This window comes from Streptomyces sp. NBC_00028 (genome assembly GCF_045041065.1).
Taxonomy (GTDB): domain Bacteria; phylum Actinomycetota; class Actinomycetes; order Streptomycetales; family Streptomycetaceae; genus Streptomyces.
On sequence record NZ_CP108293.1, the window covers coordinates 7949735 to 8007405 of the forward strand.

General features: G+C 69.6%; 49 protein-coding genes (2 of these 49 running past the window's edge). 34 read left to right on the forward strand and 15 right to left on the reverse strand.

Features of this window, described 5'->3' with window-relative positions; translation table 11 throughout:
• A protein-coding gene (gene mtnK, locus OG885_RS35850; RefSeq protein ID WP_405738815.1) for an S-methyl-5-thioribose kinase crosses the window boundary here: on the forward strand, positions 1–332 show its 3' end. 841 nt of this gene lie to the left of the window's left edge; the window shows 332 of its 1173 coding nt (coding positions 842–1173); the start codon falls outside the window, past its left edge; its stop codon occupies positions 330–332.
• Here the strand turns inward: mtnK and OG885_RS35855 are convergent.
• The 5 genes from OG885_RS35855 to OG885_RS35875 form a co-directional block, all read right to left on the reverse strand.
• Positions 321–869 carry an SMI1/KNR4 family protein gene (locus tag OG885_RS35855; protein WP_405738818.1) on the reverse strand — a complete coding sequence of 183 codons (549 nt, stop codon included), beginning with the start codon at positions 867–869 and terminating at the stop codon, positions 321–323. The two genes, mtnK and OG885_RS35855, sit on opposite strands and share 12 nt — an antisense overlap.
• A gap of 164 nt (positions 870–1033) precedes the next feature.
• A complete protein-coding gene (locus OG885_RS35860; protein WP_405738821.1) occupies positions 1034–2650 on the reverse strand; it encodes an FAD-dependent oxidoreductase in 1617 nt (538 codons plus the stop codon).
• Between the two features lie 51 nt (positions 2651–2701).
• Positions 2702–4243, reverse strand: a complete 1542-nt coding sequence (glpK, locus tag OG885_RS35865) for a glycerol kinase GlpK (protein WP_405738824.1) — start codon at positions 4241–4243, stop codon at positions 2702–2704.
• 123 nt (positions 4244–4366) lie between these two features.
• Positions 4367–5167 carry an MIP/aquaporin family protein gene (locus tag OG885_RS35870; protein WP_405738827.1) on the reverse strand — a complete coding sequence of 267 codons (801 nt, stop codon included), beginning with the start codon at positions 5165–5167 and terminating at the stop codon, positions 4367–4369.
• A 438-nt stretch (positions 5168–5605) separates the two neighbouring features.
• Positions 5606–6370, reverse strand: coding sequence for an IclR family transcriptional regulator (locus OG885_RS35875; protein ID WP_399957844.1), 765 nt, complete (start codon positions 6368–6370; stop codon positions 5606–5608).
• 306 nt (positions 6371–6676) lie between these two features.
• Here OG885_RS35875 and metH point away from each other — a divergent pair, with 306 nt between their 5' ends.
• The 4 genes from metH to OG885_RS35895 all read left to right on the forward strand — a co-directional run bounded on the left by metH (position 6677) and on the right by OG885_RS35895 (position 14765).
• Entirely contained in the window at positions 6677–10192 is a 3516-nt protein-coding gene (gene metH / locus OG885_RS35880) for a methionine synthase (RefSeq protein WP_405738830.1), read from the forward strand.
• A 184-nt stretch (positions 10193–10376) separates the two neighbouring features.
• Entirely contained in the window at positions 10377–11078 is a 702-nt protein-coding gene (locus OG885_RS35885) for an HAD family hydrolase (RefSeq protein ID WP_405738833.1), read from the forward strand.
• A gap of 434 nt (positions 11079–11512) precedes the next feature.
• On the forward strand, positions 11513–13117 hold the full coding sequence (locus tag OG885_RS35890; protein WP_405738836.1) for an ABC transporter substrate-binding protein: 1605 nt from the start codon (positions 11513–11515) through the stop codon (positions 13115–13117).
• Between the two features lie 67 nt (positions 13118–13184).
• On the forward strand, positions 13185–14765 hold the full coding sequence (locus OG885_RS35895; RefSeq protein ID WP_405738839.1) for an ABC transporter substrate-binding protein: 1581 nt from the start codon (positions 13185–13187) through the stop codon (positions 14763–14765).
• Positions 14766–14840: 75 nt separating this feature from the next.
• Here the strand turns inward: OG885_RS35895 and OG885_RS35900 are convergent, their stop codons facing one another.
• Both OG885_RS35900 and OG885_RS35905 read right to left on the reverse strand, forming a co-directional pair.
• Entirely contained in the window at positions 14841–15512 is a 672-nt protein-coding gene (locus OG885_RS35900) for a response regulator transcription factor (protein WP_020141342.1), read from the reverse strand.
• A gap of 14 nt (positions 15513–15526) precedes the next feature.
• Positions 15527–16504 carry a RecB family exonuclease gene (locus OG885_RS35905; RefSeq protein ID WP_405738842.1) on the reverse strand — a complete coding sequence of 326 codons (978 nt, stop codon included), beginning with the start codon at positions 16502–16504 and terminating at the stop codon, positions 15527–15529.
• 176 nt (positions 16505–16680) lie between these two features.
• Here OG885_RS35905 and OG885_RS35910 point away from each other — a divergent pair, with 176 nt between their 5' ends.
• The 3 genes from OG885_RS35910 (at position 16681) to OG885_RS35920 (ending at position 20404) form a co-directional block, all read left to right on the forward strand.
• Positions 16681–18486 carry a site-2 protease family protein gene (locus tag OG885_RS35910; RefSeq protein ID WP_405738845.1) on the forward strand — a complete coding sequence of 602 codons (1806 nt, stop codon included), beginning with the start codon at positions 16681–16683 and terminating at the stop codon, positions 18484–18486.
• Positions 18487–18712: 226 nt separating this feature from the next.
• Positions 18713–19615 carry a tRNA (adenine-N1)-methyltransferase gene (locus OG885_RS35915; RefSeq protein WP_399957865.1) on the forward strand — a complete coding sequence of 301 codons (903 nt, stop codon included), beginning with the start codon at positions 18713–18715 and terminating at the stop codon, positions 19613–19615.
• Between the two features lie 210 nt (positions 19616–19825).
• Entirely contained in the window at positions 19826–20404 is a 579-nt protein-coding gene (locus OG885_RS35920; protein WP_405738848.1) for a hypothetical protein, read from the forward strand.
• A 22-nt stretch (positions 20405–20426) separates the two neighbouring features.
• Here the strand turns inward: OG885_RS35920 and OG885_RS35925 are convergent, their stop codons facing one another.
• Positions 20427–20732, reverse strand: coding sequence for a ferredoxin (locus tag OG885_RS35925; RefSeq protein ID WP_405738851.1), 306 nt, complete (start codon positions 20730–20732; stop codon positions 20427–20429).
• A 581-nt stretch (positions 20733–21313) separates the two neighbouring features.
• On the opposite strand from OG885_RS35925, the gene arc reads away from it, so the two are divergent.
• The 6 genes from arc to prcA all read left to right on the forward strand — a co-directional run bounded on the left by arc (position 21314) and on the right by prcA (position 27498).
• A complete protein-coding gene (arc, locus tag OG885_RS35930; RefSeq protein ID WP_399957874.1) occupies positions 21314–23080 on the forward strand; it encodes a proteasome ATPase in 1767 nt (588 codons plus the stop codon).
• Positions 23081–23324: 244 nt separating this feature from the next.
• Positions 23325–24836 (forward strand): depupylase/deamidase Dop, encoded by a 1512-nt coding sequence (gene dop / locus OG885_RS35935; protein ID WP_399957877.1) that lies wholly within the window; start codon positions 23325–23327, stop codon positions 24834–24836.
• Between the two features lie 188 nt (positions 24837–25024).
• Positions 25025–25243, forward strand: coding sequence for a ubiquitin-like protein Pup (locus OG885_RS35940; RefSeq protein ID WP_329341088.1), 219 nt, complete (start codon positions 25025–25027; stop codon positions 25241–25243).
• Positions 25244–25292: 49 nt separating this feature from the next.
• Entirely contained in the window at positions 25293–25898 is a 606-nt protein-coding gene (locus OG885_RS35945) for an endonuclease VII domain-containing protein (RefSeq protein ID WP_405738856.1), read from the forward strand.
• Positions 25850–26695 (forward strand): proteasome subunit beta, encoded by an 846-nt coding sequence (prcB, locus tag OG885_RS35950; RefSeq protein WP_405738859.1) that lies wholly within the window; start codon positions 25850–25852, stop codon positions 26693–26695. The genes OG885_RS35945 and prcB overlap by 49 nt, the downstream gene beginning before the upstream one ends.
• Before the next feature lie 65 nt (positions 26696–26760).
• The gene (prcA, locus tag OG885_RS35955; protein ID WP_329341091.1) at positions 26761–27498 is read left to right on the forward strand and encodes a proteasome subunit alpha; all 738 of its coding nucleotides are present in this window, start codon (positions 26761–26763) and stop codon (positions 27496–27498) included.
• 106 nt (positions 27499–27604) lie between these two features.
• Here the strand turns inward: prcA and OG885_RS35960 are convergent, their stop codons facing one another.
• Complete coding sequence (locus tag OG885_RS35960) at positions 27605–28666, reverse strand: LacI family DNA-binding transcriptional regulator (protein WP_405738862.1); 1062 nt, start codon at positions 28664–28666, stop codon at positions 27605–27607.
• 65 nt (positions 28667–28731) lie between these two features.
• On the opposite strand from OG885_RS35960, the gene OG885_RS35965 reads away from it, so the two are divergent.
• From OG885_RS35965 to OG885_RS36020, 12 genes are all read left to right on the forward strand, one after another.
• Positions 28732–29991, forward strand: coding sequence for an MFS transporter (locus tag OG885_RS35965; RefSeq protein ID WP_405738865.1), 1260 nt, complete (start codon positions 28732–28734; stop codon positions 29989–29991).
• Between the two features lie 9 nt (positions 29992–30000).
• Positions 30001–31362, forward strand: coding sequence for a Pup--protein ligase (pafA, locus tag OG885_RS35970; protein ID WP_059196529.1), 1362 nt, complete (start codon positions 30001–30003; stop codon positions 31360–31362).
• 128 nt (positions 31363–31490) lie between these two features.
• Positions 31491–32492 (forward strand): FKBP-type peptidyl-prolyl cis-trans isomerase, encoded by a 1002-nt coding sequence (locus tag OG885_RS35975; protein WP_405738867.1) that lies wholly within the window; start codon positions 31491–31493, stop codon positions 32490–32492.
• Positions 32493–32553: 61 nt separating this feature from the next.
• A complete protein-coding gene (locus OG885_RS35980; protein ID WP_079311559.1) occupies positions 32554–32925 on the forward strand; it encodes an FKBP-type peptidyl-prolyl cis-trans isomerase in 372 nt (123 codons plus the stop codon).
• A 148-nt stretch (positions 32926–33073) separates the two neighbouring features.
• Complete coding sequence (locus tag OG885_RS35985) at positions 33074–34027, forward strand: helix-turn-helix transcriptional regulator (RefSeq protein WP_405738870.1); 954 nt, start codon at positions 33074–33076, stop codon at positions 34025–34027.
• A gap of 19 nt (positions 34028–34046) precedes the next feature.
• Complete coding sequence (locus tag OG885_RS35990) at positions 34047–35087, forward strand: helix-turn-helix transcriptional regulator (protein WP_399957898.1); 1041 nt, start codon at positions 34047–34049, stop codon at positions 35085–35087.
• Between the two features lie 74 nt (positions 35088–35161).
• Positions 35162–35422: a hypothetical protein gene (locus OG885_RS35995; protein ID WP_399958567.1), complete on the forward strand. Its 261-nt coding sequence runs from the start codon at positions 35162–35164 to the stop codon at positions 35420–35422.
• A 10-nt stretch (positions 35423–35432) separates the two neighbouring features.
• On the forward strand, positions 35433–35627 hold the full coding sequence (locus OG885_RS36000; protein WP_399957901.1) for a hypothetical protein: 195 nt from the start codon (positions 35433–35435) through the stop codon (positions 35625–35627).
• Positions 35628–35888: 261 nt separating this feature from the next.
• On the forward strand, positions 35889–36179 hold the full coding sequence (gene tatA / locus OG885_RS36005; RefSeq protein WP_329341106.1) for a Sec-independent protein translocase subunit TatA: 291 nt from the start codon (positions 35889–35891) through the stop codon (positions 36177–36179).
• Positions 36180–36226: 47 nt separating this feature from the next.
• Positions 36227–37192, forward strand: a complete 966-nt coding sequence (gene tatC / locus OG885_RS36010; RefSeq protein WP_405738875.1) for a twin-arginine translocase subunit TatC — start codon at positions 36227–36229, stop codon at positions 37190–37192.
• Between the two features lie 31 nt (positions 37193–37223).
• On the forward strand, positions 37224–38114 hold the full coding sequence (locus tag OG885_RS36015) for a diacylglycerol kinase (protein ID WP_405738878.1): 891 nt from the start codon (positions 37224–37226) through the stop codon (positions 38112–38114).
• Between the two features lie 40 nt (positions 38115–38154).
• The gene (locus tag OG885_RS36020) at positions 38155–41010 is read left to right on the forward strand and encodes a DEAD/DEAH box helicase (RefSeq protein WP_405738881.1); all 2856 of its coding nucleotides are present in this window, start codon (positions 38155–38157) and stop codon (positions 41008–41010) included.
• A gap of 66 nt (positions 41011–41076) precedes the next feature.
• On the opposite strand, the gene atzF is transcribed toward OG885_RS36020, so the two are convergent.
• The 4 genes from atzF to OG885_RS36040 all read right to left on the reverse strand — a co-directional run bounded on the left by atzF (position 41077) and on the right by OG885_RS36040 (position 47750).
• A complete protein-coding gene (gene atzF / locus OG885_RS36025; RefSeq protein WP_405738884.1) occupies positions 41077–42717 on the reverse strand; it encodes an allophanate hydrolase in 1641 nt (546 codons plus the stop codon).
• Positions 42718–42727: 10 nt separating this feature from the next.
• Positions 42728–46228 (reverse strand): 5-oxoprolinase/urea amidolyase family protein, encoded by a 3501-nt coding sequence (locus OG885_RS36030; protein ID WP_405738887.1) that lies wholly within the window; start codon positions 46226–46228, stop codon positions 42728–42730.
• Positions 46225–46821 carry an urea amidolyase associated protein UAAP2 gene (locus tag OG885_RS36035; RefSeq protein ID WP_405743022.1) on the reverse strand — a complete coding sequence of 199 codons (597 nt, stop codon included), beginning with the start codon at positions 46819–46821 and terminating at the stop codon, positions 46225–46227. The genes OG885_RS36030 and OG885_RS36035 overlap by 4 nt, the downstream gene beginning before the upstream one ends.
• Positions 46822–46925: 104 nt before the next feature.
• Positions 46926–47750: an urea amidolyase associated protein UAAP1 gene (locus tag OG885_RS36040; RefSeq protein WP_405738890.1), complete on the reverse strand. Its 825-nt coding sequence runs from the start codon at positions 47748–47750 to the stop codon at positions 46926–46928.
• A gap of 158 nt (positions 47751–47908) precedes the next feature.
• On the opposite strand from OG885_RS36040, the gene OG885_RS36045 reads away from it, so the two are divergent.
• The 6 genes from OG885_RS36045 to OG885_RS36070 all read left to right on the forward strand — a co-directional run bounded on the left by OG885_RS36045 (position 47909) and on the right by OG885_RS36070 (position 53358).
• A complete protein-coding gene (locus OG885_RS36045; protein WP_405738893.1) occupies positions 47909–48535 on the forward strand; it encodes a TetR/AcrR family transcriptional regulator in 627 nt (208 codons plus the stop codon).
• Positions 48536–48806: 271 nt separating this feature from the next.
• The gene (locus OG885_RS36050) at positions 48807–50390 is read left to right on the forward strand and encodes a sensor histidine kinase (protein ID WP_405738896.1); all 1584 of its coding nucleotides are present in this window, start codon (positions 48807–48809) and stop codon (positions 50388–50390) included.
• Positions 50387–50794 (forward strand): roadblock/LC7 domain-containing protein, encoded by a 408-nt coding sequence (locus OG885_RS36055; protein WP_059196512.1) that lies wholly within the window; start codon positions 50387–50389, stop codon positions 50792–50794. Before OG885_RS36050 ends, OG885_RS36055 begins: the two co-directional genes overlap by 4 nt.
• Positions 50791–51198, forward strand: coding sequence for a DUF742 domain-containing protein (locus OG885_RS36060; protein WP_405738900.1), 408 nt, complete (start codon positions 50791–50793; stop codon positions 51196–51198). The genes OG885_RS36055 and OG885_RS36060 overlap by 4 nt, the downstream gene beginning before the upstream one ends.
• Positions 51179–51799 carry a GTP-binding protein gene (locus OG885_RS36065; RefSeq protein ID WP_405738903.1) on the forward strand — a complete coding sequence of 207 codons (621 nt, stop codon included), beginning with the start codon at positions 51179–51181 and terminating at the stop codon, positions 51797–51799. Before OG885_RS36060 ends, OG885_RS36065 begins: the two co-directional genes overlap by 20 nt.
• 74 nt (positions 51800–51873) lie before the next feature.
• Positions 51874–53358 carry a cytochrome P450 gene (locus OG885_RS36070; RefSeq protein WP_405738906.1) on the forward strand — a complete coding sequence of 495 codons (1485 nt, stop codon included), beginning with the start codon at positions 51874–51876 and terminating at the stop codon, positions 53356–53358.
• On the opposite strand, the gene OG885_RS36075 is transcribed toward OG885_RS36070, so the two are convergent.
• Together OG885_RS36075 and OG885_RS36080 are read right to left on the reverse strand one after the other, a co-directional pair.
• Entirely contained in the window at positions 53352–54299 is a 948-nt protein-coding gene (locus OG885_RS36075) for a pseudouridine synthase (RefSeq protein ID WP_405738909.1), read from the reverse strand. The two genes, OG885_RS36070 and OG885_RS36075, sit on opposite strands and share 7 nt — an antisense overlap.
• 41 nt (positions 54300–54340) lie before the next feature.
• Positions 54341–55888, reverse strand: coding sequence for an amino acid permease (locus OG885_RS36080; protein WP_405743024.1), 1548 nt, complete (start codon positions 55886–55888; stop codon positions 54341–54343).
• Positions 55889–56069: 181 nt separating this feature from the next.
• On the opposite strand from OG885_RS36080, the gene OG885_RS36085 reads away from it, so the two are divergent.
• Together OG885_RS36085 and OG885_RS36090 are read left to right on the forward strand one after the other, a co-directional pair.
• The gene (locus tag OG885_RS36085; RefSeq protein ID WP_405738912.1) at positions 56070–56663 is read left to right on the forward strand and encodes a PadR family transcriptional regulator; all 594 of its coding nucleotides are present in this window, start codon (positions 56070–56072) and stop codon (positions 56661–56663) included.
• 181 nt (positions 56664–56844) lie between these two features.
• On the forward strand, positions 56845–57671 hold the 5' portion of the coding sequence (locus OG885_RS36090) for an ATP-binding cassette domain-containing protein (RefSeq protein WP_405738914.1). It continues 190 nt past the right edge of the window; the window shows 827 of its 1017 coding nt (coding positions 1–827); its start codon is at positions 56845–56847; the stop codon falls past the right edge of the window.

The following is a 57671-nucleotide window of genomic DNA, read 5'->3' on the forward strand; positions in this document are numbered from 1 at the left end:
CGTTGTCCGACCACGCCGACCAACTCCGGCTGTCCTGGGAGGCGTTCGAGAGGGAGTTCCGCCGCCTCTGGCCGAGCCGCGTCGACACCTTCTTCGACGACTCCTACCTGGACCGCTTCCTGCGTCGCGTCTGGACGGAGTCCGTCGGCTACGCCGGCACGGAGATCGTCCGCCGCATCATCGGCTTCGCCCATCTGACCGACCTGACGACCCTCCCGGACCCCGCCCCGGCGTCCCGCAGGGCGCTGCTGCTGGGCCGCGAACTGATCGTGCGCCGCGAGGAGCTGCGGGACGTGGCCGCCGTACGCGAGGCCGTCGCCTCACTGAGCTGACTCGGCGTCGAACCACTCCTCACCGGCGCCCCAGTGCCGCACCCAGCCGACGAAGCCCGGCGCGGAGGTCGTGTGACCGAACTCCGCGCCGAACGGCAGGGCGCCCACGTCGGTGACATGCCATATGTGCCCGCGGTGCGGGCCGGTGACGACAAGATGCCAGTCCATGCCGCAGCCGTCCGTGCCGAGGTTCAGCGAACCCCGGTGGACGACCTGCTCGACGACGGCCTCGGGGTCCTCGTGCCCCCCGTCGTCGTCCTCCCACATCCAGGGCTCGGCGAGCGGGAAGGGCCGGCCCAGATCCTGCCCCTTGGCGCTCTCGGCCAGCCCTACCAGCCCATACTCCGGCGGCCCTTGGAACGACCCGTCCGATACCTCCGCCACGAACGAGCGGTACGGCTCCGGCAGCACCACGCCGTGCTCCGCCTCGAACGCCCGCACCGCGTCCCACCCCAGCGCCGAAGCGCCCCCGTCGTCCACCCCGAACGCCTCCCGCAGCGCGGCGAGTTCCGCGGGGGTGGCCCGTTCCGTATCCATGCGCCCCATGAAAACACCCGCCACTGACAACGCGGCATGCGAAAGGGGCGGCTCCATCGGCGTGGAGTCGCCCCTCTCGCGTACCGGCCCCATAGGGGAGGAGGGCCGGGCCTCGGTCAGGTCGGCTCCCGTCAGGAGGAACCGCGCCCTTCGAGTCGTAGCGCCTACTTCTTGTCGAGCAGGTCCTGGACCTTCGCCCGCACCTCGTCCGTGGCCAGGCCGCGGATCGTCAGCGTCGTGCGGCGGCGCAGCACGTCGTCCGGCGTCTCGGCCCACTCGGTGTCACGGGCGTACACGACCTGCGCCCAGATCTCGGGGGCGTCGGGGTGGACGCGCTCGCCCAGCTCCGGGTTCTCGTTCGCCAGGCGGGCGATGTCGAAGGCCAGGGAGCCGTAGTGGGTCGCCAGGTGCTTGGCCGTGTCGGCGGCCATGCGCGGGCCGGGGGCCGGATTGTCGACCAGCAGCCGGTGCGCGACCGCGCGCGGGTTGGCGACACCCGGCAGCGGGAGCTTCTTGGGCAGGGACGAGATCGGTTCGAAGTCATCGCCCAGCGGGTGACCCGGCAGGGCCTCCAGCTTCTGCATGACGGTGCGGCCGATGTGCCGGAACGTCGTCCACTTGCCGCCCGCGACGGACAGCATGCCGCCCCTGCCCTCGGTGACGACGGTCTCGCGCTTGGCCTTGGCGGTGTCGCCGGGCCCACCCGGCAGCACCCGCAGACCCGCGAAGGCGTACGTGATCAGGTCCCGGTCGAGCTGCTGGTCCCGGATGGAGAACGCGGCCTCGTCCAGGATCTGCGCGGTGTCCTTCTCGGTGACCTTGACGTCCGCCGGGTCGCCCTCGAACTCCTCGTCGGTGGTACCGAGGAGCAGCATGTCCTCCCACGGGAGGGCGAAGGTGATCCGGTACTTGTCTATGGGGGTCGCGAGCGCGGCCTTCCACGGCGCGGTCCGCTTCAGGACCAGGTGCGCGCCCTTGGAGAGACGGATGGAGGGAGCCGCGTTCGGGTCCTCCATCTTGCGCAGGTGGTCGACCCACGGGCCGGTCGCGTTCAGCACCAGACGGGCGTTGACGCCGAACTCGTCGCCGGAGGTGCGGTCGCGCAGCTCGGCACCGGTGACCCGGCCCTTGGTGAAGCGCAGGCCGGTCACCTCGGCGTGGTTGAGGACGACCGCGCCCGCCTCGACGGCCGCGCGGACCGTCATCAGCGCCATACGGGCGTCGTTCATCTGGTCGTCGCCGTAGACGGCGACGGCCTTGAGGTTGTCGGTACGCAGCTCGGGCACGTCCTGCGCCGCCTTGGCGGGGGACAGGAGGTGACCGACGCCGTCACCGAACGCGGAGAGCGCGGAGTAGGCGAAGACGCCCGCCCCGAGCTTCGCCGCGCCGTGCGGCCCGCCCTTGTACACGGGGAGGTAGAACGTGAGCGGGTTCGCCAGGTGGGGAGCCACCTGGCGGGAGACCGCACGGCGCTCGAAGTGGTTCTCCGCCACCAGCTTCACCGCGCCGGTCTGCAGATAGCGCAGACCGCCGTGGAGAAGCTTGGAGGAGGCGGAGGAGGTGGCGCCGGCGAAGTCGCCGGCGTCGACCAGAGCCACCCTCAGGCCGGACTGCGCGGCGTGCCAGGCGGTGGAGATGCCCAGGATGCCGCCGCCGATCACGAGAAGGTCGTACGACGCCTTGGCGAGCTGCTCCCGGGTCTCGGCGCGGCTCGGGTTGGAGCCGGAGGCCGGGCGCGTACCGAGGGCAGGCACGGACTGGAGGGTGGTCTGACTGGTCATTTCGGGTTCTTACTCCTCATCAGAGCGTGCTGAGCCTACGAGTGGCTCTCGTCAGCTCTCTTCGTCCTCGAGCCAGCCCATCGTCCGCTCGACGGCCTTGAGCCAGCTCTTGTACTCACGGTCGCGGGCGTCCGCGTCCATGCGGGGGGTCCACTCGGCGGCCCGGCGCCAGTTGGCACGCAGGTCGTCGGTGTTGGTCCAGAAGCCGACGGCGAGACCGGCGGCGTAGGCGGCACCGAGGCAGGTCGTCTCGGCGACCATCGGACGGACCACGGGGGCGTCCAGGAAGTCCGAGAGGGTCTGCATCAGCAGGTTGTTGGAGGTCATGCCGCCGTCGACCTTGAGGGCCGCGAGCTCGACGCCCGAGTCCTTGGTCATGGCGTCCGTGATCTCACGGGTCTGCCAGGCGGTGGCCTCCAGGACGGCACGCGCCAGGTGCGCCTTGGTGACGTACCGGGTCAGACCGGCGATCACACCGCGGGCGTCGGAGCGCCAGTACGGGGCGAACAGGCCGGAGAAGGCCGGCACGAAGTAGGCGCCGCCGTTGTCCTCGACCGAGAGCGCGAGCGTCTCGATCTCGGCGGCGGTGGAGATCAGACCCATCTGGTCGCGCATCCACTGCACCAGCGAACCGGTGACGGCGATCGAGCCCTCGAGGGCGTAGACCGGAGCCTGGTCGCCGATGCGGTAGCCGACGGTGGTAAGCAGACCGGAGTACGAGTTGATGATCTTCTCGCCGGTGTTCATGAGCATGAACGTGCCGGTGCCGTACGTCGACTTGGCCTCGCCCTCGGCGAAACAGGTCTGGCCGAACAGGGCCGCCTGCTGGTCACCGAGCGCCGAGGCGACCGGGATGCCGCCGAGCAGCTCGCCCAGCTTGCCGCCGGTGACCTCGCCGTAGACCTCGGCGGAGGAGCGGATCTCCGGGAGCATCGACAGCGGGACGCCGATGGACTCGGCGATCTTCTCGTCCCACTCCAGCGTGTGGAGGTTCATCAGCATGGTGCGCGAGGCGTTGGTGACGTCGGTGTAGTGCTTGCCGCCGTCGACACCACCGGTCAGGTTCCAGATGACCCAGGTGTCCATGGTGCCGAAGAGGATGTCGCCGCGCTCGGCGCGCTCCCGCAGACCCTCGACGTTGTCGAGCAGCCAGCGGGCCTTCGGGCCGGCGAAGTACGAGGCGAGGGGGAGACCCGTCTCGCGGCGGAAGCGGTCCTGGCCGACGTTGCGCCCGAGTTCCTTGCACAGGGCGTCGGTGCGGGTGTCCTGCCACACGATGGCGTTGTGGACGGGCTCACCGGTGTTCTTGTCCCACAGCAGCGTGGTCTCACGCTGGTTGGTGATACCGATGGCCTTGATGTCGTCCCGGGTGATGCCGGCCTTCTGGATGGCTCCGGCGACGACTTCCTGGACGTTGGTCCAGATCTCGTTGGCGTTGTGCTCGACCCAGCCCGGCTTCGGGAAGATCTGCTCGTGCTCCTTCTGGTCGACGGAGACGATCCGGCCGTCCCTGTCGAAGACGATGCAGCGGGAAGAGGTGGTGCCCTGGTCGATGGCGGCGATGAAGGGGCCGGCGGTGTGGGCGTCGGTCACGGTGTGCTCCTGAGGTTCCGTGGATAAGCGGTCTGTCTACGGCTGCTTGCTACGAGTGCTTGTCAGAAGGTGCTGCTTCGGGAAGTGCTGCTTCGGGAAGTGCTGCTTCGAGAAGTGCTGCTTCTAAGCGAAAGCGATGTTGTAGATGCCCGCAGCGATCGCGCCGCCGATCAGCGGACCGACGACCGGGACCCAGGCGTAGCTCCAGTCGGAGCCGCCCTTGTTGGGCAGGGGCAGGAGGGCGTGCACGATACGCGGACCGAGGTCACGGGCCGGGTTGATCGCGTAGCCGGTCGGGCCACCGAGGGACAGACCGATGGAGACGACGACCAGGGCGGTGATGAGGGCGCCCAGGGTGCCCAGACCGTTGCCGCCGTCGTTGAGGCCCTGCGTGAGGACGGCGAGCACCAGCACGATGGTGCCGATGACCTCGGTGGCGACGTTCTGGATGGCGTTCCGGATCTCCGGACCGGTGGAGAAGATGCCCAGCACGGGGCCGGCGCCCTGCTCCTGGGCCTCGACGGCCTTGGCCTTCGTGGCCTGCGCACCCGGACCGCCGACGATCTCCTTGTCGGTGAGGTGCGCGTGGAACTGGCCGTAGTAGGCGACCCAGACCAGGGTGGCGCCGATCATGGCGCCGAGGAGCTGTCCGCCCCAGTAGGTCGGGACCTGGCTCCACTCGATGCCGTTCTTCTTCAGCGCGAGGGCGAGCGTGACGGCCGGGTTCAGATGAGCGCCGGACAGCGGCGCGGAGGTGTAGACGGCCGTGAGTACGGCGAAACCCCACCCGAAGGTGATGGCGAGCCAACCGGCGTTACGGGCCTTGGAGGCCTTCAGCGTGACGGCCGCACAGACGCCGCCGCCGAGCAGGATGAGTATGGCGGTACCGATGGTCTCGCCGATGAAGATGTCGGAGCTGGACACCCGCGACTCCTTTGTCCTTCGTCCAGGGGAAGCAGAACCCCGGGTCCCACCGGTGGTTCGCGTGCCCTCGGGGGTGAGAGCGTTGCCGGCCCTTGGCGTTGTCACACTCTAGCGCGTATTGCCGGTAGGTGTTCGACAATGCCGACCGATGGACGGGAGTCTTGCTCCGGCGTTACGTGTGCGTCAAGGGTTCTGTTATCGAAAGCACGATCGTTATTGATTGCTGTGAGCTATCGATCTTCGGACGGGACCCCGGTGGCCACTCGTCCGATATGTCCATCTCAGGGTATGGCGAAGGCCGGTACGCCGTCGCGGCGTACCGGCCCGCTCTTACCAGTTCCCGAATGCCGGCCGCGCTCTAGGGCCTGCCCGGCGGATCCTGCCGCAGACGTGGTGAGGTACCGCGCCCTTTCTGCGACCTGATCCGCCGGGCAGGCCCTAGAAGCGCCCCGCGCCCAGATCCCGCGACACCGCGCGGGCACAGTCCCGTACCGCCGCGATCAGCTCGGGCCGCAGCTCGCCGTCCCGGCACAGCCGCTCCACCGCGCCCGTGATGCCGACCGCGCCCACCGGCATCCGCCGCCGGTCATGGATGGGCGCGGCCACGCCGGCCACGCCCTCCCAGGTCTCCTCCACGTCCGCCGCGTAGCCACGCGCGCGGGAGATGTCGAGGATGTTCTCGAACGCCTCCAGCTCGCACACCGTGCGATCCGTGAACGGTTTGCGGTCCGCCTCGATGGCCTCGCTGTGCGCCACCGGGTCGTACGCCGACAGCACCTTGCCCAGCGCCGTGGAGTGCAGGGGCTGCATGGCCCCGATCTCCAGCACCTGACGGCTGTCGTCCGGCCGGAAGACGTGGTGCACGATCAGCACGCCCTGCTGGTGCAGGACCCCGAGATAGACGCTCTCGCCGCTGGAACGGGCCAGGTCGTCGGTCCACACCAGGGCCCGCGCCCGCAGCTCGTGCACATCGAGATAGGTCGTGCCAAGGCGCAGCAGCTCGGCGCCCAGCTGATAGCGCCCGGAGGCGTCGTCCTGCTCGACGAAGCCCTCCTGCTGCAAGGTGCGCAGAATCCCGTGCGCGGTGCCCTTGGCGAGGCCCAGGGCCGAGGCGATGTCCGACAGGCCGAGCCGCCGCTCGCCGCCCGCGAGCAGCCGCAGCATCGCGGCCGCCCGTTCGAGCGACTGGATGTTCCGTGCCATCGCCGTCCCTGCCTCCGTCCCCTTCGCCGTCGACCCGCGACGTCGCTGCCGCCGTTCGGCAATGTCGAACACTACTAGTCCATGCCGACCGACCGCCAATAGTCGGACGACACGTTTGCGCCACTCGACGCGCAGTCCTGCGTCACTCGTATCCCGCTGGTGACCTGCCCGTCATCCTCGTCCGCCCCGTGGACGCCCTGACCATCCGGGTCCGGTCCCGGCTACCCTGACGGCGTGCGCCCGCTGTGGGAAGTCCCGCGGCAGGACGCAAAGCCGACAGCCGTCGCACCCAAAGGGAGCCCTTTCATGGCCTCGTTGCCACCGTCCCCTTCCGCCGACAGCCGGACCCGTGTGTCCGCGCTCCGCGAGGCGCTCGCCACCCGTGTGGTGGTCGCCGACGGAGCCATGGGAACCATGCTCCAGGCGCAGGACCCCACGCTTGAGGACTTCGAGAACCTCGAAGGCTGTAACGAGATCCTCAACGTCACCCGCCCGGACATCGTCCGCTCCGTCCACGACGCGTACTTCGCGGTGGGCGTCGACTGCGTCGAGACCAACACCTTCGGGTCCAACCACACGGCCGCCTCCGAGTACGACATCGCGGACCGGGTCCACGAGCTGTCCGAGGCCGGCGCCCGCATCGCCCGCGAGACCGCCGACGAGTACACCGCCCGGGACGGCCGTCAGCGCTGGGTCCTCGGCTCCGTCGGCCCCGGCACCAAGCTGCCCACCCTCGGCCACATCGACTACGCCACCATCCGCGACGGCTACCAGGCCAACGTCGAGGGCCTGCTCGCCGGCGGCGCCGACGCCTTGATCGTCGAGACCACCCAGGACCTGCTCCAGACCAAGGCCTCCGTCCTCGGCGCCCGCCGCGCCATGGAGGCCACCGGCGCCGACGTACCGCTCGTCGTCTCCATGGCCTTCGAGACGACCGGCACCATGCTCCTCGGCTCCGAGATCGGCGCCGCGCTCACCGCGCTGGAGCCCCTCGGCATCGACATGATCGGCCTGAACTGCTCCACCGGCCCCGCCGAGATGAGCGAGCACCTGCGCTACCTCACCCGGCACTCCCGCATCCCGCTGCTGTGCATGCCGAACGCGGGCCTGCCCATCCTCACCAAGGACGGCGCCCACTTCCCCCTCGGCCCCGAGGGCCTGGCGGACGCCCAGGAGAACTTCGTACGCGACTACGGTCTGAGCCTCATCGGCGGCTGCTGCGGCACCACCCCCGAGCATCTGCGCCAGGTCGTCGAACGCGTCCGCGACCTCACCCCTGCCGAGCGCAACCCGCGCCCCGAGCCCGGCGCCGCCTCGCTCTACCAGACGGTGCCGTTCCGTCAGGACACGGCGTACATGGCGATCGGTGAGCGGACGAATGCCAACGGGTCGAAGAAGTTCCGTGAGGCGATGCTGGAGGGTCGCTGGGACGACTGTGTGGAGATGGCCCGGGACCAGATCCGCGAGGGTGCGCACATGCTGGACCTGTGCGTGGACTACGTCGGCCGTGACGGTGTGGCGGACATGGAGGAGCTGGCCGGACGCTTCGCCACCGCCTCCACCCTGCCGATCGTCCTGGACTCGACCGAGGTCGACGTCATCCAGGCCGGTCTGGAGAAGCTGGGCGGGCGTGCGGTCATCAACTCCGTCAACTACGAGGACGGCGATGGCCCCGAGTCCCGGTTCGCGAAGGTCACCAAGCTCGCCCAGGAGCACGGGGCGGCGCTGATCGCGCTGACCATCGACGAGGAGGGCCAGGCCCGTACCCCCGAGACGAAGGTCGCCATCGCCGAGCGGCTGATCGACGATCTGACCGGGAACTGGGGCATCCACGAGTCGGACATCCTCATCGACACCCTGACCTTCACGATCTGCACGGGTCAGGAAGAGTCGCGCAAGGACGGTATCGCCACCATCGAGGCGATCCGCGAGCTCAAGCGGCGTCACCCGGACGTCCAGACGACGCTGGGCCTGTCGAACATCTCCTTCGGCCTGAATCCGGCCGCCCGCATCTTGCTCAACTCCGTCTTCCTGGACGAGTGCGTCAAGGCCGGTCTGGACTCGGCGATCGTGCACGCCTCGAAGATCCTGCCGATCGCCCGGTTCAGCGAGGAGGAGGTGCAGACGGCCCTTGATCTGATCTACGACCGTCGTGCCGAGGGTTATGACCCGCTCCAGAAGCTGATGGCGCTGTTCGAGGGCGCCACCGCGAAGTCGTTGAAGGCGGGCAAGGCCGAGGAGCTGGCCGCGCTGCCGCTGGAGGAGCGGCTGAAGCGGCGGATCATCGACGGCGAGAAGAACGGCCTCGAACAGGACCTTGCCGACGCTCTCCAGACTCGTCCGGCGCTGGACATCGTCAACGAGATCCTGCTGGACGGCATGAAGGTCGTCGGTGAGCTGTTCGGGTCGGGGCAGATGCAGTTGCCGTTCGTGTTGCAGTCGGCCGAGGTGATGAAGACGGCGGTCGCCTATCTCGAACCGCACATGGAGAAGTCGGACGCGGAGGGCAAGGGCACGATCGTGCTGGCCACCGTGCGCGGGGACGTCCATGACATCGGCAAGAACCTGGTCGATATCATCCTGTCCAACAACGGCTACAACGTGGTCAACCTGGGCATCAAGCAGCCGGTCTCCGCGATCCTGGAGGCGGCCGAGGAGCACCGGGCCGATGTGATCGGTATGTCGGGGCTGCTGGTGAAGTCCACGGTGATCATGAAGGAGAACCTGGAGGAGCTCAACTCCCGGGGCATGGCCGCCGATTACCCGGTCATCCTGGGTGGTGCGGCGCTGACCCGGGCGTATGTCGAGCAGGATCTGCACGAGATCTACGAGGGCGAAGTCCGTTACGCCCGCGACGCATTCGAGGGTCTGCGGCTGATGGACGCGCTGATCGGTGTGAAGCGGGGCGTGCCGGGGGCTGCCCTGCCCGAGCTCAAGCAGCGCCGGGTGCGTGCCAGTTCCGTACAGGTCGAGGAGGAGCGCCCCGAGGAGGGGCACGTCCGCTCCGACGTCGCCACCGACAACCGCATCCCCACGCCGCCGTTCTGGGACACCCGCGTCATCAAGGGCATCCAGCTCAAGGAGTACGCCTCCTGGCTCGACGAGGGCGCCCTCTTCAAGGGGCAGTGGGGGCTGAAGCAGGCGCGCACGGGCGACGGGCCCACCTACGAGGAGCTCGTCGAGACCGAGGGCCGGCCGCGGCTGCGCGGGCTGCTCGACCAGCTCCAGACGGAGAACCTGCTGGAAGCGGCCGTGGTCTACGGCTACTTCCCGTGCGTCTCCAAGGACGACGACCTGATCATCCTCGACGACCAGGGCAACGAGCGCACCCGCTTCACCTTCCCGCGGCAGCGCCGTGGACGTCGGCTGTGTCTGGCCGACTTCTTCCGCCCGGAGGAGTCGGGGGAGACCGACGTCGTCGGCCTCCAGGTCGTCACCGTCGGCTCCCGCATCGGCGAGCAGACGGCGAAGCTCTTCGAGGCGAACGCCTACCGCGACTACCTCGAACTGCACGGCCTGTCCGTCCAGTTGGCCGAGGCCCTCGCCGAGTACTGGCACGCGCGCGTGCGTTCGGAGCTGGGCTTCGCCGGTGAGGACCCCAGCGACATCGAGGACATGTTCGCCCTGAAGTACCGGGGCGCCCGCTTCTCGCTCGGCTACGGCGCCTGCCCCAACCTGGAGGACCGCGCCAAGATCGCCGACCTGCTCCAGCCCGAGCGCATCGGCGTCCACCTGTCCGAGGAGTTCCAGCTGCACCCCGAGCAGTCCACGGACGCCATCGTGATCCACCACCCGGAGGCGAAGTACTTCAACGCCCGCTAGCGGGGTCCTCGAAACCGGCATAAGCGCAGCTCGAGACCGCCCTCCGTGGTACTTGAGATGTGCCCCGGAGCACCTCGGTCAAACGAGGCGCATCCTCCGGGACAGTCGTACACTGGACGGTCCATCGCAGGCCGGTTCCCTCCATGGGAACCGGCCTGATCGTCCCTCAAGGAGGTGCGCCTACATGACCAGTACGGTCCCCGCGCTCGGAACCCGTACGGCCGAAGGGTCGGCCCTGCAGGCCGTGCTCCTCGACATGGACGGCACCCTGGTGGACACCGAGGGCTTCTGGTGGGACGTCGAGGCCGAGGTCTTCGCCGGTCTCGGCCACACCCTCGACGACTCCTGGCGCCATGTCGTGGTCGGCGGTCCCATGACCCGCAGCGCGGGGTTCCTCATCGAGGCCACCGGCGCCGACATCACCCTCCCCGAGCTCACGGTGCTGCTCAACGACGGCTTCGAGGACCGCATCGGGCGCACCCTGCCGCTGATGCCGGGCGCCCTGCGGCTGCTGGCCGAGCTCGCCGAGTACGAGATCCCCACCGCCCTGGTCTCCGCCTCCCACCGGCGCATCATCGACCGGGTCCTGACCTCTCTGGGCCCCCAGCACTTCAGCCTCACCGTCGCCGGTGACGAGGTGGCCCGCACCAAGCCGCACCCCGACCCCTATCTCTTCGCCGCGGCCGGGCTCGGCGTGGATCCGGCCAGATGCGCCGTCGTCGAGGACACCGCCACCGGCGTGGCCGCCGCCGAGGCCGCGGGCTGCCAGGTCGTGGCGGTGCCGTCCGTCGCCCCCATCGCCCCCGCCGCCCGCCGCACCGTCGTCAGCTCGCTCGAAGAGGTCGACCTGGCATTTCTGCGCGGTCTGATGACGGAAATGCGCTGAGCGTTCACCCAGCGTGCAGTGTCGATAACGAGGAAATTCCCGGGCCCGCGCGCAAAGGAATTCGAATCCAGGCAGAGGTCTTGACCGGTGGCCGAATTCCGGTACGGCTACACCTTGTTGAGCATGTGACGTTCCCCACTTCACGGGAGGTCGACAGGTAGCGCGGCCTGTGCTTGCGGCCCGCAATGGGGGGATTGTGTCGTGCCCTTGTGTCCCGATTGATGGAAGCCTGCACTAATCCTTCCCCTGTCGGGTTTTCGGTGTGTCCGCACCCGGTTTCGCTCCGTGATGGCACTTCAACTCCGGTGCCTGCGAACCGCCCTTCGGGCGCGGACTAATCTCGTCGCGAGAACATCACCGCACCCCCCGTGGATCCGCCGCACCACCCATGCATGCCGGATACACGGACTCGACAGCTCTGGAGAAACTCGAGCATGAACCGCAAGACTTTGGTGCTGCCGGCCGTGATCGGTCTGCTCGCCCCGGTTCTCGCCGCGTGCGGCGGATCTGACGGCGGCAGTGGCGGCGGAGACGCGATAGTCGTCGGCACCACGGACGCGGTCACTGCCTCGAAGGACGCCCCCGCCCCGCTCGACCCCGCCTACGCCTACGACGCCGGCATCTGGAACATCCTGCGCCAGACCGTGCAGACCCTGATGATCCAGCCGCGCGGCGAGGGCGAGCCCGTGCCCGAGGCCGCCGAGAGCTGCGGCTTCACCGACACCGGCAACGAGCGCTACGCCTGCAAGCTGCGCGAGGGCCTCAAGTTCGCGAACGGCGACGCCGTCACCGCCAAGGACGTCAAGTACTCCATCGACCGCGCGCGGGACATCAACGCCGAGGGCGGCCCGGTCGGACTGCTGTCCACCATCGACACCGTCGAGACCAAGGGCGACCGCGAGGTGATCTTCCACCTCAAGACGGCCGACGCCACCTTCCCGTACAAGCTCTCGACCCCCGTCGCCGGCATCGTCAGTCCCGACGACTATGAGCCCAAGAAGCTGCGCGACGGCTTCGACCTCGACGGCTCCGGCCCGTACACCATGTCGGCCGAGGTCAAGAACGATGAGCTGGTCAGCGCCGTGTTCACCAAGAACCCCAACTACCAGGGGACGCTGAAGGTGAACAACGACAAGGTCGAGCTGCGCACCTACGCGGACGCCGACGCCATGGGCACCGCCCTCGAGGACGGTGACATCGACGTCATGGGCCGCACCATGTCGCCGGAGCAGATCGAGAAGCTCTCCGCGTCCTCCGACAGCGATGTCGACCTGGTCGAGATGCCCGGCCTGGAGATCCGCTACCTCGCCTTCAACACCGACGCCGCCACGGTCAAGACCAAGGCCGTGCGCCAGGCGATGGCCCAGATCGTCAACCGCAGCGAACTCGTCGCCAAGGTCTACGGCTCCGAGGCCGAGCCGCTGTTCTCGCTGGTCCCGGCGAGCATCGTCGGCCACTCCAACTCGTTCTTCAACAAGTACGGCGACCCCAGCAAGACCAAGGCCACCGCCCTGCTGACCAAGGCGAACATCACCACCCCGGTCAAGCTGACCCTGCACTACACGACCGACCACTACGGCTCGGCCACCAAGCTGGAGTTCGAGCAGCTCCAGAAGCAGCTCAACGCCAGCGGCCTGTTCGACGTCAGCATCAAGGGCGAAGCCTGGAAGACCTTCCGCCCTGCCGAGCAGAAGGGCGCGTACGACGTCTACGGCATGGGCTGGTTCCCCGACTTCCCCGACGCCGACAACTACCTCGCGCCGTTCCTCGACAAGGGCAACTTCCTCGGCTCGCCCTACGCCAACAGCGAGATCCGCAACACCCTGATCCCGGAGTCCCGCCGCCAGGCCGACCGGCTGTCCGCCTCCACCAGCCTCACCGACATCCAGGACATCGTCGCCGCCGACGTCCCGGTGCTCCCGCTGTGGCAGGGCAAGCAGTACGTCGCCGCCCGCGACGACATCACCGGCACCGCGTACGCCCTCAACTCCTCCTCCACCCTTCAGCTGTGGGAGCTCGGCCGTGGCGTGAGCGGCTGATCGTCCCCTGCCCGGGGCCCGGGACGGCCGGCCCGGGATTCGACCACCGACGACAAGGCACTCGTACGTGAACATGCGCAACCAGTGGCCAGTCCTGCCGATCATGGCGGGGCTGGCCTCCGGCCTGTTGACCGGATGCGGCACGGAGAACGGGGCATCCGGAAGCGGCGGCTCCGCCGTCGTCATGGGGATGTCCGACGACGTCCTGGCCACCGACCCGGCGTCCGGCTACGACCCCGGCTCATGGCTGCTGTTCAACAACGTCTTCCAGTCGCTGCTGAGCTTCCCCAACGGCGGCACCGAGCCGGTACCCGAACTCGCCGAGAGCTGCGCGTTCAGCGACACCAGGACCCAGGTCTACAAGTGCAAGCTGAAGGACGGTCTGAAGTTCAGCAACGGTGACTCGCTCACCTCGGAGGACGTCAAGTTCTCCTTCGACCGCATGCTGAAGATCAACGACGACGCCGGCCCCGCGATCATGTTCCCCATGCTCGACAAGGTCGAGACGCCGGACGAGAACACGGTCGTCTTCCAGCTGAACACCCCCGACGCCACCTTCCCGAGCAAGATCGCCTCCGGTGCCGGCTCCATCGTCGACCACCGGCAGTACGACGCCGGCAAGCTGCGCGAGGACGGCGAGGCCGTCGGCTCCGGCCCCTACAAGCTGGACTCCTTCGGCGACAGCGAGGCCGTCTTCTCCGTCAACGAGAACTACGAGGGCAACGCCGACGTCAAGAACTCCGGCGTCACCCTCAAGTTCTTCCACGGCGACCAGGACAAGCTGAAGCAGGCCCTCACCGACGACAAGATCGACATCGCCTACCGAGGCCTCACCGCGAGCGACATCTCCGACATCGAGAACGCCGGAACCGACGCCGAGGTCGAGGTCGTCGACGGCACCAGCGCCGAGGTCCAGCACCTCGTCTTCAACATGGACGACCCGGTCACCGGCAAGCTCGGTGTCCGCAAGGCCATCGCCTACCTGCTCGACCGCGACGCCCTGATGGCCCAGGTCTACCAGGGCACCGCCACCTCGCTGTACTCGATCATCCCGGCCGGTATCGCGGGCCACAACACGGCCTTCTTCGACACCTACGGCGCCCGCCCCTCCAAGGCCAAGGCCGCCGCCGCCCTCGACGCCGAAGGCATCACCGGCAAGGTCAAGCTCACCCTCTGGTCCACCCCGACCCGCTACGGCCCCTCCACCGACCAGGAACTCAAGGCGATCGCCGAACAGCTCAACAAGAGCGGCCTGTTCGACGCCGACGTCGAGTCCGTCGCCTACGACCAGTACGAGAAGGACATAGCCAAGGGCAAGTACGGCGTCTACGTGAAGGGCTGGGTCCCCGACTACCCGGACGCCGACAACTTCACCGCCCCCTTCTTCGGCAAGGGCAACGTGCTGAGCAACAACTACACCAACAGCATGATCACCGACACGCTCATCCCGCGCACCGCCGCCCAGAGCGACCGCTCCGCCACCGACGACGACTATGCCCGCCTCCAGGACACCGTCGCCGCCGAACTCCCGGTCCTGCCCCTGTGGCAGGCCAAGCAGTACGCCGTCGTCCGCGACAACGTCTACGGCCTGGAGTACTGCCTCGACGCCTCGACCGTCTTCCGCTTCTGGGAGATCAGCAAGGGCTGACCCGGCACCCACAGCACAAAGAAGGGCGCCCCCTCTTGGGAGGGGGCGCCCTTCGCCGTCATACCCGCGGTTCCGCTACTGCGCGCCGGGGCGCACCAGCCCGCTCTCGTACGCATAGACCGCCGCCTGCACACGGTCCCGCAGCCCCAGCTTGGTCAGCACATGGCCCACATGCGTCTTCACGGTGGTCTCGCTGACGAACAGATCGGCGGCGATCTCCGCGTTCGACAGCCCGCGCGCCACCAGCTTCAGCACCTCGACCTCACGGTCCGTGAGCGTGTGCAGCGTGTCGGGGACCGGCTCGTCACCCGACGGCAGATGCGTGGCGTACTTGTCGAGCAGCCGGCGCGTGATGCTCGGCGCGAGCATCGCCTCACCCGCGGCCACCACCCGGATCGCCTGCACCAGCTCATTGGCCGGGGCGTCCTTGAGCAGGAAGCCGCTGGCCCCCGCTCGCAACGCCTCCACCACATACTCGTCGAGATCGAACGTCGTCAGCACCAGTACCTTCGCCGGGCCGTCCCGCCCCGGCCCGGTGATCTGCCGTGTCGCCTCGACGCCGTCCATCCGCGGCATGCGGATGTCCATCAGCACCACGTCGGGCTGCAACGCCCGCACCTGGTCGAGCGCCTGGAGGCCGTCCCCGGCCTCCCCGACGACAGCGATGTCCTGCTCCGCTTCCAGGATCATCCGGAAGCCGGTACGCAGCAGCGGCTGGTCGTCGACCAGTAGGACGCGGATGGCCACGTGACACTCCTTCGCTAGCCCGGCCCCATTCTGCCCTGTTGGGCCTGGCCGGACTCGGCCGCCCTCACCGGCAGCGGATACGGCGGGGGAGTGCCACCGAACTCCGGGCAGTGAGCCTGGTGATCGCACCAGCCGCACAGCTTCGTCGGCCTCGGCCGCCACTCGCCCGTCTCCGTCGCCAGCCGGATCGCCTCCCACAGCGCCAGCAGCTTGCGCTCCACCCGCTCCAGATCGGCCAGAACAGGGTCGTACGTCAGGACGTCACCGCTGCCGAGATACACCAGCTGCAGCCGCCGCGGCACGACCTGCTTCAGCCGCCACACCACCAGCGCGTAGAACTTCATCTGGAACAGCGCGCCCTCGGCGTACTCCGGCCGCGGCGCCTTGCCCGTCTTGTAGTCGACGATGCGCACATCCCCCGTCGGCGCCACGTCCACCCGGTCGATGATCCCGCGCAGCTTCAGCCCGGACTCCAGCTCGGCCTCGACGAACAACTCCCGCTCGGCCGGCTCCAGCCGCGTCGGATCCTCGAGACTGAACCACCGCTCCACCAGCTGCTCGGCCTCCCCGAGCCACTGCGCCAGCCGCTCACCCTCCGGATCGTCGGCGAACAGCTCCACGACCTCGGGCCTCGACTCCCGCAACCGGTCCCACTGACCGGGGATGAGCGACTTCGCCCGCGGCGGCGTCCGCTCGCCCGCCGGAGCGTCGAACAGCCGCTCTAGCACCGCATGCACCAAGGTGCCCCGCGTCGCCGCCTCACTCGGCTTCTCCGGCAGCCGGTCGATCACCCGGAACCGGTACAGCAACGGGCACTGCATGAAGTCGCTCGCACGCGACGGCGACAACGACGCGGGCGCTATGGCGACACGCGCCTCGGCCGTGACCGTCACGTCCTGTGCCGTCGCCGCCTGCTCGCCCACGACCGGCGGGGCCACATCCGCGACCCCGCCGCCGGCGGCCTCGGCCGCGCCCTCGGTGCTCGTCTCCATGACCACAGACCATACGGCCCACCACTGACAGTGACCCACTCGCGGCCGCGCCCGCGCACGACAGCCACGGAAACACAGGGGGTGCCGGGGCGGAACGCGCCACGACCGCCGCATACCATCGACCACGAGACCCTTCCGCCGGCAGGCGCGGAAGACGCTTCGAACGAGGGGACACCGTGGACGAGAGCGGCGGGAGCGGGCAGCCGCGGTCCGGCAACGACGAGCCGACCCAGCACGCAGGCCCTACGGCCCCGGCCGCCGACCCCGCATCCCCTCCACCGCCCGCACCCGAGCAACCCCCCGCGGACGCGACGGACACCGACGCCGACACCGGGACAGCGGACGAGACACCCTCGAAGACCGGAACGCCGCAGCCCGACGACCCGACCACCGTCCCGGACACCACCGCCTCCCCGGCCCCTCCGACGCCGACAGAGGCCTCGCCGAGCGAGAGCACGAACACCTCGCGGACCGGGCGCGCGGACGCCTCGCCGAACGAGGGGACGGCTCCCTTGCCGACCGGGGGCACGGAAACTCCGGCTTCTCCGACCGGCACCCCCACCGCCCCGCCCCGTGCCACGGCCGAGCCCACCTCGGACCGTGCCGCCCGGGAGAGCACCCCGGACGCCGAGGCGCACCGGCAGGACAAGACGACGCAAGACCCCGCGGCCGACGGCACGACCGACACGCCCCCGCCCGCACCCCCCACGGCGTCCACGCCCCCCACTGCCGCCGACGCCCACCCGGCCCCGAACAACCCCACCCCCCAGGACCACCGCACCCTCGCGCACTCCGGCACCACCAAGGGACGCCCGCCGCGGCGCCCACGCGATCCCGGGGGCGGCATCCTCATGGGACGCCCCTTCGGCGTACCCGTGTACGTCGCGCCCAGCTGGTTCCTCGTGGCCGCGCTCATCACCTGGGTGTTCGGCGGGCAACTCGACCGCGTCCTGCCCGAACTCGGCGCCGCCCGCTACCTCGTCTCCCTCTTCTTCGCCGTCGCCTTCTACGCCTCGGTCCTCATCCACGAACTGGCCCACACGGTCGCCGCCCTCCGCTTCAAGCTGCCCGTACGCCGCATCCAGCTCCAGTTCTTCGGCGGCGTCTCCGAGATCGAGAAGGAGGCCGAGACCCCCGGCAGGGAATTCGTACTGGCCTTCGTCGGCCCGCTGCTCTCCCTCGTCCTCGCCGGCGTCTTCTACGTCGCCCTCCAGCCCGTCGAACCCGGCACGGTCCCCGGCGTCCTGCTCGCCGGCCTGATGATCTCCAACCTCATCGTGGCCGCCTTCAACCTCCTGCCCGGCCTGCCCCTGGACGGTGGCCGCATGCTCCGCGCCGTCGTCTGGAAGATCACCGGCAAGCCCATGAGCGGCACCATCGCCGCCGCCTGGGTCGGCCGCGCCCTCGCCGTCTCCGTCCTCATCGGCCTCCCGCTGCTCACCCAGTCCGGAGCCCTCGGCTCCAACGCCGAGGACAACGTCGGCATGGACACCGTCATGGACGCCCTGCTCGCCGCCATCCTCGCCGCGATCATCTGGACCGGCGCCGGCAACAGCCTCCGCCTGGGCCGCCTGCGCGAACACCTCCCCGAACTCCGCGCCCGCAACCTCACCCGCCGCGCCGTCCCCGTCGAGACCGACACCCCCCTCTCCGAGGCCCTGCGCCGCGCCAACGAAGCCGGCGCCCGCGCCCTCGTCGTCGTCGACGCCGACGGCGAACCCCTCTCCCTCGTCCGCGAGGCCGCCATCGTCGGCGTACCCGAACACCGCCGCCCCTGGGTCGCCGTCAGCGGCCTCGCCCAGGACCTCACCGACGGCATGCGCGTCTCCGCGGAACTCGCCGGCGAAGACCTCCTCGACACCCTGCGCGCCACCCCCGCCACCGAATACCTCGTCATCGAGGACACCGGCGAGATCTACGGCGTCCTGTCCGCTGCCGACGTCGAGCGCGCCTTCGTCAAGGCCATGGCCCGCCCCTCCTAGGGCCTGTCCGGCGGATCAAGTCGCAGGAAAGCCGCGGCGCCTCATCGACGCAGGTGAGCGGGGGCTGGCGCGTTGGACTGCAAGGCGGAGGAGGGCGGCGACGCGGAGCGTCGTCAACCGACGACAACGCCGCAGGCCGGCGTGCCAGCCCCCGCGTCTGCGGCATGATCCGCCGGACAGGTCCTAGGTGGTCGGCGGCCTCCACAAACCCCGGTAGGCTGTTCACATGTCCGAACCGACCGGTGCCGCCCGCAGGCGCGGGCCTTTCAAGGTCGGGGACCAGGTTCAGCTGACCGACCCCAAGGGCCGCCACTACACGTTCACGCTCGAGGCCGGGAAGAACTTCCACACCCACAAGGGTTCCTTCCCGCACGACGAACTGATCGGTGCTCCCGAGGGCAGCGTTGTCCGCACCACCGGGAACGTCGCCTACCTCGCGCTGCGCCCCCTGCTCCCCGACTACGTCCTGTCCATGCCCCGCGGCGCTGCCGTCGTCTACCCGAAGGACGCGGGACAGATCCTCGCCTTCGCCGACATCTTCCCCGGCGCACGCGTCGTCGAAGCCGGCGTGGGCTCCGGCTCGCTCAGCAGCTTCCTGCTGCGCGCCATCGGCGACCAGGGCATGCTGCACTCCTACGAGCGCCGCGAGGACTTCGCCGAGATCGCCCAGCAGAACGTCGAGCGCTACTTCGGCGGCCCGCACCCCGCCTGGCAGCTCACCGTCGGCGACCTCCAGGACAACCTGTCCGACACCGACGTCGACCGCGTCATCCTCGACATGCTCGCCCCCTGGGAATGCCTGGAGGCCGTCTCCAAGGCACTCGTCCCCGGCGGCATCCTGTGCTGCTACGTCGCCACCACCACCCAGCTCGCCCGGACCGTCGAGTCCATCCGCGAGATCGGCTCCTTCAACGAGCCGACCGCCTGGGAGTCGATGATCCGCAACTGGCACATCGAGGGCCTCGCCGTCCGCCCGGACCACCGGATGATCGGCCACACCGGCTTCCTCCTCACCGCCCGCCGCCTCGCGGACGGCGTCGAGCCCCCCATGCGCCGCCGCCGCCCCGCCAAGGGCGCCTACGGCGAGGACTACGCCGGCCCCAACGCCGACGGAGGCTCCGGCCGCTGAGGCGGCCCCGTGCCGCGTACAACGCAACCGCGCCGCGGCCGAGTTCCCGACACCAGCTCCGGAACTCGGCCCCGGCGCCTTTTCGTTGCCGACACCGCGACCCCGAGACCTCGGACCGACAAGCACCGACCCCGCCGTTCCGCTCCCCTGTGACGTGTGGCACCATGCGGGACACCCCCACCGCCACAGCCCTCTCGGGAGTCACCCCTAGTGCAGCAATCCGCGGTTCCGGAACTCGCTCACACGCACACCCGCCCCATCCACTGGGTCGCCACCGCCACGGCCGTAGCAGGCGTCGTGGCCCTCTCCTCGGTGCTCCAGCCGAACCCGGCCACCGCCGCACAGGCCGCCGGCCCGCAGGCCCAGAAAGCCCCCGCGAGCGCCACCGCCCCGAACGCCGCCCGCGTCGACTTCCCGATCGACTGCGGCCCGGTCAAAGCCCTCGTGGTGAAGAAGGCCACCGGCGACCTCGACGGCGACGGCCGACCGGAGACCGTGGCCGTCGTCCACTGCGACGCCCCCATGGGCACCCCGCCCGACGGCGTCTACGTCCTCACCCAGGCCGCCGACACCAAGACCCCCCGCGTCGTGGCCACCCTGATCGACCCCAAGGACCGCACCACCGTCAAGACCCTCACCGTCTCCGACGCGACCGTCCTCGCCGACACACTCGGCTACTCCTCGGACTCCGTACCCAGTTGCTGCCCGGACGTGAAGGCCAGTGTGAAGTGGCAGTGGAAGAACGGCGCGTTCGTCCGCTCCACTCCCGCCGGCGCACAGAGCGTCTGACGCCCGCGCCCGCCGGCTCAGATCACCCCGCGTCGGGCCCGTACACCTCGACCCGGTCCGACACCCGGCGCACATGGATGCACTCGCCCGGACACTCCTTGGCCGAGTCCACCACATCCGTCAGCAGCGGCAGCGGGACCGGCGTCGTCGCGCCCTCGGCCTGAAGCAGCTCGTCGCCCGCGCCCTTCACATACGCCAGACCGTCGATGTCCAGCTCGAACACCTCGGGCGCGTACTGGACACAGATGCCGTCGCCGGTACAGAGATCCTGGTCGATCCAGACCTCCAGAGCCTCACCGTCCACCACGGCCTCCTGCTGCACGCTCACGTCTTTCGCCACCTCCAGTGCTCAACACCCCCGACCCTACCTCCGCCGACTGACAGACCCCCGTCGAGGAGCCTGGGCCCCAGGAGGCCGCCTGGAAGAGCCGTCGAGCACCCTTCGCAAGCACCTCGAACCTCACTCGCACACCGGTCGGACGAGCCCCCGGCCCACACCTGTGCGCCCCCCGTGCCACAGCCCCGACGGCCCACCCCGGCCCCCCACGGACCCGAGCCGCCGTGACGCACCCCACCCGCCCGCACACGCTCCGTCATCACCACCTCGCTACCACCCGACCCACGACACGCCCCCGCAGAGTGGCCGCCGAAGGCCCGATCCGCCGGAGCCGCAGCGCCCCGACCGGCGGCGCTGCGAGCAACTCGCGCCGCCCATGGAACATTTCGAGCACTCCCGCCTTGGAACAGTCCGCTTCTGAATGGCGTTGACTGGGTATTCAGACGGCGTGAGGGAGAGCGCAGGGTGACCGACGACACACCTTGACACTGTTTGTGATCTAGGGGTTTCAATCGACACCCACCCAGGTAGGGTCTGGAAGCGTCCAGCTCCCCTTGGAGGAGGTGAGGACCGTGGCAGCCCACGACGACGACATGAACCGCGGCATCCGCCCGGGACGAGGGTCCGACGACCCGGCCGGGCAGATTGCCTACCTTGAGCAGGAGATCGCCGTCCTGCGACGCAAGCTCGCCGACTCTCCGCGGCACACGAGGATTCTCGAAGAGCGGATCGTCGAGTTGCAGACCAATCTGGCCGGCGTGTCCGCCCAGAACGAGCGACTCGCGAACACGCTCCGCGAGGCCCGCGACCAGATCGTGGCCCTCAAGGAAGAAGTCGACCGGCTCGCACAGCCCCCGGCCGGCTTCGGAGTGTTCCTTCAGGCCAACGAGGACGGCACCGCCGACATCTTCACCGGAGGACGCAAACTCCGGGTGAACGTCAGCCCCAGCGTCGACCTCGAAGAGCTCCGGCGCGGCCAGGAACTGATGCTCAACGAAGCGCTCAACGTGGTCGAGGCCATGGAGTTCGAGAGCGTCGGCGACATCGTCACCCTCAAGGAGATCCTCGAGGACGGCGAACGCGCCCTTGTACAGGGGCACACCGACGAGGAGCGGGTGGTGCGGCTCGCCGAGCCACTGCTGGACATCACCATCCGCCCCGGCGATGCCCTGCTGCTCGAACCCCGTTCCGGCTACGTCTACGAAGTCGTTCCGAAGAGCGAGGTCGAAGAACTCGTCCTCGAAGAAGTCCCCGACATCGGCTACGAACAGATCGGCGGCCTCGGCGGCCAGATCGAAGCCATCCGCGACGCGGTCGAACTGCCGTACCTCTACCCGGACCTGTTCAAGGAGCACGAACTCCGCCCACCCAAGGGCGTCCTGCTCTACGGACCCCCCGGATGCGGCAAGACACTCATCGCCAAGGCCGTCGCCAACTCGCTGGCCAAAAAGGTCGCCGAGGTCACCGGACAGGCCCAGGGCAAGAGCTTCTTCCTCAACATCAAGGGCCCCGAACTCCTCAACAAGTACGTCGGCGAGACCGAGCGACAGATCCGCCTCGTCTTCCAGCGTGCACGCGAGAAGGCCTCCGAAGGCACCCCCGTCATCGTCTTCTTCGACGAGATGGAATCCCTCTTCCGCACCCGCGGATCCGGCGTCAGCTCGGACGTGGAGAACACCATCGTCCCCCAGCTCCTCGCCGAGATCGACGGCGTGGAAGGCCTGCAGAACGTGGTCGTCATCGGCGCCTCCAACCGCGAGGACATGATCGACCCCGCCATCCTGCGCCCCGGCCGCCTGGACGTGAAGATCAAGATCGAACGTCCCGACGCCGAGGCCGCCAAGGACATCTTCGGCAAGTACCTCACCGAACGCCTCCCGCTCCACTCCGACGACCTCGGAGAGCACGGCGGCAGCAGGACGACCACCGTCGAAAGCATGATCCAGACGGCCGTCGAGCACATGTACGCCGAATCCGAGGAAAACCGCTTCCTGGAAGTCACCTACGCCAACGGCGACAAGGAAGTCCTCTACTTCAAGGACTTCAACTCCGGCGCCATGATCGAGAACATCGTGGGCCGCGCCAAGAAGATGGCGATCAAGGACTTCCTCGACCACAACTCAAAGGGCCTCCGCGTCTCCCACCTCCTCCAGGCATGCGTGGACGAGTTCAAGGAGAACGAGGACCTCCCCAACACCACCAACCCCGACGACTGGGCCCGCATCTCCGGAAAGAAGGGCGAACGGATCGTCTACATCCGTACCCTCATCACCGGAAAGCAGGGCGCCGACACCGGACGCTCCATCGACACGGTGGCGAACACCGGACAGTACCTGTAAAAAACAGGGCGGCTGCGGGTGCCCTCACCGGGTACCCGCAGCCGACTGTTTTTCAGGACACCGTCCCACCAAGAGCATGCAAGGCAATGACGCAAATGATCTCCCCACCAGCGCAAAGCCGTTCTAGGCTCTTCGGTACCGCCGAGTCGCGCAGTGCGGGGACGGGCACCGCACACGCACCGGAGCGCCAGCGGTACTTGAGCGCCGCCCCCGACCGAGGGCGCCGCCGGGCAAGGAGGGCCGCATGACCGTACGGCGAGTAATGGGCATCGAGACGGAGTACGGGATCTCCGTCCCCGGCCACCCCAACGCCAATGCCATGCTCACCTCGTCCCAGATCGTCAACGCCTACGCGGCGGCGATGCACCGGGCCCGCCGGGCCCGCTGGGACTTCGAGGAGGAGAACCCGCTACGGGACGCGCGAGGCTTCGACCTCGCCCGCGAGGCCGCCGACTCCAGCCAGCTCACCGACGAGGACATCGGCCTCGCCAACGTCATCCTCACCAACGGCGCGCGCCTCTACGTCGACCACGCACACCCCGAATACAGCGCCCCCGAAGTCACCAACCCCCGCGACGCCGTCCTCTGGGACAAGGCCGGCGAACGCATCATGGCCGAGGCCGCCGAACGCGCCGCCCAGCTCCCCGGCGCCCAGCCGATCCACCTCTACAAGAACAACACCGACAACAAGGGCGCCAGCTACGGCACGCACGAGAACTACCTGATGAAGCGGGAAACCCCCTTCTCCGACATCGTGCGCCACCTCACCCCCTTCTTCGTCTCCCGCCAGGTCGTCACCGGCGCCGGCCGCGTCGGCATCGGCCAGGACGGCCACGAACACGGCTTCCAGATCAGCCAGCGCGCCGACTACTTCGAGGTCGAGGTAGGCCTGGAGACCACCCTCAAGCGCCCGATCATCAACACCCGCGACGAGCCGCACGCCGACGCCGAGAAGTACCGCCGCCTGCACGTGATCATCGGCGACGCGAACCTGTCGGAGATCTCGACCTACCTGAAACTCGGCACGACCGCCCTCGTCCTCTCCATGATCGAAGACGGCTTCATCGCCGTGGACCTGGCCGTGGACCAGCCCGTCCGCACCCTCCACCAGGTCTCCCACGACCCGACCCTGCAACGGCTGGTCACCCTCCGCAGCGGCCGGACACTCACCGCGGTCCAACTCCAGATGGAGTACTTCGAGCTCTCCCGCAAATACGTGGAGGAGCGCTTCGGTGCCGACGCCGACGAACAGACCAAGGACGTCCTCGCCCGCTGGGAAGACACTCTCAACCGACTCGAGAACGACCCCATGAGCCTCGCGGGCGAACTCGACTGGGTCGCCAAGCGGGAGCTCATGGAGGGCTACCGCCGCCGGGACGGCTTGGACTGGGACGCGGCGAAGCTCCACCTCCTGGACCTCCAGTACGCCGACGTACGCGCCGAGAAGGGCCTCTACAACCGCCTCGCGGCCCGCGGCCGCATGAAGCGGCTCCTGGACGAGGCCGACGTCGAGCGCGCCCGTACCAAGCCCCCGGAGGACACCCGCGCCTACTTCCGCGGCCGCTGCCTGGAGCAGTACGCCGACGACGTCGCCGCGGCCTCCTGGGACTCGGTCATCTTCGACCTCCCGGGCCGGGACTCCCTCCAGCGGGTCCCAACCCTCGAACCACTACGCGGAACGCGAAATCACGTCAAGGAGCTCCTGGACCGCTGTCGCACGGCGGAAGACCTGGTCAGGGTCCTGTCGGGCGGCTGAGCGGGTACCCGGGCAGTGTCGGCCGGGCAGGGTGGAAATCCCCCTGTCCGGGAATCATCGAGATGGCTCCCGCACGTTGAGGAAACTGCGGGGCCGATGTCAGACCCGGCTTGTAGGGTCTGATCATCACCGATCGGCGGATAGCCGACCTGGCGACCATGTCGGGCGAAACGAGCGGGGTGAGGGTTATGGCAACCAAGGACACCGGCGGCGGCCAGCAGAAGGCGACGCGCTCCACGGAAGAGGCCGAGGAGCAGACTGCGGAAGCGCAGGGCTCGGAAGACCTCAAGGAGCGCCACGAGAAGCTGAGCGATGACGTGGACTCCGTTCTCGATGAGATCGATGACGTACTCGAGGAAAATGCCGAGGACTTCGTGCGCTCATTCGTGCAAAAAGGTGGAGAGTAAAGGTCGTTTGGCCTCCTTGCCTTCGAAGTGAAGGTGGTGGGGGAGTAGGGTGGCTGACGAGTCGAACGCGAAGCAGTGCAGAAAGTGCCAGCGAGATCTGCCGCTTGCTGCATTTGCGCGGGACAGGAATCGGCTTGATGGCCTTCAGGTGCACTGCCGGGAGTGCGTGGCGGAGTACAGCGCCGCGCACTACCGGCGGCGCCGGGAAGCCATGGGCAAGGCGGTTCGAGAGCACGTGGAAGTCCCGGCCGGGCACAAGCTCTGTCGGACATGTGGCGAGGTCAAGCCGCACAGCGAGTGGCATCGCAACGCAACAGCGTCCGACGGCCTGTCGACACGCTGCAAGGCGTGCCGGGCGGTCCAGGGAAGACAGGACCACCTGAAGCGTCAGTACGGCATGACCGAAGCCGAGCGTGACGAGATGGTCGCCTCTCAGATGGGGCTCTGTGTGATCTGTCTGAAGGCTCCGGCCGTGCATGTGGATCATTGCCACAAGACGGGTAGGGTCCGAGGCGTACTGTGCTTCAACTGCAATTCGGCCATCGGCAAGTTGGGAGACGATCCCGACGCCGTCCGTCGGGCCGCCGCTTACTTGGAAGGAATCGCGTGGAAGCCAACACTCGTATCACCGGGCGTCTACCAGCTGCCTTCCTGACGCCTGGGTCCTCGTCCTTCATGGACTTCCTCTCCGAGCACCAGCCGGAGCTGCTGCCCGGTAAGCGTCAACTCCCGCCTGTGCAGGGCGTGATCGAGGCGCCGCACGGGACGACGATCGTGGCTGTGACGTTCCCCGGGGGCGTCGTGCTCGCGGGTGACCGTCGGGCGACGATGGGGAATGTCATCGCGCAGCGGGACATCGAGAAGGTGTTCCCGGCGGACGAGTACTCGGCCGTCGGTATCGCCGGCACCGCCGGCCTCGCTGTCGAGATGGTGAAGCTCTTCCAGTTGGAGCTGGAGCACTTCGAGAAGGTCGAGGGTGCTCAGCTGTCGCTGGAGGGCAAGGCCAATCGGCTGTCGACCATGATTCGGTCCAACCTTGGTATGGCGATGCAGGGGCTGGCCGTCGTGCCGCTCTTCGCGGGCTATGACGTCGACCGGGAGCGGGGTCGGATCTTCTCGTACGACGTCACGGGTGGTCGTTCCGAGGAGCAGAACTACGCTGCGACCGGTTCGGGCTCGATCTTCGCGCGCGGTGCGATGAAGAAGCTGTTCCGTGAGGATCTGAGCGAGGAGCAGGCGACCACGCTCGTGGTGCAGGCTCTGTACGACGCGGCTGACGACGACTCGGCGACCGGTGGTCCCGATGTCGCTCGCCGGATCTATCCGATCGTCACCGTGATCACCGAGGACGGTTTCCGTCGGCTGACCGATGAGGAGTCGTCCGAGATCGCCCGTTCGATCCTGGAGCGGCGTCTGGAGCAGCCGGACGGCCCGCGGGCCGCGCTGCTGTAGGCGCGGGGCGTTCTGTTCTTGTCCGGGTGATCGCAGTGACTTCTACAGAAAGGGACGGATAACCGGTGTCGACGCCGTTCTATGTCTCCCCCCAGCAGGCGATGGCCGACCGGGCGGAGTATGCCCGTAAGGGCATCGCGCGTGGTCGCAGCCTGGTTGTGCTGCAGTATGCCGACGGCATTGTGTTCGTCGGTGAGAACCCGTCCCGTGCGCTGCACAAGTTCAGCGAGATCTATGACCGGATCGGTTTCGCGGCCGCCGGTAAGTACAACGAGTACGAGAACCTGCGGATCGGCGGTGTGCGGTATGCCGATCTTCGTGGGTACACGTATGACCGTGATGACGTGACGGCGCGTGGTCTGGCGAACGTGTACGCGCAGACGTTGGGCACGATCTTCTCCTCCGCGGCTGAGAAGCCGTACGAGGTGGAGTTGGTCGTGGCGGAGGTCGGTGACACGCCTGAGGGTGACCAGATCTATCGGCTGCCGCATGACGGTTCGATCGTGGACGAGCATGGTTCGGTCGCGGTCGGTGGCAATGCGGAGCAGATCAGCAGCTATCTGGATCAGCGTCATCAGGACGGTATGAGTCTGGCCGAGGCGTTGAAGCTGGCGGTGCAGGCGCTGTCGCGGGATACGAACGGCACGGAGCGGGAGATTCCGGCGGAGCGGCTGGAGGTCGCGGTGCTGGACCGTACGCGTCCGCAGCAGCGGAAGTTCAAGCGGATCGTGGGTCGTCAGCTGGCGCGGTTGCTGGAGACCGATGGTGCGGAGACCGAGGCGGAGAGCTCCGAGGAGGAGTAGGGGGCCGGTCTCGAGGATCGGCTTCTCTTGAGGATCGGCTTCGGTTGTTCTGAGTGTTTCCCCTTCTGTGCCCCGGCCCGGGTCTCCCGGCCGGGGCACAGGGCGTTCAGGGGGTGCTGGGTGGGGCTGTGGAGGCTCGGACGACGAGTTCGACCGGGATGTCCCCTGCGTCCGGTGTGCGGCCGTCCAGGACGGCCAGGAGGGCTTGCATGCCGCGTTCCCCGAAGAGTTCGGCGTCCAGTCGTACGGTCGTCAGTTCGGGGTCGAGGGCGGCGGCGAGGGCGATGTCGTCGACGCCGGTGACGGAGATGTCCTCGGGGATGCGCAGGCCGTGGCGGCGCAGGGCTTTGTAGGCGCCGGCGGCGAGTTTGTCGTCGTCGCAGACGAGGGCGGTGGGCCGGGGGCCGGGGGCCGCGAGGGCTGTTTCCGTGGCCGTCAGGGCGCCTTCGATGGACATCGGGGTGGGGGCTGTGCGCAGGGATGTTCCGGGTACGGCGTCGAGTCGTTCGGCGAGGGCGCGTGCGCGTACCTCGAAGGTCCAGGACGGGATGTCGGCGGCAAGGTGCAGGAAGTGGCGGTGGCCGAGGCCGAGGAGGTGGTCGGCGACCTGGCGGGTGCCGTCGGTGATGTCGAGGTTCACGGTGGCGGCGCCGAGGCTGCCTTCGGGGTCGCTGTCGAGCATGACGAGGGGGAGTTGGTCGCCGCGGATGGCGGTGAGGGCGTCGGCGGCCATGGAGGAGGCGAGGACGCCGTCGAGGGCGGCCTGGGCGGAGGCGAAGGGGTTCTTGGCGGGGCCGACGCCTTCGGGGGAGGGGTAGAGGACGACGCCGAAGCCGTGGGTGGCGGCGACGCGGGCGGCGCCGGTGTAGACGCCGGCGAAGAACTCGGTGGTGAGGGCGGGGACGACCAGGAGGACGGTGCGGGTGCGGCCGAGGCGGAGGTTGCGGGCGGCGAGGTTGGGGCGGTAGCCGAGGTCGCGGGCGGCTTCGCGGACGCGTTGCGCGGTGGTCTCGGAGACCCGGCCGCGCCATTTGTCGCCGAGGACGAGGGAGACCGCGGCCTGGGAGACTCCGGCGGCCTGGGCCACGTCACGGCTGGTGGGGCGGGTGCTGCCTCCTCGTGCCACCGGGTGCCTGCTCTTTCGTCTGGACTGGGGAACAGCGCACATGGTACGTATGACGACGGACGTTATACGTAACACTTCGGTGCTGTCGCCGACGGGAAGGGTGGATCATGGCCGCGGGCTACGGGGAGATCCTCAGGGCGAGGCATGCGACGCGGCTGCTCGTCGGCACGCTCGTGGGGCGGCTGCCCAACGCCATCGCGGCGATCGCGATCGTGCTGTTCATCCGCGCCGAGGGGGGCAGCTACAGCCTCGCGGGCGCCCTGGCGGCGGTGTACGGCGTCGCGAACGCCGTGGGCCAGCCGGTGCTGGGGCGGCTGGTCGACCTGTACGGGCAGCCGCGGGTGCAACTGCCGGCCGCGGTCCTGTCGGCGCTGGCGATGACCGTGTTCGCGTTCACCGGGACCGAGCCGCTCGCGCTCTCCTACGCCGCCGTGGCCGCCGCCGGTCTGTTCACCCCGCCCCTGGAGGGCGGTCTGCGGGCGCTGTGGTCGTCGGTTCTCCCCAAGGAGGACCAGGTGCACACCGCCTACGCCATGGACGCGGTGGCCCAGGAAGTCATGTTCACCGTGGGGCCGTTGCTGCTGACGGTGTGCGCGTCGCTGTGGTCGGCGCAGGCGGCGTTGCTGGTGCTGAACGTCCTCGGGGTGCTGGGCGCGCTCTCCGTGGTCGTGTCGCCGCCCTCGCGCGCGTGGCGGTCGGCGCCGCGGGAGGCGCACTGGCTGGGCGCGTTGCGCTCGCCGGGGCTGCTGGCGCTGCTGGCGGCCTTCCTGTTCGTGGGCGGCGCGCTCGGTTCGGTCGCGGTCACCTCCGTGTCGTACGCGGACGAGCACGGCGGTGACGCGGTGTACGGCTGGATGATGGCGGGCCTGGGGCTGGGTGCCCTGATCGGCGGCACGGTGTACGGGGCGCGGCGGTGGACTGGTGAGCCGGCGCGTCGACTCCAGGTGCTGGTCGCTCTTCTGGCGGCGTGTCAGGTGCCGTTGATGCTGTTGCCCGGCCCGGTTCCCATGGTGCTGCTGACGGTGCTCGCCGGGCTGTTCCTGGCGCCTGCCATCGCGTGTGCGTTCGTGCTCGTCGACCGGCACGCGCCGCGCGGTACGGTCACCGAGGCGTTCTCCTGGCTCGTGACGACGTTCACGGTGGGTTCATCGGTCGGAACGGGCCTCGCGGGGCCGGTCGTGGAGCGGGGCGGGGCCTTGTGGGGTTTCGCCGTGCCGGGGGCCGCCGGGGGCGTGTCGTTGCTGGTTCTGCTGGCCACCGGACGGGTCCTCGCAGCTCCCGGCAGGGGGGCGGTGGTTGCGGCTTCATCGGAAAATGATCCAAACCGTGCTGCCGAACCCCGTTTCAGCACAGGGGATCGGGCGTAATGTTCACTCATGGACCGCCGCATTTTCGGGCTGGAGAACGAGTACGGCGTCACATGTACGTTCAGGGGACAGCGCCGCCTGTCTCCCGACGAGGTGGCGCGGTACCTCTTCCGCCGTGTCGTGTCATGGGGCCGCAGCAGTAACGTCTTTCTGCGAAACGGCGCCCGCCTCTATCTCGATGTCGGGTCACATCCGGAATACGCGACTCCCGAATGTGACAACGTGACGGAACTGGTCACGCACGACAAAGCAGGCGAGCGCATTCTCGAAGGACTCCTGGTGGACGCCGAACGACGCCTGCACGAGGAAGGAATCGCGGGCGACGTCTACCTCTTCAAGAACAACACCGACTCGGCTGGTAACTCCTACGGCTGCCACGAGAACTATCTCGTCGCACGTCACGGGGAGTTCTCCCGGCTCGCGGACATCCTCATTCCGTTCCTCGTCACGCGACAGCTTCTGTGTGGTGCCGGCAAGGTGCTCCAGACGCCGCGGGGCGCGGTCTACTGCGTGAGCCAGCGGGCGGAGCACATCTGGGAGGGCGTCTCCTCGGCGACGACCCGCTCGCGCCCGATCATCAACACGCGTGACGAACCGCACGCGGACGCCGAGCGTTACCGTCGTCTCCACGTCATCGTGGGCGATTCGAACATGTCCGAGACGACCATGCTGCTGAAGGTCGGCGCGACCGACTTGGTGCTGCGCATGATCGAGGCGGGCACCGTGATGCGTGATCTGACGCTGGAGAACCCGATCCGGGCGATCCGCGAGGTCAGCCATGACATCACCGGCCGGCGCAAGGTGCGTCTGGCCAGCGGCCGGGAGGCCTCCGCGCTGGAGGTGCAGCGCGAGTACTACGAGAAGGCCGTGGACTTCTGTGAGCGCCGGGGCATCCGCACCGGCACCGTGGAGCAGGTCCTGGAGCTGTGGGGCCGCACGCTGGACGCGATCGAGGCCGAGGACCTCGACCGGATCGGCACCGAGATCGACTGGGTGATGAAGTACAAGCTCATCGAGCGGTACCGGGCCAAGCACAACATGACCATGTCGCATCCGCGGGTCGCGCAGATAGACCTCGCGTATCACGACATCCACCGCCGTCGTGGGCTGTACTACCTTCTGGAGCGGAAGGGGCAAGCGGCCCGTATCTGCAACGACTTGAAGATCTTCGAGGGCAAGTCCGTGCCCCCGCAGACCACTCGGGCCCGTCTTCGCGGTGACTTCATCCGCCGGGCCCAGGAGCAGCGCCGGGACTTCACGGTCGACTGGGTCCATCTCAAGCTGAACGACCAGGCGCAGCGCACGGTGTTGTGCAAGGACCCGTTCCGTTCGGTGGACGATCGGGTGGAGAAGCTGATCGCCGGTATGTGAGTCGGGTGTTCCGGTCGGATTGCCGGAACGCAACACGGGCGCCGTACGTTTTCCGTACGGCGCCCTTCTCACGCCGTAGAGTTGCGCGCACGCCATCAACAAGATCGATCGATTACGAGGCCTCCACCGTGCGCCGACGCTCACTTCTCATTGCCGTACCCGCAGGAATGGCCACGCTCGCGGCGTGCAACGACGACGAGGGGGCGAGCGAGTCCAAGGCGAGCGACAGCCCTTCCCCGTCGGCGTCGGCGACGTCCGCCGCGCCGGCGCCGAAGATCGTCGACGGTCCGCTTCCGGCGATCACGGCGGGGACCAAGTTCGGCGAGAAGCCCACGGTCGCCAAGGGCAGCGGTGACCCGTCCGACCAGGTCGCGGTGAAGACGGTGATCGCGGGCAACGGCCAGACGGTCGCGGAGAACGACTTCATCCAGGCGAACTACCTGGGTCAGATCTGGGACACGGCGAAGGTCTTCGACAACTCCTACGACCGTAAGACGCCGCTGGTGATCCAGCTCGCGCAGAGCGCGATCATCGACAGCTGGCGTTACGCCCTGGCGGGCAAGAAGGTGGGCAGCCGGGTGCTGCTGTCCACCGCGCCCACGTGGGGGTACGGCAAGGAGGGCAACTCGTCGGCGGGCATCAAGGGCACCGACACGCTGGTCTTCGTCGTCGACATCGAGGGCACGTTCAACGCGAAGAGCTCGGCCAAGGGCAAGACGGTCGCCCAGGACGCCGGCCTGCCGAAGGTGGGCACCAACACCGACGGCAAGGCGCCGACCATCGACGTGCCCAAGGCCGACGCGCCGAAGAAGCTGGTCGCGGAGTACGTGATCGAGGGTGACGGTGACGAGGTCAAGGCGGAGAACACCGTCCTCGTCCAGTACAAGGGTGTGCTGTGGGACACCGGCAAGGAGTTCGACTCGACGTACAGCCGCAAGGCGCTGACGTCGTTCTCGTTGCAGCAGGTCGTCAAGGGCTGGGCGCAGGGGCTGACCGGCAAGAAGGTCGGCAGCCGCGTCCTCATCGTGATCCCGCCGGACCTGGGCTACGGCGACAACCCGCCGAGCGGCAGCGGCATCTCGAAGGACTCGACGCTGGTCTTCACCGTGGACATCCTCGCGAAGATGTGAGCCCTGCCAGGGTGTAAGACTGTCCCTGTTGCCTTTCCGTGAACAAGCAGGAGCTAGTGACGTGAGCATCGACAAGCCCGAGATCGACTTCCCGGGCGGCGAGCCCCCGGCGGACCTCGAGATCAAGGACATCTGGGAGGGTGACGGCGAGGTCGCGCAGGCCGGTCAGAACGTGACCGTGCACTACGTGGGTGTCGCCTTCAGCACCGGCGAGGAGTTCGACGCCAGCTGGAACCGCGGTACGCCGTTCAAGTTCCCGCTCGGTGGCGGCCGGGTCATCAAGGGCTGGGACCAGGGCGTGCAGGGCATGAAGGTCGGTGGCCGTCGCCAGCTGACCATCCCCGCGCACCTCGCCTACGGCAACCAGAGCCCGACCCCGGCGATCAAGCCGGGCGAGACGCTGATCTTCGTGGTCGACCTGATCGCCGTCTGATCGTCCTGTCTGACGTGTGATCGTCACACGATCGGTCTCGATCGGCTGGGGCCCATGCCTGTCCGGGCATGGGCCCTCGGCTTTTGCCTCGCCACCGCGGGGCGGTACGGTCGTCGTCGTCAAGCACATAGGGAGGCGAAGGGCGTCGATGGCCATTGCCAAGGCCGAGCGGCTGATGAACCTGGCGCTGTGTCTGCTGGGGACGCGCAGGCCGCTCAGCAAGCGTGAGCTGCGTGAGTCCATCGAGGCCTACCTCGAAGCAAGTTCCGATGACAGCTTCAACCGGATGTTCGAGCGCGACAAGGACGATCTGCGCGAACTCGGACTCGTCATCGAGACCGTGGAGAACCTGGACGGCGAGGTCGGCTATCTCGCCCGCCGGGACAGCAACCGGCTGCCGCCCATCACGCTCGACGCCGAGGAGGCCGCGGCCCTGGGGCTGGCCGCCAAGGTGTGGCAGCAGGCGCGCCTGGCGGGCGCGGCCAGTGGCGCCCTGCAGAAGCTGCGCGCGGCCGGACTGCCGGAGGACGTCGACCCGTACGAGGCGCACGGCGCCCTGGAGCCCCGTATCCCGGTGCACGAGGCCGCGTTCGAGCCGCTGATGCTGGCCTGCCGCGACCGGCGCCCGGTCGTCTTCGACTACCGCAAGGCCACCGCCGCCCACCCGGAGACCCGGCATGTGGAGCCGTGGGCCCTGGAGTGCTGGCGCGGGCACTGGTATCTGGCGGGCTGGGACCGCGACCGGGGTGCCGAGCGGGTCTTCCGGCTGTCGCGGATCACCGGCAAGGTGCGCTCGCGCGGCAGCAGCTTCACCGCGCCGGTGCCCGATGTCGTCACCGTCCGGGAGACCGTCGCGAGCTGGGCGGGGGAGACCGCCGACCGCAGCGCGCTGATCCGGCTGCGCACGGACGCCGGTTATCCGCTGCGGGCGAAGGCCACCGCGGTGCGGGAACTCGGGGGCGGCTGGGACGAGTTGGAGATTCCGTACGGCCACGGCCTGGACGCCTGGCTGGTGGAGTTCGGTCCTGACGTGGTCGTTCTGGAGCCGGCCGAGCTGCGGGCCGACGTGGTGGACCGGCTGCGTGCCGTGGCCAAGGGCTGAGGGGGAGCGGGAAACAACTGTGGCAGGCAAACCGGTCAGGCCCGTCAACGCCATCGACCAGACCCGGCGGATGCTGTCGCTGGTGACCTATCTCAAGGAGCGGCCCGGCGCCCGCGTCGAGGACGTGGCCCGTGCCTTCGGGATCACCGAGGACGAGCTGGTCTCGGACCTCGACGTGCTGCCCATGTGCGGCACCAGCTTCCGTGGTGGTGATCTCCTCGACATCGACACCGACGGTGAGCGCATCTGGTGGCACAACCCGGCCGCGCTCGGTGAGGAGACCGCCGAACCGCTCAGGCTCGCCGCCGACGAGGCCACCGCGCTGCTCGTCGCCGCCCGCGCGGTGTCCACGCTGCCCGGTCTGCGCGAGGGCGACCGGCAGGCGCTGCTGCGGGCCACCGCCAAGGTGGAGGCCGCCGCCGGTGAGCAGGCGGGGGCGAGCTCCCGGCTGTCGGTGACCTTCGAGTCGGAGGGCGGGGTCTTCGCCGACGTCGACCGCGCGATCTCCGAGCGGCGCCGGCTGTGGATCCGCTACTACTCGCCCGCCCGCGACGAGCTCAGCGAGCGCGAGATCGACCCGATCCGCCTGGTCAGCGTCGGTCACACCTACGTCGAGGCCTGGTGCCGGCGTTCCGAGGCGCGCCGCACCTTCCGGCTCGACCGGGTCGCCGAGATCAGGATCCTCGACGAGCCGTCCGCGCCGCCCGAGATCGAGCTGCGGGACCTCTCCGAGGCGCTGGTGCAGCCGGCCGCCGAGGACCCGGAGGTCGTCGTCGAGGTGGGCCCGGGCGGTCGCTGGGTCGCCGAGTACTACCCGCACGACAGTGCGGATGAGCTTTCGGACGGCGGTCTGCGTATCACCCTGCGCACCCCCGACCCGGCCTCCCTGCGCCGGCTGGCGCTGAGGCTCGGCCGGGACGGCCGCATCGTCTCACCGAGCGGGCTTGCCGACAGTGCCCGGCAGGCGGCCCGGGAGGCGCTGGCGGCGTACGACGGGGTCGAGGTGCAGGTCGACGTACGGGTCGATGGCCAGGACGACAGGCAGGAGCAGGGGCTTTGAGCGAGTCGGCTACCTCCGGTACGGCGACCACTGGTGCGGTCATCTCTGGTACGGCTGCCCCCGGTGCGGTGGGGATGTCCGTGGCGGCTGCCTTCTCGGGGATGAGGAGCGTCTCCCCGATGGTGTTCCGGGCCGGCTGCCCGGACTGCCGGGGGCGCTTCGAGCTCGCCGCGAGCGCTCTGCGGCTGGCCATCGGTGCCACCAGCAAGACCACGTTCTACTCGTTCACCTGCCCGGACTGCGGGGTCTCCGTGCGCAAGCCGGCCGGGGAGCGGATCGTGGAGCTGCTCACCGGCGGCGGGGTCAGGACACTGCGCCTGCACTCCACCCTCTAGGGTCGACTCCATGTTCTGGTCGATGTTCGCCGTCGCTGTGGGCTTCCTGGGGATCGCCGTGCTCGGCGTGCTCGCCGTACGGGTCTTCCTGGAGGCGCAGCGTCTTGGACGGCAGGTGACGGACTCCGCGCAGCGCATCAGCCGGGCCGCCGCGGACCTCGAACAGGCCGCCGAGAGCACGGCCCGCTCTGTGGACGCGCTGTGAGACCTGCTGTGCAGCGCATGTGAGTCCTGCGCCGCAAGCGTTTTGGGTCACTTCGCCCTGTCACCCGGATGGCATGGGCAGGTACGCTGCTGGTCGCGGACCGGAGAACGAGGCCCGGACCGCGGACCGGGAGTACGCACGGGGATTGCCTCACGTTTACCCCTGAGCGTTACGATCGCTGACAACACGATCGTTCGGACACCTGTCCGACCGGTCGGACAGCACCCCACCCCAGCCGCCTCGGTGAGAAGGTAAAGACTTATGTTCGGAAGGCTCGGCGCCCCCGAGATCATTCTCATCCTCGTCGTCATCATCCTGCTGTTCGGCGCGAAGAAGCTTCCCGACATGGCGCGCTCGCTCGGCAAGTCCGCCCGCATCCTCAAGAGCGAGGCGAAGGCGATGAAGGACGAGGGCAAGACCACCCCCGCCCCGGCCGACCCGCCCCACACGGACGACCAGCAGGCTTCGGCGCAGCGCATCATCCAGGCGTCTCCCGGTGACGTGACCAGCTCCCGCCCGGTCACCGAGCCGACGGACACGACCAAGCGCTGACGCAGGGCCGGTGACCTCCGGCCCGCCGCACGAGATGGGAACGTGGGTTGCTGAAGTCTGCCCGCAAAGAGGAGAAGGATCCCGAGGGGCGGATGCCCCTTGCGGATCACCTTCGTGAGCTCCGCAACCGGCTTGCGAAGGCCCTGCTGGCCATCGTCGTCGTCACGATCGTCGCCGCCTTCTTCTACAACGACATCATCAACTTCCTGACGAAGCCGATCCTCGACTCGATCGGCTGCTCGCAGAGTTTTGCGGAACTCGCCAGGTCGGGGTCTTCCGACGAAGCCGCCGAGAAGTGCGCCCGGATCACCATCAACGGTCTGCTCGCGCCCTTCAACCTGGCCCTTCAGGTCTCGTTGATGGCCGGTATCGTGATCGCCTCGCCGATCTGGCTGTACCAGCTCTGGGCGTTCGTCGCCCCGGGTCTGCACCGGCACGAGAAGAAGTACGCCTACGCCTTCGTCTTCACCGGTGCCCCGCTGTTCATCGGCGGCGCCTACTTCGCGTACTCGGTGCTCCCCACCACCGCGAAGGTGCTGATCGACTTCACCCCCAACGGCAGCATCGACAACCAGCTGCCGCTCGACGATCTGCTCCAGCTCGTCACCCGCATGGTGATCGTCTTCGGTCTCTCCTTCGAGCTGCCCCTGCTCCTGGTCTTCCTGAACCTCACGGGGATGATCACCGGCAAGCGGATGCTCGGCTGGTGGCGCGGGATGATCATGGGTATCACCGTGTTCGCCGCCGTCGCGACGCCGAGCACGGACCCGCTGAGCATGCTCGCGCTGGCCGGGCCGATCTGGGTGCTGTACTTCGGTGCGACGTTGTTCTCCCTGGTCAACGACAAGCGTCGGCGTCGCCGCGACTCCCTCGGTCCCGCCGACGACGAGGCCTCCGACCTGGATCTCACCCCCGAGGACATCGGCGAGGTCGAGACGGTCTCCGCGAGCCGGGGGGTGCCCGAGCAGTCGTCGGGTCCGGACCGGGTCAACGGTTATGACGACGTGACCTGAAGATCGCGAAGCGGCTCGTAGGGTCAGTGACGTGACCAGCGAGATCACCCTCTTCGTCAACCCCACCGCGGGCCGCGGCCGGGGCGCCCACGCGGCGCAGCCGGCCGCTTCCGCGTTGCGGGCGGCCGGCTTCCACGTGCGTACGGTCCTCGGGGAGAACGCCGAGGACGCCCTCACCCGCGCGCGTGCCGCCGTCGCCGACGGCACCGGCGCCCTGATCGCCGTCGGCGGCGACGGCATGGCCAACCTCGCCCTCCAGGCCGTCGCCGGCACCCGCACCCCGCTCGGCCTGGTCGCCGTCGGCACCGGCAACGACCTCGCCCGCGCCCTGGGCCTGCCGGTGCGCGACCCCGCCGCGGCGGGCCTGCGGATCGCCGAGGACCTCAAGGGCGGCCACCTGCGCGACATCGACCTCGGCCAGGTCGACGGCCGCTGGTTCGGCACCGTCCTCGCCTCCGGCTTCGACTCCCGCGTCAACGACCGCGGCAACCGCATGAGATGGCCCACCGGCCGCTTCAAGTACGACCTGGCGATGCTCGCCGAACTGGCCGCGTTCCGCCCCTTCCCGTACCGCGTCCGCCTCGACGACGGCGAGGTCCGGGAGATCGACGCCACCCTGGTCGCGATCGGCAACGGATCGTCGTACGGCGGCGGCATGCGCATCTGCCCCGGCGCCGACCTCACCGACGGCCTGTTCGACGTCACCGTCGTCGGGGACTGCACGCGCGCGACGCTGCTGCGGGTCTTCCCGAGCGTCTACAAGGGCACCCACGTCGACCATCCCAAGGTCAGCGTGTACCGGGCGGCGAAGGTCGAGATCAGCGCGCCCGGCATCACCGGGTACGCGGACGGGGAGCCGCTCGGGGCGCTTCCGCTGCTCGCGCGCTGTATCGGCGGTGCCGTGCGCGTCGTAGGCCTGTGAGCTGCGTAAAGACAAGGTTTCAGCGGGCCGGATCCGGATAATGATCGTCCTGTTGTCAGTGAGGCCCGGTACGCTCGAAAGCACGATGACAGAGGACCTCTCACCGGCCGAGCGGTACGCGGCTGCCCGCCTGCGGGCTGCCGAGCAGGCCACCGCACTCGCGGGCTTCCGCGAGATGTACGACTTCGGCCTCGACCCCTTCCAGATCGAGGCCTGCCAGGCGCTCGAGGCGGGGAAGGGCGTGCTGGTGGCCGCCCCCACCGGCTCAGGCAAGACGATCGTCGGCGAGTTCGCCGTCCACCTCGCCCTGCAACAGGGCAAGAAGTGCTTCTACACGACACCCATCAAGGCGCTGTCGAACCAGAAGTACGCCGACCTGTGCCGCCGTTACGGCGCCGACAAGGTCGGTCTGCTCACCGGCGACAACAGCGTCAACTCCGAGGCGCCGGTGGTCGTGATGACCACCGAGGTGCTGCGGAACATGCTGTACGCGGGCTCGCAGACCCTCCTCGGACTCGGGTACGTGGTCATGGACGAGGTGCACTACCTCTCCGACCGCTTCCGTGGTGCCGTATGGGAAGAGGTGATCATCCACCTCCCCGAGTCGGTCACGCTCGTCTCGCTGTCGGCGACCGTGTCCAACGCCGAGGAGTTCGGCGACTGGCTCGACACCGTCCGCGGCGACACCGAGGTGATCGTCTCCGAGCACCGGCCCGTGCCGCTGTTCCAGCACGTGCTCGCCGGGCGGCGGATGTACGACCTGTTCGAGGAGGGCGAGGGCCAGAAGAAGGCCGTCAACCCTGACCTCACGCGGCTGGCCAGGATGGAGGCCCAGCGGCCCTCCTACCAGGACCGCAGACGCGGCAGGGCGATGCGCGAGGCCGACCGGGAGCGGGAGCGCCGACAGCGCTCGCGGGTGTGGACCCCGAGCCGTCCCGAGGTCATCGAGCGGCTCGACGCCGAAGGGCTGCTGCCCGCCATCACGTTCATCTTCAGCCGAGCCGCCTGCGAGGCGGCCGTACAGCAGTGTCTGTACGCCGGGCTGCGGCTCAACGACGACGAGGCGCGGGGCAGGGTGCGCGCGCTGGTCGAGGAGCGCACCGCCTCCATCCCGACCGAGGATCTGCACGTCCTCGGGTACTACGAGTGGCTGGAAGGCCTGGAGCGCGGCATCGCGGCCCACCACGCGGGCATGCTGCCGACGTTCAAGGAGGTCGTCGAGGAACTGTTCGTACGCGGCCTGGTCAAGGCCGTGTTCGCGACGGAGACCCTCGCGCTCGGCATCAACATGCCCGCCCGCTCCGTGGTGCTGGAGAAGCTCGTCAAGTGGAACGGCGAGCAGCACGCCGACATCACACCCGGCGAGTACACCCAGCTGACGGGGCGTGCGGGGCGGCGCGGCATCGACGTCGAGGGCCATGCCGTGGTGCTGTGGCAGCGCGGCAGCAGCCCCGAGCACCTGGCCGGCCTGGCGGGCACGCGCACGTATCCGCTGCGGTCGAGCTTCAAGCCGTCGTACAACATGGCGGTCAACCTGGTCGAGCAGTTCGGGCGGCACCGGTCGCGCGAGCTGCTGGAGACGTCGTTCGCGCAGTTCCAGGCCGACAAGTCCGTCGTCGGTATCTCGCGGCAGGTGCAGCGCAACGAGGAGGGTCTCGAGGGCTACAAGGAGTCCATGACCTGCCACCTCGGCGACTTCGACGAGTACGCGCGGCTGCGGCGGGAACTGAAGGACCGCGAGACCGAGTTGGCCCGCCAGGGCGCCAACCAGCGGCGTGCGGAAGCCGCGACGGCGCTGGAGAAGCTCAAGCCGGGCGATGTCATCCATGTGCCGACCGGCAAGTACGCCGGGCTGGCGCTGGTGTTGGACCCGGGGCTGCCCGCCGGACGGTCCAACGGGCATCGCGGGTTCGAGCAGCATGACGGGCCCCGGCCGCTGGTGCTGACCGCCGAACGGCAGGTCAAGCGGCTGGCGTCGATGGACTTCCCGGTCCCCGTCGAGGCGTTGGACCGGATGCGGATCCCGAAGTCCTTCAACCCGCGCTCGCCGCAGTCCCGTCGGGACCTGGCGTCCGCGCTGCGCACCAAGGCCGGGCACATTCCGCCGGAGCGGGCCCGCAAGAAGCGGTCGCAGGCCGCCGACGACCGTGAGATCGCGCGGCTGCGGACGGAGATCCGGGCGCACCCCTGCCACGGGTGCGACGAGCGGGAGGACCATGCGCGCTGGGCCGAGCGGTACCACCGGCTGCTGCGGGACACCTCACAGTTGGAGCGGCGCATCGAGGGCCGGACGAACACCATCGCGCGGACCTTCGACCGGATCGTCGCGCTGCTGACCGAGCTGGACTATCTGCGGGCCGACGAGGTCACCGAGCACGGCAAGAGGCTCGCGCGGCTCTACGGTGAGCTCGATCTGCTGGCCAGCGAGTGCTTGCGGGCGGGGGTCTGGGAGGGGCTTGCTCCTGCGGAGCTGGCCGCGTGCGTCTCTGCGTTGGTGTACGAGGCGCGGGTCGGTGACGACGCGATGGCGCCGAAGGTGCCGACGGGTGCGGCGAAGGCCGCGCTCGGGGAGATGGTGCGGATCTGGGGGCGTCTTGACGCCCTTGAGGAGGACTTCCGGATCACGCAGTCCGAGGGGGTCGGGCAGCGTGAGCCGGATCTCGGGTTCGCCTGGGCCGCGTACATGTGGGCCAGTGGGAAGGGGCTGGACGAGGTGCTGCGGGAGGCTGAGATGCCTGCCGGGGACTTTGTGCGGTGGTGCAAGCAGGTGATCGATGTGCTGGGGCAGATTTCTGCTGCGGCTCCTTCTCGGGAGGGGTCCACTGTGGCGAAGACTGCGCGTAAGGCTGTGGATCTGTTGCTGCGGGGGGTTGTGGCCTACTCGTCGGTGGGGTGACGGGTTCAGGGGCGGGTGCGGGTGAGTTGTGGCTGGTCGCGCAGTTCCCCGCGCCCCTGAGGTTCGTCATCTGTCCGTGCGCTTCAGATAGTTCCGCCAGCTGCCGTGCGCCGTGATGTCCTCGGCATCCCGTAGGGCGCTCGGTTCGCACAGGAAGCCTGGGACCCGGCTGCCGTCCGCCAGTTCCACGCTGCCCAGGGTCATCGGGCGGGGGAGCGTGGACAGGAGGCGGCCCAGGCCCTCTGCCGGGAGGTGCCAGATCTCTGTCTCTATCGGCGCTCCTTCCTCGCCTACGTGTACCAGGCCCGGCTTCGGTGGGATCGTCCGCAAGGCGTGCAGGCGGTAGACCGGGGCCGTTGTGGTCGTACGCTCCAAGCGGGCGCCCAGGGACAGGAGCTGGGGGTTCAGGGGCTGGCCGGACAAGTGGGCGCCCACCACCGCCAGTTGGGTCCGCGGCTGGAGCAGGGCCGCGATCCTGGCCAGGCGTTCGTCGGTGAACGCCGGGCCGATCAGCATCACGCCGAACGGGAGGCCGTTCACCTCGCCCGCCGGTGCCGCCACCGCGGCCAGGTCGAAGAGGTTCGTCGAGTTGGTGAAGCGGCCCAGGCGGGCGTTGGCGGCGAGGGGATCGGCGGCTACTTCGGCCAGGGTGGGGTGACCCGGGGTCGTGGGGAGCAACAGGGCGTCCGCGTCCGAGAGTTCCGCCAGGGCTCGGGTGCGCAGGGCGGACAGGCGGTCCAGGTCGGCGTAGAGCTGGTGGGCCGGGATGTCGCGGGCCCGGGTGATGATGCCGGCGACGGTCGGGTCCAGGCCCTCGCCACCCTCCGCGAGCAACTTGTCGACAAAGCTCCCCACCGCTGTGTAGCGCTCGGCCACGAACGCGCCTTCGTAGAGCATCGCGGCCGCCTCCGTGAACGGGGTCAGGTCGAGGGGTTGGATCTCGACGCCCGTGGAGGCCAGCTGCGCCACCGCCGCCTCGTAGGCCTCCGCCCAGCCCTCGTCCAGTTCGCCCAGCTGGTCGAGGGACGGGACCGCTATCCGCCAGGGGCCGGGTGGCCGGCCGGGGACGGGGGGCGGGGTGGCCGTCGTCATGTGGGACAGGGCCTGCTCCGCCTCCGGGAGGGTGCGGGCGAAGACCGTCACGCAGTCCAGGGAGGCGCAGGCCGGGACCACTCCGGTCGTCGGGACCAGGCCCCGGGTGGGTTTGAGGCCGACGATGCCGTTGAAAGCGGCCGGTACCCGGCCCGAGCCCGCCGTGTCGGTGCCCAGGGCGAAGTCGACCAGGCCGAGGGCCACCGCGACCGCCGAGCCCGAGCTGGAGCCGCCGCTGATGCGGGACGGATCGTGGGCGCCCCGGACGGCGCCGTGCGGGGAGCGGGTGCCCACCAGGCCCGTCGCGAACTGGTCCAGGTTCGTGGTGCCCAGCACGATCGCGCCGGCCGCCCGCAGGCGGGCGACCACGGGAGCGTCGGCCTCGGGACGGTAGGCGTACGCCGGGCAGCCCGCGGTCGTCGGCAGGCCCGCCACGTCGATGTTGCCCTTGGCCGCGAACAGACGCCCGGCCAGCGGGAGGCCCTCGCGGGCGTCGACGGCACGGGCCTCGGCCTCGACCTCCTCCTGCGGACGCAGGTCGATCCAGATCTCCGGTCGGTCCACGGCCTCGATACGGGCGTAGGCGGCGCGGACGCGGGAGAGAGCGTCGGTCATGGGGTTCCTCTCAGTTCGCGGGCGCGAGGACCAGCAGTGCCGTCCCCGCCTCCACCTGGTCGCCCGGTCTGGTCAGGATCTCCGCCACCACGCCGTCGACCGGCGCGTGCACCCTGGACTCCATCTTCATCGCCTCCAGCGCGAGCAGCGGCTGCCCGGCCGTCACCTCGTCACCGGGTGCGACGTTCAACTGCCATACGGAGGCGGCGAACTCGGCCTCGATCAGGCTCCCGCCCGCGGGGACCGTCACCTCGGCCGGGGGAGCCGGTACGGCCGCCGTCTCCGCCCTGGTGAACTCGCCCGCGGCCTCCCACGCGTCGCGCTCCGCGGTGAACGCCGACTGCTGCCGTGCCTTGAACTCCCGTATGGAGTCGGCGTTCTCGGCGAGGAAGCCCTGGTACTCGGCGAGCGAGAAGGTGCCCTCCTCGATACGCGGCACGAAGCGGCCCGAGGTGATGTCGGCCCGCAGGTCGAGGAGTTCGTCCGGGCCGACCGGATACCACTTGATCCGGTCGAAGAAGCGCAGCAGCCAAGGCGACCCCGGCTCGAACGCGCCGCGCTGCTGCCACCCCGACCACACCTGGGTCGTGCGGCCCACGAACTGGTATCCGCCGGGCCCCTCCATGCCGTAGACGCACAGGTAGGCGCCGCCGATGCCGACGGAGTTCTCGGCGGTCCAGGTGCGGGCCGGGTTGTACTTGGTGGTCACCAGGCGGTGGCGGGGGTCGAGGGGGGTGGCGACGGGGGCGCCCAGGTAGACGTCTCCCAGGCCCAGGACGAGGTATTCGGCGGCGAAGACCGTGTCGTACACGTCGTTCACGGACGCCAGGCCGTTGACGCGGCGGATGAACTCGATGTTCCAGGGGCACCAGGGCGCGTCGTCGCGGACGCCCGCCATGTAGCGGGCGATCGCCTCGCGGGTCGCCGGGTCGTCCCAGGACAGGGGGAGGTGGACGGTGCGGGAGGGGACGACGAGTTCGTCCGTGGGCGGGAGTCCTGCGGTGATCTCGCGCACGGCGGCCAGGAGTTGGGTTTGGGAGAGTCGGGTCGGGTCCGTCTGGATCTGGAGGGAGCGGATGCCCGGGGTGAGGTCCGTGATGCCCTCGGGGCCGTCCGCGGCCACCGCCTCCATCAGGGCGTGGACGCGCATGCGCAGCGCCAGGTCGAGGTGCATGGGGCCGAATTCGACGAGCAGGTTGTCGTCGCCGCTGCGGCGGTACGTCACGTCCCCGTCACGGGCGAGGATGCCGCCGTCCACGATCTCCGGGCGGGGTGAGCCGTCCACGGTCACGGGAGTGAAGCGCACGGTGTCCCCCGGGCGCAGCTGGCCCAGCTTCCAGCGCTCGGTGCTCAGGACCGTCGCCGGGCACACGAAGCCGCCGAGGGACGGTCCGTCGGGGCCGAGGAGTACCGGCATGTCGCCGGTGTAGTCGACGGCGCCGACCGAGTACGGGGTGTCGTGGATGTTGGACGGGTGCAGGCCCGCCTCGCCGCCGTCGGTGCGGGCCCAGCGGGGCTTGGGGCCGACGAGACGGACGCCGGTGCGGGCCGAGTTGAAGTGCACCTTCCAGTCGGCGGCGTAGAAGTCGCGGATGTCGTCCTCGGTGAAGAACTCCGGTGCCGCGTGCGGGCCTTCGACGGCGCCGATGTGCCAGGTCGAGCCGTAGGTGGGGCGGTCGGTGACCGGGGTGCCGGTGGTCCGGGTTCCGCCGTGCAGGACGTCACCGGTGCGCAGGGCCCTGCCGCCGTGGCCGCCGAAGCGGCCGAGGGTGAAGGTGCTCGCGCTGCCGAGGAAGGCGGGGACGTCGAGGCCGCCGGCGACGAGGACGTAGGTCCGCAGGCCGTGTTCCCGAGGGGCACTGATGGAGAGCGTCGCGTGCGAGGGCACCGTCACCGGTTCCCACTGCGGGACCGGTACGCCGTCCACGGTGACCTCGGCCGGGGCGCCGGTGACGCAGATGGTGGTGGGGTGGGTGAACCTCAACGAGGGGCCTTGGAGGGTGCATTCGAGGCCGGGGGCGCCTTCGTGGTTGCCGAGCGCCTGGTTGCCGAGCCGGAAGGCGCGGTCGTCCATCGGGCCGCACGGGGGGACGCCGACCTGCCAGTAGCCGGTGCGGCCGGGCCAGTCCTGCACGGTGGTGAGGGTGCCGCCGGAGACGACCTCGATGCGGGGGGTGGGGTCGGCGATGCTCGCCAGGGTCGCGGTCGAGTGCGTCGCCTGGGTGAAGCGCGGGTCCGCGAGGGCGGCGCGGACCAGGCCGAGGTTGGTCTCGATGCCGTCGACACGGGTGCGGGCCAGCGCCTCGTCGAGCCGGCGCAGTGCGTGCGCGCGGTCCGAGCCGTACGCGATGACCTTCGCGAGCATCGGGTCGTACGACGTCGTCACCTCGGTGCCCGTCTCCACCCAGCCGTCGACGCGGACGCCGGGCGGGAACTCGACCCGCGTCAACAGGCCCGCGCTGGGCCGGTGTTCGCGCGAGGGGTCCTCGGCGTAGACGCGGGCCTCGACGGCGTGCCCGCGCGGTGGGCCGGGGGTGCGGACGACGTCCGTCTCGCCGCGGGCCAGACGCAGCATCCAGGCGACCAGGTCGACGCCGTAGATCTCCTCGGTGACCGGATGCTCCACCTGGAGACGGGTGTTGACCTCCAGGAAGTACGCCTCCTCGCGCGCGGCGTCGTAGACGAACTCGACGGTCCCGGCGGACCGGTAGTCGACGGAGGCGCACAAGTCGCGGGCGGACTCGGCGAGTTGATGGCGGACATGGTCCGGTAGCCCTGGGGCCGGTGCCTCCTCCAGGACCTTCTGGTTGCGGCGTTGCAGGGAGCAGTCGCGGTCGCCGAAGGTGACGACCCGGCCCGTGCCGTCGCCGAAGACCTGTACCTCGACATGGCGGGCGTGCTCGACCAGGCGCTCCAGGAAGACGCCCGCCGAGGAGAAGGAGGCGGCGGCGACGCGTTGCACCCGCTCCCAGGCGTCGGTGAGTTCGGCGGCGGAGCGGCAGGCCGACATGCCGATGCCGCCGCCCCCGCCGGTCGCCTTGAGCATGACGGGGTAGCCGATCGCGGACGCCCGTGCGTGCGCCTCCTCCAGAGAGGCCAGCAGGCCCGTCCCCGGCGCCAGCGGTACCCCCGCGGCCTCGGCCGCCGCCCGCGCGGTGTGCTTGGCGCCGAACAGCTCCAGCTGCTCCGGCGTCGGGCCGACGAACACGATCCCGGCGGCCTCGCAGCGGCGCGCGAACTCGGCGTCCTCGGACAGGAAGCCGTACCCGGGATGGATGGCCCCCGCGCCGGTGTCCTTGGCGGCCTTCAGGACCAGGTCGGCGTCGAGGTAGGACTCCTTCGCGGGCGCCGGACCGAGCCGCACCGCCTCGTCGGCGAGGCGGACGTGGGGTGCCGAGCGGTCGGGATCGGAGTACACGGCGACCGTGCGCAGGCCCAACTCCCGTGCCGTGCGGATGATCCGTACCGCTATCTCACCCCGGTTCGCGACCAGCAGCGTGTCGAAGCTCATCCGGCGGCCCCGATCGTCATCTCCACCGCGGTCGGTTCGAAGCCGTTGCAGGGGTTGTTGATCTGGGGGCAGTTGGAGACGAGCACGAGGACGTCGCGGTCGGCGCGCAGGGTGAGGGACAGCCCCGGCGCCGAGATGCCGTCCACGATGCCGAGGGTGCCGTCCTTCTCGACCGGCACGTTCATGTACCAGTTGATGTTGGAGACCAGGTCCCGCTTGCCCAGGCCGTAACGGGCGCCCTCGGCGAGGAAGTTGTCCACGCACGCGTGCTGCGACCAGGTGTGGTGGCCGTAGCGGAGGGTGTTCGACTCCTTGGAGCAGGCGCCGCCGACCGTGTCGTGGCGGCCGACGTCGTCGGCGACGACCGTCATCAGCGGTGTGTGCTCGTTGGACATCAGCACGCTGCCCGTGGTGAGGAAGATGCCGCCCTGGGCGTGGATGGTGTCGGGCGCGCTGTAGCGGACGGACGTGTCGTGGGCGTCGTAGACGAGGAAGTCGACGGCCTGGTTGCCGTGCAGATCGGTGAGGGTGAGCGTCTCGCCGGAACGCAGGACGGCGGACCAGGCGGCGCGAGCGGGAACGACGGCCTTCACAGGATCGGCGGTCTTCGCGGGATCGGCGGTCTGTACGGGATCGGCGGTCTTCGCGGGATCGGCGGCCCGCACAGGACCGACGGCCTTCGCGGGAATCACGGACGTCATGCGAGCCCCCTCGCGGCGAGGAATTCGGCGGTGTTCAGGAAGGCGCGGCGGCCCTCGGGCGTGGCGTCCCAGAGCGGGTCGCCGGGTGCGGTGGGTCCGGCGCGCCAGGCGAGGACCTCCAGCGGGGTGCTGACGTAGTCGGGGCGCGGGTCGGCCGGGTGCGGGACGTTGGCGATCAGCACGGTGACGTCCTGCTCGGTGCGCAGGGTGACGCCGGCGCCCGCTCCGGCCGAGCCGGTGAAGTCCAGGGCGCCGTCCTCGTGGACCTCCACGCCCTGGAAGAAGGAGAGCGAGGGCGGCAGATCGCGGGGCTCAAGACCGTTCTTGGCCGCCGCCAGCTTGAACAGCTCGCGTCCGGCGGGGGAGGCGGACTGCGGGGTGCCGTCGCCGTACCGCTCGGTGTTGCGTACGAGGCTGGAGGTCCCGCACAGCGTGTCGTGGCGGCCGGAGGTGTCGGCGACGACGGTCGCGAGGACGCGGCCCTGGTCGGACAGGAGCAGCCGACCCTCGCCGAGGTAGGCGTTCCACTGCACCTTCACCGTGTCGGCGACGTTCAGCCGCTCCCAGGGGCGGTCCGCCGCGTAGAGCAGAAGGTGGGCGCAGGCGTCGCCGCGCAGGTCGGTCAGGCGCAGCTCGGTGCCGCGGGTGAGGACGCGGTGGGTGTAGTTGCCGCCCGCGACCGTCTCGGCCCACACCAGATGGCCCGCCTCGCAGGGGGGATCCGGCCAGTCGGCGGCCGGTACCACCGTCATGGCCTCGGTGCGCGTGCCCTGTTGGGCGCGGGCGTGATCGCGCGCTCCGTATGTGGTCGCTGTGGCCATCGCGGGACCTCCGGCTCCGGTCTATTTCTGTCGTGCGACAGAAATTAGGGGCGGGGTGGTTCGCTCGGGTTGCCCGGGTGTTGCGGGGCGGTTACCGAGGGCTCACCCCCCGGCCGGCCGGAGATCGCCGGGCAGCGCCCTGTGCGAGGATCGAACCCATGGGAGCGACAGGTGGGCGACGGGTCGGCAGGCCGCGCGCCGCGCAGCGGCCGGACAGCGGCCTGGAGCCGCGCGACGAACTCCTCGCCGCCGCCGCGGAGTTGTTCACCACCCGTGGCTACGCGGCCACCACCACCCGGGCCGTCGCCGAGCGCGCGGGCATGCGCCAGGCCTCCATGTACCACTACGTCTCCGGCAAGGAGGAACTGCTCGCCCAGCTCCTGGAGTCCACGGTCACCCCGTCCCTGGCGTACGCCCGTGAGCTCCTCGCCGACGACGCGACACCGGCCGGGGACCGGCTGTGGGAGCTGTGCCGTGCGGACGTCGAGGTGCTGTGCGGCGGCCCGCACAACCTGGGCGGCCTGTATCTGCTGCCCGAGGTGCGCGCCGAGCGGTTCGCCGGGTTCCACGCCGTACGGGCCGAACTCAAGGACGCCTACCGTCAGTTGCTCGCCGCGACCGTGTCCGGGGGCGCGCTCGCCAAGAGCGAGCTGGATCTGCGCACCGACCTGGTCTTCGGGCTGATCGAGGGGGTTATCCTCGTCCGCCGCTCCGACCCCGAGCGTCCCGTGTCGGTGTTCGCGGAGGCGACGGCCGACGCCGCGCTGCGTATCGCCGGGGTCTGAATCCCCTTACGGGAAGCGGCTCTTCACTCGTCACGGTGAGTGGTTTTCGTACGTCTGTCCACCGTGACGCACCGTGTGCGAACGGCGGCTCAGTGTGTAAATGGAGCCGAGAGTACTCCTGTCGCGAGGTGCGTTTCAGGCGCTTGCCGAATATGACACGGCGATGATCCGGTCGGACTAAGCTCGCCCGCAGCGCACCGAGTTGAGATGTATTCGGGCGCTTGTTCCCCAAATATGCGCCTCCCAGCCGATATGTTTTCAGAGGGCCTACATGGTGAGTGTTCAATCCCCACCCGGACGCCGTGAACTTCCCTACGCGCGCGTGCTGTTGCTGCCCGCGATACTGATGGCCGCGGCGACCGGAGCCGCAGCCGCCGCAGTGTCGGAGCCCGCCCGCACAGCCGTCGGCTGGTGCGGCGGCGTCGCCATGCTCTTGGTGCTCGCGACGGCGGCCGAAGCGGTACGTCGCGGCCGGGCCCTGCGTGACCTGCGGGACGAGCACGCTCGTCACACCGCGTATCTGGAACGCCGGGTCGCCTCCCACGAGGGCGAGATGCTCCGCTTCGCCAAGGAGATCGCACCCGCCGCGATCCACCGGTTGCGATCCGGAAATTCGCCCGGTGAGGTGATTCGCCGCATCGGCGACATCGACCCCTCCTACCGCGAGCTCCCCGAGTCGCAGCTGATGGTGCTCTCGACGGTCCTCGACATCATCGACCGCGAGGAAGCCCTGCGCGACTCCGCCCAGCGGTCCTTCGTCAGCATCGCCCGCCGCGTCCAGGCCATCGTCCACCAGCAGAACAAGGAACTGCGCGAGATGGAGGAGGACCACGGCCGCAACCCCGAGGTCTTCGACGACCTCCTGCGCATCGACCACGGCACCGCGCTGATCGGCCGCCTCGCCGACTCCATCTCGGTCCTCGGCGGCGGCCGCCCCGGCCGCCAGTGGCCCGACCCCGTCCCGCTCTACAGCGTGCTGCGCGGCGGCATGTCCCGCATCCTCGAGTACCGCCGCATCAAGCTGGACTCCATCGCCCAGGTCAACATCCGCGGCATCTCCGTCGAGCCGGTCATCCACGCGGTCGCGGAACTCCTGGACAACGCCACCCGCTACTCGCCACCGCAGACCAAGGTCCACGTCACCGCGACCGAGGTGCAGACCGGTGTCGCCGTCGAGATCGAGGACGCCGGCGTCAGCTTCAGCGAGGAGGCCCGCAACAAGGCCGAGGGCATGCTGGAGCGGGCCCAGGCCGGCGTCGACCTCCAGGACCTCGGCGACTCCCCGCGCCTGGGCCTGGCCGTCGTGGGGCGCCTGTGCTCGCAGTACGACATGCAGGTCTCGCTGCGCAGTTCGGCGTACGGCGGTGTCCGCGCCGTCCTCGTCGTGCCGCGCGAGATGATGACGAGCGAGCCCGCCCCCGGACTCGCCCACGGCATCGGCGCCGGCGCCGTGCCGAAGACCGAAGGTGCGCTCGAAGGTCCCAAGCGCGCACCCAAGAGGCGCCGCCCCACCAGCCCCCGCATCCCGGCCACCATGTCCATGGAGGACGAGGTCCCCGAGGTGACCGAATGGACCGCGGGCGGGCTGCCGCAGCGCCGCAGTCGGGTCAAGATCCCGCTCAGCCAGCGGCTCGCCGAACAGGCCGCCGCCGAGAAGGCCGAGCGGGAGGGCAAGCCGTCCATCTGGTCGACGCCCGCCCCCGCCCCCGTGCCGGAGCAGAAGGAACCCGAACCCGGCCTGTGGGTCGAGGCGTTCTGGAACGGACTCAAGGGCGACCCGGACCCGACCGCACTCACCCAGCAGACCACCGAGCCGGCCCGCATCGAGGCCGACGACGAGAGGGACCACAAGTGATCCAGCAGCGCGCCAACTTCGACTGGATGCTCAAGGATCTCGCCGATGGCGTACCGGGCATCGAGATGATCGTGGTGCTCTCCGCCGACGGACTGCGCATCGCCCGCCACGGCGGCGACCCGGACGCGGCCGACCGGGTCGCCGCGGCCTGCGCGGGGCTCCAGAGCCTCGCCGGAGCCGTCGCCCACGAGATCCCGGGCAGCGACGGCCGGATGAAGATGGTCCTCATCGAGATCAACGGCGGCTACTTCTATCTGATGGCCGCGGGCCCCAACGCGTACCTCGCGGTCCTGTCCGACGTGGTCGCCGAACCAGGACTGATGAGCAACAGAATGCGCGATCTGGTCGTCCGGATCGGCGCCCATCTGACCAGTCCGCCCAGGCGCAACGGCCAGACCGTATGACTCCTCCGCAACGCCAGCGGCGATACCCCAGTCCCGAAGTCGTCGAACCGGTCCCCAAGCCCGAGGGAGAGGGCGGTGGAAAGCGCCCTCCGGAACGCCTGTACGTGGTCGCGGGACCGGACGGCGAGCGCGCCGACCTCGACCTCGTCACGTTAATCGTGGCGCGCGCCGACCCACCGCCCTCCGCGACGCCCGAGCAGACGGCGATGCTCCGGCTCACCACGGCACCCCTCTCGGTGGCCGAGCTCTCGGCCTATCTCAACCTGCCGTTCAGCGTGGTGACCGTGCTGCTCACGGAGATGCTGACGGCCGAACTGGTGCAGGCGCGCGCCCCGATCGTGCGGCAGGCGCTCCCCGACCGTTCCCTTCTCGAAGCGGTGATGCATGGACTTCAAAGGCTCTGACACCATCCCCGGACCACGCTCAGAGGATCATCTGCCGCACACGGCCCAGGCCGCGGTGAAGATCGTGATCGTGGGCGGCTTCGGAGTCGGCAAGACGACGATGGTCGGCTCGGTCAGTGAGATCAGGCCGCTGACCACCGAGGAGACCATGACGCAGGCCGGGATCGGGGTCGACGACAACTTCGGCTCCGACACCAAGACGGCCACCACCGTCGCCATGGACTTCGGCCGTATCAGCATCACCGACCAGCTCGTGCTGTACCTGTTCGGCACCCCCGGCCAGGAACGCTTCTGGTTCCTGTGGAACGGCCTGTTCGAAGGCGCGCTCGGCGCGGTGGTCCTCGTCGACACCCGCCGCCTCGAAGTGAGCTTCGACGTCATAGGACGGCTGGAGGAGCGCGGAGTGCCCTTCGTCGTCGCCGTCAACAGCTTCCCGGACGGGCCGCGTTACCCCGTCGCGGACCTGCGCAGCGCGCTCGACCTGGCCCCGGAGATCCCCATCGTGGAGTGTGACGCGCGCCGCCGGGCGTCCAGCCGCGATGTGCTGATGACCCTGATGCGTTTCCTGCACTCGCTCGCGATGACGGGCGCGCTCACCTGACGTCCCGAGCTTTGCCGGGCGCCGCCACCCGACCTCAACTTCCCTGCAACCGGATCCACTTCGGAGCGATCACTGTGACGCCTGAATCCCACTCCCCGACCGGTGCCGGCCCCCTGGCCGGCCCGCCCCCCGGCTGCCCCGCCCACGGCCGCGGCCCCGGGGGACTGCACCGGCTGTACGGCCCCGAGGCGGAGGACCTCGAAGGGCTCTACGAGCAACTCCGCCAGGACCACGGCCCGGTGGCGCCCGTGCTGCTCCACGACGACGTACCGATGTGGATCGTCCTCGGCCACGCCGAGAACCTCCATCTGGTGGGCACGCCCTCGCACTTCTGCCGGGACAGCCGCATCTGGACCCCGCAGATCGAGGGCATGGTCAAGCCCGACCACCCGATGATGCCGCACATCGCCTGGGCGCCCATCTGCTCCTACGCCGAGGGCGACGAGCATCTGCGGCTGCGCGGCGCGGTCACCGGCGCCATGTCGACCATCGACTACCGCTCCATCCGCCGCCACATCAACCGCTACACCCAGCGCCTGGTCAACGACTTCTGCGAGACCGGCGAGGCCGATCTCATGAGCCAGTTCGCCGAGCATCTGCCGATGGCCATCCTGTGCGAGATCCTCGGCATGCCCGACGAGTACAACGACCGGCTCGTCCAGGCCACCCGCGACCTCCTCAAGGGCACCGAGACCGCCAACGCCAGCCAGGGGTACGTCATGGGCGTCCTCCAGCGGCTCGCCGAACGCCGCCGCAGGGAGCCCCACGACGACTTCGCCAGCCACCTCGTGCTGCACCCGGCGAAGCTCACCGACGACGAGGTCACCACCCACCTCTGGCTCGTCCTCATGGCCGCCTACGAGGCCACGGTCAACCTCATCGGCAACGTCATCCGCATGGTCCTCACCGACCCGGGCTTCCGCGCCCAGCTGAACGGTGGCCAGATGACCGTGCAGGAAGCGGTCGAGCAGTCCCTGTGGGACGAGCCGCCGTTCAGCACCGTCTTCGCCTACTACGCCAAGCAGGACACCGAGCTGGGCGGTCAGCGCATCCGCAAGGGTGACGGCCTGCTGTTCGGCATCGCGCCGGGCAACGTCGACCCCCGGGTCCGCCCCGACCTCAACGCCGGTATGCAGGGCAACCGTTCCCACCTCGCCTTCGGTGGCGGCCCGCACGAGTGCCCCGGACAGGACATCGCCCGTGGCATCGCGGACACGGGTGTCGACGCGCTGCTGATGCGGTTGCCGGACGTCCAACTCGACTGCGACGAGGACGAGTTGGAGTGGCGTCAGTCGATCTCCTCGCGGCATCTGGTGGAACTGCCGGTCCGGTTCGCACCGAAGCCGCAGCAGGACATCATGCAGAAGCCGGGCCACGCCCCGGTGCCGCAGCAGCGGCCCGCCTGGCAGCTGGGCACGGAGCCGACGGCGCCGGAGACACCGGCCGCGGTGGAACCCCAGCCGGCCGCCGCGCCGCCGCAGCCGCCCGCCCCCACGCCCGAACCCGTCCGGCCGATGGGCGCCTGGCGGCGGTTCCTGCGCTGGTGGCGGGGTTACTGACCGGCCCAGCCGGTGTACGAGGACCAGGCCTCCAGCACTCCGGTGCTGCGGAACCGGTGCTCCGTCCCCGTGACCGGGTCGGTGAACTCCAGTGAGCGCGCGAGCAGTTGCAGCGGTCGCCGGAAGTCACCGGCCGGCACGGCGTCCGTCACCACGGGGTACAGCGGATCACCGAGCAGGGGCAGACCCAGCGCGTTCATATGGACCCGCAGCTGATGGGTCTGCCCGGTGGCCGGCAGCAGTCGGTACCGGCCGAGTCCGTCGCGGTGGTCGACGAGTTCGACGCCGCTGACGGCATTGGGCTCGCCCTCCACCTCGTAGGCGGCCAGCACCCCGCGTTCCTTCACGATCCGGCTGCGCACGGTCCGGGGCAGGGCGAGCGTCGGGTCGTACGGGGCGATCGCCTCGTACTCCTTGCGCACCCGCCGCCTGGCGAACAGTGTCTGGTACGCGCCCCGTTCCTCGGGGCGCACCGTGAACAGCACGAGTCCGGCGGTGAGCCGGTCGAGGCGGTGGGCGGCGCCCAGCGCCGGGATGTCCAGGTCCCGGCGCAGTCGGGCGAGCGCCGTCTCGGTGACATGGCTGCCGCGCGGAGTGGTGGCCAGGAAGTGCGGCTTGTCGGCGACGACGATGTGCTCGTCCCGGTACACGATCCCGAGCGGGAACGGCACCGGCACCTCGGGGGGCAGCTCCCGGTGGAACCACACGTACAGGCCGGGGACGTACTCCGCGTCGGGTGCCACCGCCCGTCCGTCCGCGGCGACGACCTGCCCCGCCGTGAACATCCCGTCGACGACCCCGGCCTCCGCCCCGCTGAGCCGCTGCACGAGGTACTCCCGGACCGTGCCCCACGGTCCGTCGGGGGGCAGCCGGACCCGCACCGGGTCCACCCCCTCGCGCTGGGGGAGGGGAGAGGGCGGGATCCGGTTCTTGCGTCTCATCACCGGCCAGACTAGATCGTCAGGACCGGCAGGGTGGATCGTCAGGCCGGGGCGACGGCCTCCGCGGGGAGCGTCGACCGGGCCTTGCGGGCCCGGTAGGCCACACCCGCCGCGACGGTGACGCCGAGGAACAGCACCGTGAACCACTGGAAGTACCAGTGGCCGCCCGCCGGGTCGTACACCGCGGCTCGGGGCCAGGCCAGGTTGACGGCCATGAGGAGGCCGTAGACGAGGGCGAGGGCGTTGACCGGGACGCCCCAGCGGCCGAGGGAGAAGAGCTGCGCGCCCGTCTCGTCGGTGCCGTCGGTGGTGAAGCGGCCGCGCAGCCGGGCGACGAGGAGCGGGCCGGTGACCATCGCGTACGCCAGGTACAGCATCACGATGCAGGTCGTGCCGATGGCCAGGAACGCCTCCGGGGAGGCGAAGTTCAGCAGGAGCAGGGCCGCGGCGAGGACGCCCACGACGAGTGCGGGCGCGGTCGGCATGCCGGTACGGGGGTTGACCCGGGCGAGCCGGGCCGAGAAGGGCAGTTGGCGGTCGCGGGCCATGGAGAACAGCATCCGGCAGGCCGCCGTCTGGATCGCGAGGGTCGCCACCGCGATCGCCACCACCACGTCGGCCAGCAGCACCTTGCCCACGCCGTCGCCCAGGCTGCTGGTGAGGACGTAGCTCAGCCCGTCGACCGCGAGGCGCCCGTCCGTGAGGCTGGGCGCCGCCAGCAGGCCGCCCAGCACGATCAGCCCGCCGAGCAGCCCCGCCGCGCCCAGCGCGGTGAGGATCGTCCGGGGCGCGGTACGGCGGGGACGGTGCGTCTCCTCGCTCATCTCGCCCGCGCTGTCGAAGCCGATCATCACGTACGCGGCCGTGAACGAACCCACCAGCAGCGCCCCCAGCAGCCCGCTCTGCGCGGCGCCCTCGGTGTGGAAGGTGATGCCCGGGGTGCGCTCGGAGTGGGTGAGCAGCAGGACGACGATCAGCACCGCGCCGATGATCTCGGCGGTCACGCCGACCCGGTTGATCACGGACATCACGCGGTTGTCCAGGACGTTCACCAGGGTCGTCAGCGCCAGCAGGACCACCCCGAGCAGGGCCGCGTTGGCCGCGCCGTCCGCCGAGGTCGGTGCCGGGTCGGTGCCGACCAGCTGGAAGCCGGACCAGATGGCGGGCAGCACCATCTGGAGCGCCAGGGCCGCCGCCGCGACGACCACGATCTGTCCGATCACCATGATCCAGCCGGCGAACCAGCCGAAGGTGAGGTTCGAGAGGCGGGACGACCACTGGTAGATCGCGCCGGAGATCGGATAGCGCGCCGCCAGTTCGGCGAAGCAGGCGGCGACCATCAGCTGGCCGAGCAGGACCGCGGGCCAGGCCCAGAAGAAGACGGGGCCGCCGAACGCGTACCCGAAGGCGAAGAACTGGAAGACCGTCGTCAGGACGGAGATGAAGGAGAACCCGGCCGCGAACGAGGCGTACCGGCCGAGGCTGCGGTGCAGCTCCTGGCGGTAGCCGAACGCGGTGAGGGAGCGGTCGTCGGGGGAGTGCGGTGGATCGGGGCGGAGGTCGGACGGGGTGGTGGTCCCTGACGAAATCTGGGCGAGGGGCTGTTTCGCCCCGATGACGCGGCCATGTCGAAGGCGGTCCCAAGTCCTCACGCCCTTGCGTGAGCCTCCAGAACGCGATACATCGTGTCTATTGACGGGTGGCTCTAGGTCGCGATATGTTCGGCTACGGATATTCGGATACGGGTGGGATGCGAGGTGAACCGGACTCATGCGACGACGTAAGCTCCGCAACCCCCTGGCGCTCGCCGTGCTGGCGACGCTGTGGCAGAAGCCGATGCATCCCTACGAGATCGCCCAGACCCTGCGCCGCCAGGGCAAGGACTCCAGCACGAAGATCAACTACGGCTCGCTCTACACCGTCGTGCAGAGCCTCGAGAAGCACGGCTTCGTCGAGGTCACGGACGTGGAGCGACAGGGCAACCGCCCCGAGCGCACGGTCTACGGCATCACCGCCGCCGGCCGCCAGGAGACCACCGAGTGGATGTCGGACCTGGTCGCCTACCCGGCCAAGGAGTACCCGATCTTCGAGACCGCGCTCTCACTGCTCGGTGTGCTGCACCCCGACGACGTGGTGACGCTGCTGGAGGAACGGCTCGACGCCCTGCTGGTCCAGGCGGCGAGCAGCCGTGGCGCGCTGGAGAAGCTGTACGAGACGCTGCCCCGGCTCTTCCTCGTGGAGAACGAGTACCAGCTCCACATGGTGGAGGCGGAGGCGGCGTGGGTGCGTGGCTTCCTCGACGAGATCAAGGCGGGCGCACTGCCCGGCATCGAGGAGTGGAAGACCCTGCACGAGAAGACGTGACCTGAAGCAGAACAAGAACAGGCCCCGGCACGGCTGTTGCAGCAGCGGTGCCAGGGCCTCGAACCCCGAGCTGAATCCGCCGTGAGGCACATCCAGGCGATCGAGGTGCGGCACACCCAGGATAGCCCGGTGCCCCTCTGGCGGATCAGCTGTCATCCGCTCATCCAGGAGAGCACCTGCCATGAACACCCGTGCGCCCGCAGTCGAGGCGCGTCAGCTGATCAAGACCTACCCCGGTGACGTCACCGCCCTCAACGGCCTGGACATCACCGTCGAACCCGGCACGGTCTTCGGGCTCCTCGGCCCCAACGGCGCCGGCAAGTCCACCACCGTCAAGATCCTCACCACCCTGGCCCGTCCCGACTCCGGCGCGGCCACCGTCGCCGGACAGGACGTACTGCGCCACCCGGACCGGGTCCGCCGCGCGATCGGCGTGGTCGCCCAGAACTCCGGCGCCGACCCCGTCGCCACCGGCCGCGAGAACCTGCGACTCCAGGGCAGGCTCCACGGCGTGAAGGGCGCCGCCCTCGACCACCGGGTGACCGAGCTGCTCGACCGCTTCAGCCTCTCCGACGCCGCGAACCGCCAGGTCAAGGGCTACTCCGGCGGCATGCGACGCCGGCTCGACGTCGCCCTCGGCCTGGTGCACCGCCCCGAGGTCCTCTTCCTCGACGAGCCCACCACCGGCCTCGACCCGCAGGCCCGCAGTGCCATGTGGGACGAGATCGGCCGGCTCGCCGGTGAGGAGGGGCTGACCATCCTGCTCACCACGCACTACCTCGAAGAGGCCGACAGGCTCGCCGAGCGCGTCGCGATCGTCGACCGCGGCCGGGTCGTCGTCGAAGGCACCCCGGACGCCCTCAAGGGCGAACTCCGCGGCGACGCCGTCCACCTGGAACTGCGCGCCACGGTCGGTGAAGCCGGTCGTACGCTGCTGGGGAGCGCCCTCGGCGGACTGCCCGGGGTGCACGAGGTGCTGATGGACGGCCGGCGCGTCAGCGTCCGCGC

What these genes read in the sequence shown, in the direction of transcription:
- OG885_RS35890 (WP_405738836.1), top strand. Translation starts at nt 11,513, where the DNA reads ATGAACCGCAAGACTTTGGTGCTGCCGGCCGTGATCGGTCTGCTCGCC.
- OG885_RS36050 (WP_405738896.1), top strand. Translation starts at nt 48,807, where the DNA reads ATGGTGAGTGTTCAATCCCCACCCGGACGCCGTGAACTTCCCTACGCG.
- OG885_RS36040 (WP_405738890.1), bottom strand. Translation starts at nt 47,750, where the DNA reads ATGGCCACAGCGACCACATACGGAGCGCGCGATCACGCCCGCGCCCAA.
- tatA (WP_329341106.1), top strand. Translation starts at nt 35,889, where the DNA reads ATGTTCGGAAGGCTCGGCGCCCCCGAGATCATTCTCATCCTCGTCGTC.
- OG885_RS36045 (WP_405738893.1), top strand. Translation starts at nt 47,909, where the DNA reads ATGGGAGCGACAGGTGGGCGACGGGTCGGCAGGCCGCGCGCCGCGCAG.
- OG885_RS36020 (WP_405738881.1), top strand. Translation starts at nt 38,155, where the DNA reads ATGATCGTCCTGTTGTCAGTGAGGCCCGGTACGCTCGAAAGCACGATG.
- OG885_RS35965 (WP_405738865.1), top strand. Translation starts at nt 28,732, where the DNA reads ATGGCCGCGGGCTACGGGGAGATCCTCAGGGCGAGGCATGCGACGCGG.
- OG885_RS36000 (WP_399957901.1), top strand. Translation starts at nt 35,433, where the DNA reads ATGTTCTGGTCGATGTTCGCCGTCGCTGTGGGCTTCCTGGGGATCGCC.
- OG885_RS36030 (WP_405738887.1), bottom strand. Translation starts at nt 46,228, where the DNA reads ATGAGCTTCGACACGCTGCTGGTCGCGAACCGGGGTGAGATAGCGGTA.
- OG885_RS35995 (WP_399958567.1), top strand. Translation starts at nt 35,162, where the DNA reads ATGTCCGTGGCGGCTGCCTTCTCGGGGATGAGGAGCGTCTCCCCGATG.
- OG885_RS35940 (WP_329341088.1), top strand. Translation starts at nt 25,025, where the DNA reads ATGGCAACCAAGGACACCGGCGGCGGCCAGCAGAAGGCGACGCGCTCC.
- OG885_RS36085 (WP_405738912.1), top strand. Translation starts at nt 56,070, where the DNA reads ATGCGACGACGTAAGCTCCGCAACCCCCTGGCGCTCGCCGTGCTGGCG.
- atzF (WP_405738884.1), bottom strand. Translation starts at nt 42,717, where the DNA reads ATGACCGACGCTCTCTCCCGCGTCCGCGCCGCCTACGCCCGTATCGAG.
- OG885_RS35855 (WP_405738818.1), bottom strand. Translation starts at nt 869, where the DNA reads ATGGATACGGAACGGGCCACCCCCGCGGAACTCGCCGCGCTGCGGGAG.
- OG885_RS36075 (WP_405738909.1), bottom strand. Translation starts at nt 54,299, where the DNA reads ATGAGACGCAAGAACCGGATCCCGCCCTCTCCCCTCCCCCAGCGCGAG.
- OG885_RS36060 (WP_405738900.1), top strand. Translation starts at nt 50,791, where the DNA reads ATGACTCCTCCGCAACGCCAGCGGCGATACCCCAGTCCCGAAGTCGTC.
- OG885_RS35875 (WP_399957844.1), bottom strand. Translation starts at nt 6,370, where the DNA reads ATGGCACGGAACATCCAGTCGCTCGAACGGGCGGCCGCGATGCTGCGG.
- pafA (WP_059196529.1), top strand. Translation starts at nt 30,001, where the DNA reads ATGGACCGCCGCATTTTCGGGCTGGAGAACGAGTACGGCGTCACATGT.
- OG885_RS35860 (WP_405738821.1), bottom strand. Translation starts at nt 2,650, where the DNA reads ATGACCAGTCAGACCACCCTCCAGTCCGTGCCTGCCCTCGGTACGCGC.
- OG885_RS35915 (WP_399957865.1), top strand. Translation starts at nt 18,713, where the DNA reads ATGTCCGAACCGACCGGTGCCGCCCGCAGGCGCGGGCCTTTCAAGGTC.
- OG885_RS36065 (WP_405738903.1), top strand. Translation starts at nt 51,179, where the DNA reads ATGGACTTCAAAGGCTCTGACACCATCCCCGGACCACGCTCAGAGGAT.
- OG885_RS35985 (WP_405738870.1), top strand. Translation starts at nt 33,074, where the DNA reads ATGGCCATTGCCAAGGCCGAGCGGCTGATGAACCTGGCGCTGTGTCTG.
- OG885_RS35905 (WP_405738842.1), bottom strand. Translation starts at nt 16,504, where the DNA reads ATGGAGACGAGCACCGAGGGCGCGGCCGAGGCCGCCGGCGGCGGGGTC.
- OG885_RS35885 (WP_405738833.1), top strand. Translation starts at nt 10,377, where the DNA reads ATGACCAGTACGGTCCCCGCGCTCGGAACCCGTACGGCCGAAGGGTCG.
- dop (WP_399957877.1), top strand. Translation starts at nt 23,325, where the DNA reads ATGACCGTACGGCGAGTAATGGGCATCGAGACGGAGTACGGGATCTCC.
- OG885_RS35960 (WP_405738862.1), bottom strand. Translation starts at nt 28,666, where the DNA reads ATGTGCGCTGTTCCCCAGTCCAGACGAAAGAGCAGGCACCCGGTGGCA.
- metH (WP_405738830.1), top strand. Translation starts at nt 6,677, where the DNA reads ATGGCCTCGTTGCCACCGTCCCCTTCCGCCGACAGCCGGACCCGTGTG.